General features: G+C 59.2%; 50 protein-coding genes and 1 riboswitch (1 of these 51 running past the window's edge). Of the genes, 43 read left to right on the forward strand and 7 right to left on the reverse strand.

Going from position 1 to position 57,671, the window contains the following annotated elements:
- The 13 genes from A6M21_RS07170 to codY form a co-directional block, all read left to right on the forward strand.
- The coding region (locus tag A6M21_RS07170) for a Ger(x)C family spore germination protein (protein ID WP_066667429.1) at window positions 1-1,047 on the forward strand (1,047 nt) is incomplete at its 5' end.
- A gap of 5 nt (window positions 1,048-1,052) precedes the next feature.
- The gene (locus A6M21_RS18720; RefSeq protein ID WP_161486026.1) at window positions 1,053-1,229 is read left to right on the forward strand and encodes a hypothetical protein; all 177 of its coding nucleotides are present in this window, start codon (window positions 1,053-1,055) and stop codon (window positions 1,227-1,229) included.
- Window positions 1,230-1,257: 28 nt separating this feature from the next.
- Entirely contained in the window at window positions 1,258-2,145 is an 888-nt protein-coding gene (ku, locus tag A6M21_RS07175; RefSeq protein ID WP_066667430.1) for a non-homologous end joining protein Ku, read from the forward strand.
- Between the two features lie 20 nt (window positions 2,146-2,165).
- Window positions 2,166-3,119, forward strand: coding sequence for a non-homologous end-joining DNA ligase (ligD, locus tag A6M21_RS07180; protein ID WP_066667431.1), 954 nt, complete (start codon window positions 2,166-2,168; stop codon window positions 3,117-3,119).
- A gap of 144 nt (window positions 3,120-3,263) precedes the next feature.
- Window positions 3,264-4,280: a chymotrypsin family serine protease gene (locus A6M21_RS07185; RefSeq protein WP_066667432.1), complete on the forward strand. Its 1,017-nt coding sequence runs from the start codon at window positions 3,264-3,266 to the stop codon at window positions 4,278-4,280.
- A gap of 323 nt (window positions 4,281-4,603) precedes the next feature.
- Window positions 4,604-5,617 carry a non-homologous end-joining DNA ligase gene (gene ligD, locus A6M21_RS07190; protein WP_066667433.1) on the forward strand — a complete coding sequence of 338 codons (1,014 nt, stop codon included), beginning with the start codon at window positions 4,604-4,606 and terminating at the stop codon, window positions 5,615-5,617.
- Between the two features lie 24 nt (window positions 5,618-5,641).
- Complete coding sequence (dprA, locus tag A6M21_RS07195; protein WP_066667484.1) at window positions 5,642-6,745, forward strand: DNA-processing protein DprA; 1,104 nt, start codon at window positions 5,642-5,644, stop codon at window positions 6,743-6,745.
- 86 nt (window positions 6,746-6,831) lie between these two features.
- On the forward strand, window positions 6,832-9,171 hold the full coding sequence (gene topA / locus A6M21_RS07200; protein ID WP_078060470.1) for a type I DNA topoisomerase: 2,340 nt from the start codon (window positions 6,832-6,834) through the stop codon (window positions 9,169-9,171).
- A gap of 54 nt (window positions 9,172-9,225) precedes the next feature.
- Complete coding sequence (trmFO, locus tag A6M21_RS07205) at window positions 9,226-10,560, forward strand: methylenetetrahydrofolate--tRNA-(uracil(54)-C(5))-methyltransferase (FADH(2)-oxidizing) TrmFO (protein ID WP_066667434.1); 1,335 nt, start codon at window positions 9,226-9,228, stop codon at window positions 10,558-10,560.
- Between the two features lie 250 nt (window positions 10,561-10,810).
- Entirely contained in the window at window positions 10,811-11,713 is a 903-nt protein-coding gene (gene xerC / locus A6M21_RS07210; protein WP_066667435.1) for a tyrosine recombinase XerC, read from the forward strand.
- 133 nt (window positions 11,714-11,846) lie between these two features.
- On the forward strand, window positions 11,847-12,380 hold the full coding sequence (gene hslV / locus A6M21_RS07215) for an ATP-dependent protease subunit HslV (protein WP_066667436.1): 534 nt from the start codon (window positions 11,847-11,849) through the stop codon (window positions 12,378-12,380).
- Between the two features lie 68 nt (window positions 12,381-12,448).
- Entirely contained in the window at window positions 12,449-13,846 is a 1,398-nt protein-coding gene (hslU, locus tag A6M21_RS07220) for an ATP-dependent protease ATPase subunit HslU (RefSeq protein ID WP_066667437.1), read from the forward strand.
- 15 nt (window positions 13,847-13,861) lie between these two features.
- Window positions 13,862-14,650, forward strand: a complete 789-nt coding sequence (codY, locus tag A6M21_RS07225) for a GTP-sensing pleiotropic transcriptional regulator CodY (protein ID WP_066667438.1) — start codon at window positions 13,862-13,864, stop codon at window positions 14,648-14,650.
- A gap of 55 nt (window positions 14,651-14,705) precedes the next feature.
- Here codY and A6M21_RS07230 read toward each other — a convergent pair whose 3' ends face one another.
- The 3 genes from A6M21_RS07230 to A6M21_RS07240 form a co-directional block, all read right to left on the reverse strand.
- Entirely contained in the window at window positions 14,706-15,383 is a 678-nt protein-coding gene (locus A6M21_RS07230) for a Crp/Fnr family transcriptional regulator (protein WP_066667439.1), read from the reverse strand.
- A gap of 47 nt (window positions 15,384-15,430) precedes the next feature.
- Window positions 15,431-17,398, reverse strand: coding sequence for a glycoside hydrolase family 15 protein (locus A6M21_RS07235; protein WP_066667440.1), 1,968 nt, complete (start codon window positions 17,396-17,398; stop codon window positions 15,431-15,433).
- A gap of 150 nt (window positions 17,399-17,548) precedes the next feature.
- Window positions 17,549-19,444: an NADH-dependent [FeFe] hydrogenase, group A6 gene (locus tag A6M21_RS07240; RefSeq protein ID WP_282434534.1), complete on the reverse strand. Its 1,896-nt coding sequence runs from the start codon at window positions 19,442-19,444 to the stop codon at window positions 17,549-17,551.
- 119 nt (window positions 19,445-19,563) lie between these two features.
- On the opposite strand from A6M21_RS07240, the gene A6M21_RS07245 reads away from it, so the two are divergent.
- Window positions 19,564-19,833 carry a YgaP family membrane protein gene (locus tag A6M21_RS07245; protein WP_066667441.1) on the forward strand — a complete coding sequence of 90 codons (270 nt, stop codon included), beginning with the start codon at window positions 19,564-19,566 and terminating at the stop codon, window positions 19,831-19,833.
- 34 nt (window positions 19,834-19,867) lie between these two features.
- Here the strand turns inward: A6M21_RS07245 and A6M21_RS07250 are convergent, their stop codons facing one another.
- Window positions 19,868-20,212 (reverse strand): hypothetical protein, encoded by a 345-nt coding sequence (locus tag A6M21_RS07250; RefSeq protein WP_066667442.1) that lies wholly within the window; start codon window positions 20,210-20,212, stop codon window positions 19,868-19,870.
- Window positions 20,213-20,479: 267 nt separating this feature from the next.
- Between A6M21_RS07250 and A6M21_RS07260 the strand changes: the two genes are divergently transcribed.
- The 3 genes from A6M21_RS07260 to cobT all read left to right on the forward strand — a co-directional run bounded on the left by A6M21_RS07260 (window position 20,480) and on the right by cobT (window position 23,474).
- Window positions 20,480-21,022, forward strand: a complete 543-nt coding sequence (locus A6M21_RS07260; protein ID WP_066667486.1) for a ferredoxin domain-containing protein — start codon at window positions 20,480-20,482, stop codon at window positions 21,020-21,022.
- Window positions 21,019-22,074 carry a type 2 isopentenyl-diphosphate Delta-isomerase gene (gene fni, locus A6M21_RS07265; RefSeq protein ID WP_066667444.1) on the forward strand — a complete coding sequence of 352 codons (1,056 nt, stop codon included), beginning with the start codon at window positions 21,019-21,021 and terminating at the stop codon, window positions 22,072-22,074. Before A6M21_RS07260 ends, fni begins: the two co-directional genes overlap by 4 nt.
- Window positions 22,075-22,144: 70 nt before the next feature.
- Window positions 22,145-22,334, forward strand: a riboswitch (cobalamin riboswitch).
- 72 nt (window positions 22,335-22,406) lie between these two features.
- Window positions 22,407-23,474 carry a nicotinate-nucleotide--dimethylbenzimidazole phosphoribosyltransferase gene (gene cobT / locus A6M21_RS07270; protein WP_066667445.1) on the forward strand — a complete coding sequence of 356 codons (1,068 nt, stop codon included), beginning with the start codon at window positions 22,407-22,409 and terminating at the stop codon, window positions 23,472-23,474.
- Window positions 23,475-23,577: 103 nt separating this feature from the next.
- On the opposite strand, the gene fbp is transcribed toward cobT, so the two are convergent.
- The 3 genes from fbp to A6M21_RS07285 form a co-directional block, all read right to left on the reverse strand.
- Window positions 23,578-24,672, reverse strand: coding sequence for a fructose-1,6-bisphosphate aldolase/phosphatase (gene fbp, locus A6M21_RS07275; protein WP_066667446.1), 1,095 nt, complete (start codon window positions 24,670-24,672; stop codon window positions 23,578-23,580).
- A 223-nt stretch (window positions 24,673-24,895) separates the two neighbouring features.
- Window positions 24,896-25,441 (reverse strand): pyruvate kinase alpha/beta domain-containing protein, encoded by a 546-nt coding sequence (locus A6M21_RS07280; RefSeq protein ID WP_066667447.1) that lies wholly within the window; start codon window positions 25,439-25,441, stop codon window positions 24,896-24,898.
- A 166-nt stretch (window positions 25,442-25,607) separates the two neighbouring features.
- On the reverse strand, window positions 25,608-27,200 hold the full coding sequence (locus A6M21_RS07285) for a thiamine pyrophosphate-binding protein (RefSeq protein WP_066667448.1): 1,593 nt from the start codon (window positions 27,198-27,200) through the stop codon (window positions 25,608-25,610).
- A gap of 82 nt (window positions 27,201-27,282) precedes the next feature.
- Between A6M21_RS07285 and A6M21_RS07290 the strand changes: the two genes are divergently transcribed.
- The 26 genes from A6M21_RS07290 to A6M21_RS07415 form a co-directional block, all read left to right on the forward strand.
- Complete coding sequence (locus A6M21_RS07290) at window positions 27,283-28,392, forward strand: Gfo/Idh/MocA family protein (RefSeq protein ID WP_427854611.1); 1,110 nt, start codon at window positions 27,283-27,285, stop codon at window positions 28,390-28,392.
- Between the two features lie 127 nt (window positions 28,393-28,519).
- Window positions 28,520-29,944 (forward strand): FMN-binding glutamate synthase family protein, encoded by a 1,425-nt coding sequence (locus A6M21_RS07295; RefSeq protein ID WP_066667450.1) that lies wholly within the window; start codon window positions 28,520-28,522, stop codon window positions 29,942-29,944.
- A 686-nt stretch (window positions 29,945-30,630) separates the two neighbouring features.
- Window positions 30,631-31,542 carry a bifunctional 3-deoxy-7-phosphoheptulonate synthase/chorismate mutase gene (locus A6M21_RS07300; RefSeq protein ID WP_078060473.1) on the forward strand — a complete coding sequence of 304 codons (912 nt, stop codon included), beginning with the start codon at window positions 30,631-30,633 and terminating at the stop codon, window positions 31,540-31,542.
- Window positions 31,543-31,544: 2 nt separating this feature from the next.
- Window positions 31,545-32,768 (forward strand): hypothetical protein, encoded by a 1,224-nt coding sequence (locus tag A6M21_RS07305; RefSeq protein ID WP_066667452.1) that lies wholly within the window; start codon window positions 31,545-31,547, stop codon window positions 32,766-32,768.
- Window positions 32,753-34,075, forward strand: coding sequence for a glycosyltransferase family 4 protein (locus A6M21_RS07310; protein WP_066667453.1), 1,323 nt, complete (start codon window positions 32,753-32,755; stop codon window positions 34,073-34,075). Before A6M21_RS07305 ends, A6M21_RS07310 begins: the two co-directional genes overlap by 16 nt.
- A gap of 2 nt (window positions 34,076-34,077) precedes the next feature.
- On the forward strand, window positions 34,078-35,433 hold the full coding sequence (locus tag A6M21_RS18350; RefSeq protein ID WP_242868795.1) for a B12-binding domain-containing radical SAM protein: 1,356 nt from the start codon (window positions 34,078-34,080) through the stop codon (window positions 35,431-35,433).
- On the forward strand, window positions 35,414-36,793 hold the full coding sequence (locus tag A6M21_RS07320; RefSeq protein ID WP_078060476.1) for a UbiD family decarboxylase: 1,380 nt from the start codon (window positions 35,414-35,416) through the stop codon (window positions 36,791-36,793). Before A6M21_RS18350 ends, A6M21_RS07320 begins: the two co-directional genes overlap by 20 nt.
- A 44-nt stretch (window positions 36,794-36,837) precedes the next feature.
- The gene (locus tag A6M21_RS07325; protein WP_066667455.1) at window positions 36,838-37,524 is read left to right on the forward strand and encodes a class I SAM-dependent methyltransferase; all 687 of its coding nucleotides are present in this window, start codon (window positions 36,838-36,840) and stop codon (window positions 37,522-37,524) included.
- Window positions 37,524-39,251 (forward strand): FAD-binding protein, encoded by a 1,728-nt coding sequence (locus A6M21_RS07330; RefSeq protein ID WP_078060477.1) that lies wholly within the window; start codon window positions 37,524-37,526, stop codon window positions 39,249-39,251. The genes A6M21_RS07325 and A6M21_RS07330 overlap by 1 nt, the downstream gene beginning before the upstream one ends.
- Window positions 39,241-40,209, forward strand: coding sequence for a 2Fe-2S iron-sulfur cluster-binding protein (locus tag A6M21_RS18355; protein ID WP_066667456.1), 969 nt, complete (start codon window positions 39,241-39,243; stop codon window positions 40,207-40,209). The genes A6M21_RS07330 and A6M21_RS18355 overlap by 11 nt, the downstream gene beginning before the upstream one ends.
- A complete protein-coding gene (locus A6M21_RS07340) occupies window positions 40,196-41,347 on the forward strand; it encodes a metal-dependent hydrolase family protein (RefSeq protein ID WP_161486027.1) in 1,152 nt (383 codons plus the stop codon). Before A6M21_RS18355 ends, A6M21_RS07340 begins: the two co-directional genes overlap by 14 nt.
- Window positions 41,344-42,390: a peptidase U32 family protein gene (locus tag A6M21_RS07345; RefSeq protein WP_066667458.1), complete on the forward strand. Its 1,047-nt coding sequence runs from the start codon at window positions 41,344-41,346 to the stop codon at window positions 42,388-42,390. Before A6M21_RS07340 ends, A6M21_RS07345 begins: the two co-directional genes overlap by 4 nt.
- Window positions 42,391-43,296: a hypothetical protein gene (locus A6M21_RS07350; RefSeq protein ID WP_066667459.1), complete on the forward strand. Its 906-nt coding sequence runs from the start codon at window positions 42,391-42,393 to the stop codon at window positions 43,294-43,296.
- 22 nt (window positions 43,297-43,318) lie between these two features.
- The gene (locus tag A6M21_RS18725; RefSeq protein WP_066667460.1) at window positions 43,319-43,519 is read left to right on the forward strand and encodes a hypothetical protein; all 201 of its coding nucleotides are present in this window, start codon (window positions 43,319-43,321) and stop codon (window positions 43,517-43,519) included.
- A gap of 31 nt (window positions 43,520-43,550) precedes the next feature.
- Complete coding sequence (locus A6M21_RS07360) at window positions 43,551-45,614, forward strand: B12-binding domain-containing radical SAM protein (RefSeq protein ID WP_066667461.1); 2,064 nt, start codon at window positions 43,551-43,553, stop codon at window positions 45,612-45,614.
- A gap of 15 nt (window positions 45,615-45,629) precedes the next feature.
- A complete protein-coding gene (locus tag A6M21_RS07365; RefSeq protein ID WP_078060481.1) occupies window positions 45,630-46,400 on the forward strand; it encodes a 3-oxoacyl-ACP reductase family protein in 771 nt (256 codons plus the stop codon).
- A 15-nt stretch (window positions 46,401-46,415) separates the two neighbouring features.
- On the forward strand, window positions 46,416-46,853 hold the full coding sequence (gene fabZ, locus A6M21_RS07370; protein ID WP_066667462.1) for a 3-hydroxyacyl-ACP dehydratase FabZ: 438 nt from the start codon (window positions 46,416-46,418) through the stop codon (window positions 46,851-46,853).
- Between the two features lie 52 nt (window positions 46,854-46,905).
- Window positions 46,906-48,429, forward strand: coding sequence for a phytoene desaturase family protein (locus A6M21_RS07375; RefSeq protein WP_066667463.1), 1,524 nt, complete (start codon window positions 46,906-46,908; stop codon window positions 48,427-48,429).
- A complete protein-coding gene (locus tag A6M21_RS07380) occupies window positions 48,389-48,637 on the forward strand; it encodes an acyl carrier protein (RefSeq protein ID WP_066667464.1) in 249 nt (82 codons plus the stop codon). The genes A6M21_RS07375 and A6M21_RS07380 overlap by 41 nt, the downstream gene beginning before the upstream one ends.
- A gap of 71 nt (window positions 48,638-48,708) precedes the next feature.
- Window positions 48,709-51,795: an efflux RND transporter permease subunit gene (locus A6M21_RS07385; RefSeq protein WP_066667465.1), complete on the forward strand. Its 3,087-nt coding sequence runs from the start codon at window positions 48,709-48,711 to the stop codon at window positions 51,793-51,795.
- A gap of 77 nt (window positions 51,796-51,872) precedes the next feature.
- A complete protein-coding gene (locus A6M21_RS07390) occupies window positions 51,873-52,286 on the forward strand; it encodes an SCP2 sterol-binding domain-containing protein (protein WP_066667466.1) in 414 nt (137 codons plus the stop codon).
- Window positions 52,283-54,265, forward strand: coding sequence for a B12-binding domain-containing radical SAM protein (locus A6M21_RS07395; RefSeq protein ID WP_066667467.1), 1,983 nt, complete (start codon window positions 52,283-52,285; stop codon window positions 54,263-54,265). Before A6M21_RS07390 ends, A6M21_RS07395 begins: the two co-directional genes overlap by 4 nt.
- Entirely contained in the window at window positions 54,266-55,294 is a 1,029-nt protein-coding gene (locus A6M21_RS07400) for a carbon-nitrogen hydrolase family protein (protein ID WP_066667468.1), read from the forward strand.
- Between the two features lie 133 nt (window positions 55,295-55,427).
- Window positions 55,428-55,826, forward strand: coding sequence for a hypothetical protein (locus tag A6M21_RS07405; protein WP_066667469.1), 399 nt, complete (start codon window positions 55,428-55,430; stop codon window positions 55,824-55,826).
- 35 nt (window positions 55,827-55,861) lie between these two features.
- Window positions 55,862-56,641, forward strand: a complete 780-nt coding sequence (locus A6M21_RS07410) for a PIG-L deacetylase family protein (RefSeq protein WP_066667470.1) — start codon at window positions 55,862-55,864, stop codon at window positions 56,639-56,641.
- Between the two features lie 47 nt (window positions 56,642-56,688).
- Window positions 56,689-57,671, forward strand: partial view of a beta-ketoacyl-[acyl-carrier-protein] synthase family protein gene (locus A6M21_RS07415; protein ID WP_066667471.1) — the 5' portion only. It continues 271 nt past the right edge of the window; 983 of the gene's 1,254 nt are visible here — the first part of the coding sequence; its start codon is at window positions 56,689-56,691; the stop codon falls past the right edge of the window.

The following is a 57,671-nucleotide window of genomic DNA, read 5'->3' on the forward strand; positions in this document are numbered from 1 at the left end:
AATCAGAAATCCACCTTGAATATCACTGTGCAATCCCGCACCATTCTCACCGGGCTTGATTTGATGAACGCCAGTGTGGAACGGCGGGTCTCCCTGAAACATTTAAAAGCCCTGATCTTTTCCGAGGCGTTGGCCCGGCAGGGGCTGGGGTACTATCTGGGGCCGCTTTTACGCTACCCCGAGTTCCGCCGGAACACCTTTATGGCTGTCAGCCGGGACAAACCGGAGAAATTGATCGAGCACATCCGGCCGATCATGGAGGCCAATCCGGCCAAGTACATCGAACTGCTGGTTACTTCCCAGAGCTATATCGGTTTTTCCCCTTTTGCCCAGGTGCACCATTTTTACAATGACATGAAATCAGCCTCCATTCAACCGTCGGCCGTGCTACTGGGTATTGCCGGCAGTCAGCCCGTGCACCATAACAGCGGGGCCGGCGGGGTTAACGAGGGGGATTACCTGGCCGGCCAGTTGCCCCGCAAGGGCGGCGGGGACATTGAGATGATCGGCGCGGCGGTATTCCGGGGGGATCGCCTGGCCGGCGAACTGAACGGGGAGGAGACGGTGCTGTTGAATATGCTCAAGGGACAGTTCAAGGAAAGCCTGTTTGCCTTTCCCGATCCGGAGAAGCCCGAACGGTTTATTACCATGCGGGTGCTTGCCCAGTCCAAGCCGCAGGTCCGGGTGGGCTGGAACAAGGGGCAGGCGCCGGAGATTCAGGTGCAGGTGCCCCTGGAGGCGGAAATCACCTCCATCCAGAGCGGGATCAACTACGAGCGGCCGGAGCGCCTGCCCCGCCTGGAAGCAGCCTTCAACCGGATGGTCGAAGAGAAGACGGCCGAACTAATCCGCAAAAGCCAGGAAGACTTTCAGGCGGATATTTTTGGTTTCGGTTTTCAGGCCCGCCACCTGGCGGCCACCTGGCCGCAGTGGCGACAGATGGACTGGCTGGCGGCTTATCCGGATGCCGCGGTCAGTATAACCTTCAACACCCATATCCGGCGCATCGGTTTGCTCCGGGAAACCAGTCCGGTGGTAAAGGAGTGAAATAAATGGTCACCGTGCTTTTATTCCTGGTTCTCCTGGCCGTTGTCCTGCACCTGGCTTCCTACGGCCGCTGGGCCTGGCGGAACAACTTGCGCCCGGGTGCGGCGGGCATTTTCTTCATCGCCCTGGTTACCCTGATCCTGCCGGTGGGTGTATGGTTCTACCACCGGTTCATCCGGTAAACGGAAATAAATAAACGGGGTGATCAACATGCGGCCGGTTTGGAAAGGGGCCGTCAGTTTCGGCCTGGTTTACGTGCCGGTAAAGATGTTTACAGCCACGGAAAAAAAGGATGTCAAGTTCAATTACCTACATGTCAAATGCAATACGCCCATTCAGTACCGGCGTTACTGTTCCGCTTGTGATCAGGACGTGCCAATGGAAGAAATCGTGCGCGGCTATCAGTATGAGAAAGGGCGTTATGTGGTTTTACGGGAGGGGGATTTGGAAGTGCTTCCCCCGGGCGGGCCGCACAATGTGGAGATCCTGGATTTTGTGGATCTGGCCCGAATCGATCCGGTTTACTATGACAAGGCCTATTATCTGGCCCCGGCTGCCGGTGGGGAAAAGGTCTACGCGCTGCTCAAAAGGGCGATGCAGGAAACCGGCAAGGCGGCCGTGGCCCGGGTGGCCATCCGCAGCAAGGTCAGCCTGGCGGTGCTCCGGGCGGCTGGTGAGACGCTGTCCATGAGCACCATGTTTTACCCCGACGAGGTGCGGGACGCCGGCGCGATCGAGGAGGTGCATTACCAGGTTGAACTGTCTGAAAACGAAATCAAGATGGCCGTCAGCCTGATCGAGAGACTGTCCGCGCCATTTGAACCGCAAAAATACACCGACACCCGCCGGCAGGCGTTGATGGATCTGATTCAGGCCCGGGTGGCCGGTGAAGCAATGGTGGCGCCGGCTGCGCCGGAAGCGGCCAAAGTGGTGGATCTGATGGAGGCATTGAAGGCCAGCATCGATCTGGCGCAGTCAAAGCGGGATGCGGCCGGTGCGCAAGCCGGTGAAAAGGGCGGCCGCCCCGCACGGCGTAAAAAAAGCGGAAACGAAGCGACGGTCACGGGCAACCCCGGAAGGCGGCGCAAAAGCTCTTGAAGAAGTAAATGGAGGGCCATATGATCACGGCCGGTTCCCTCCCCCTGTTTAAACCGATGCTGGCGGTTTCCGCCGCACCATTTGATCACCCGGAATATCTTTACGAGGTTAAATGGGACGGCTACCGCGCCCTGGCCTATCTGGACGGGGACACCCGGCTGTATTCCCGCAACCGGCGGGAGTTGACCGCGGCCTTTCCGGAATTGACCGGACTGCACCGCTTTGTGGACGGACAGGCGGCGATCCTGGACGGAGAGATTATTGTTCCCGTGGACGGGCTGCCTTCATTCAATGCCCTGCAGAGCCGCGGCCGGTTGACGGATCCGTTGAAAATCCGGCGACTGGCCCGGGAATCACCGGCCTTGTACGTAGTTTTCGACTTGCTCTACATGCACGGCCGTTCCGTAATGGATGAACCCTTGATCCGGCGCCGGGAGTTGCTGGCGGCAATTCTTATTCCCGGCGCGCCGGCGGTGGTTTCGGACTTTGTCACCGGCGACGGGTGCGCCTTTATGGCCGCCTGTGTGTCCCGCGGTCTGGAGGGGGTGGTGGCCAAGGCGCTTTACGGCCCCTACCGGCCCGGAATGCGTTCGCGGTACTGGTGTAAATTCCGTCACACCAGGGAAGCCGATCTGATCATCTGCGGCTATCAGCCGGGCCGTGGGGGTAGGCAACTGGGAGCGCTGGTGCTGGGCGGATGCCGGGAGGGGCGGCTGGTTTACGCGGGCAAGGTGGGGACCGGTTTTGACCGGGCCGAAGAGGGGCGCTTGCTGGCTGTGTTGAACCCTCTGGCGGTGCCGCGGCCCCTCCTGTCACTGCCGGCACGGGAATCCCGCCGCACCCGCTGGGTGAAACCGGTCCTGGTCTGCGTCGTGGAATATCTCGCTCTGACGGCGGAAGGGTTGCTGCGCCATCCCGTTTATCGCGGCCTGCGCTGTGACAAGGATTGGCCGGAATGCACCCCGCCGGCATAAAACAGATTATAAACCGTGTTTATCCAAAGGCATCCGGACGTTTTGCGCCGGATGCCTTTAAAATTCCGTCCCTGTAACCAATTTGGCACACTCTTAATATTATATGGAAAAACGATCACTAACTGAAAGATTGGTGGGACACCAATGGACGGATTGCGCACCATGGCGCTTAATCACCGCTGGAGCTTGATGCAGTTGCCCAATGTGATTGGCGTCGGGATCGGGTACAAGGAAGTGGGGGGCAAGAAAACAAATCAACTTTCACTGCACGTTTTGGTCAAACACAAGACTACACTCCGTTTTCTGGCTGCTGCGCAACGTGTGCCGGACAAAGTCGGGGAGTATCAAACCGATGTGATTGAAGTCGGCAGCGTGCGCCTGCAAGCCAGCCGGGTGGGCAAGATGCGGCCGGCCGTACCGGGGGTGAGCATCGGCCACTTTAATGTGACAGCCGGCACTTTTGGCGCGCTGGTGTACGATCAAAGAACCGGCCGGCCGATGATCCTGTCCAACAACCACATTCTGGCCAACCAGACCGACGGCATGGACGGACGGTGCAAGATTGGCGACGATATCCTGCAGCCGGGCGCACACGACAAAGGGCGGGCGCCGGGGGACGTGATCGCCCGGTTGGCCCGCTTTGTCCCGGTTTACAGTTCCGGCAGCGCCAACCAGTGTCCGGTGGCCGCGGCCGCCGAAGTGATGTTGAACAATTTTCTGTCCGCTTACCGGCCCAATTATTACGTTAAATTATACAACCGGCGACGGACCACCAACCTGGTGGACTGCGCCCTGGCCGAACCGGTGGACGAAAAACAAGTGGCGCCGGAAATAATGGGCATCGGCCGGGTGACCGGCGTGGCCGAACCGCGTCTGGGCGCCCGGGTGCGCAAAAGCGGGCGCACCTCGGGCATCACCACCGGGACGGTCAAATCGCTGCATACCACCATGCGCGTGGATTTGGACAACGACTCCTGGGCCATGTTCGAAGATCAGATTCTGGCCACGGGCATGAGTGAACCGGGTGACAGCGGTTCCCTGGTAGTGGACGAACAAAACCGGGCGGTGGGATTGCTCTTTGCCGGTTCCGACCAGGCCACCCTGTTCAACAATATCAATAATGTTACCAAAGCGCTGAATGTCAGGTTTGACAGTGAATAAAAATCCGTGGCAAAAGTAACCACCGGCGGCGGCCGGGAATATTTTATTAAAGGCGGGAAACCAGAGAGCAATGGAAGGGGGGTAATAAAATGGAAAAACAAGGATACGGATGGGATGGAGGGTTCTTCTTCTTTTTCATCATCATCATCCTCTTCTTCTTCATGATGCCGTGGGGCTTTAACGCCGCCAAGTAGCGCCATCCGGGAAGAGTGTCACTGCCCGCACAGCGGGCACAAATTACAGCCGGGACCGCAGCAGGTTGCTGCGATCCCGGCTATTTTTTCACCCCGGCGGGTGTATAATAGCAGCAGGAGGTGCCGCGCATGGCGGAGAAACAGGTTTTGCTGGGCGGCCGGCGGGTAACACTGACCAACCTGGACAAGTTGCTCTGGCCGGAAGGAGTGACCAAGGCGCATCTGATCAAATATTATACCGACATTGCCCCCGTACTGCTGCCCTACATACACAACCGACCACTGGTGATGAAGCGCTATCCCGACGGCATCACCGGCGAGGCCTTTTACCAGAAGGAAAGCCCCGCCTACGCCCCGGACTGGATTGAGACCTTCCCGGTCCGGCATACGGAGCGGGTGATCCATTACGTCGTTTGCAACGATCTGGCCACCCTGGTCTGGTTGGCCAACCAGACCTGCATCGAGGTGCATGCCTGGCTGTCCACCCGGGAAAATATCGACTGCCCGGATATTGCCGTCATGGATCTGGATCCGGCCGAGGGGGTCACTTTTGCCGGTGTGATGCGGGTGGCCCTGCTTGTGCGCCGGGCGCTGGCCGAATTCGGCCTGCAAGGCTTTGTCAAGACCTCCGGTTTACGGGGGCTGCATCTGTTTGTTCCGCTGCGGCCGGTTTATCCCTTCCGGCAGGTCACGGCGGCCATGCAGCACGTAGCGGAAATGGTGGCCGGCGCCTGTCCGGACAGCGCGACAGTGGAACGGACGGTGGAAAAGCGCCGCGGCCGGGTTTACCTGGATTATCTGCAAAACGGCCGGGGCAAGACAATGGCCTTTCAATACAGTATCCGCCCCCGGCCGGGAGTACCGGTTTCCACCCCCCTGCTCTGGTCCGAAGTGGAGCGGATGAGCGCCCAATCCGCCAACATCCATACTATTTTTGACCGGTTGAAGGAATACGGGGATCTGTTCAGGGAATTGCTGCTGCAAAGACAAAGCCTGGACCGGCTGTTAAGTGCCTTGCCGGAAAAACCGTCTCCCGTACGTGCGGCTGTAAGCCGGGTAAATTCCCCGGCAAAGAAAACCGGGCGGGAAAGAAAAAAGTTTTTGCAGCCAAAAGCAGGAAATCCACGCCCCCTCCCCGAATGAACTTTCATGGTTGAGGTGGGGGAAATGGACAGGCTCTACTGGTTCGGCTGGCAATGGTTGTTGCCGGGCGCCGCCAAAAGGCTCTGGACACTGGCGGACCGGTTTGGTTCGTTGCGTGCGGCCTGGCTGGCGCCGGCGGAGGAACTGGTCAACCGGGGGGGCTTCAACCCGAAAACCGTGTACGAACTGGTGCAGCGCCGGTCTGCTTTTGACCCGCAGGCCGCCCTGGACGGGCTGGCCGGGCAGGGCATTGATTATATTTTTTTCGATGATCCGGCATACCCCGGCGCGCTGCGCCAGATCTTCGACCCGCCGCCGGGGCTGTTTGTGCGCGGCCGGTTGCCCGCCGCCACGCGTCCGGCGCTGGCCGTGGTCGGTTCGCGGCGGCCCACGCCCTACGGTCTGGCGGTGGCCGAAAGGCTGGCCAAAGAGGCGGCCGCCGCCGGAGTGGTGGTGGTCAGCGGCCTGGCCCGGGGCATTGACAGCGCGGCCCACCGGGGCGCGCTGTCGGCCGGCGGCCATACCGTGGCCGTACTGGGCTGCGGCGTGGATGTGGTTTATCCGCGGGAAAACCGGCGCCTGATGGAAGAAATTGCAGCCGGTGGGGCGGTGGTGAGCGAATTCCCGCCCGGCTCGCCGCCCGAGGCCTGGCATTTTCCCGTGCGCAACCGCATCATCAGCGGCCTGTCCCGGGCCACACTGGTGGTTGAGGCGGCGGAAAAAAGCGGTGCGCTGATCACCGCTGACATGGCGCTGGAGCAGGGCCGGGACGTGCTGGCCGTGCCGGGCGGTATTGCCAGCCCGTTGAGCCGGGGGCCCAACCGTTTGATCAAGCAGGGGGCCAGGCTGGTGGAAGGGGTGGCGGACATCCTGGAGGAACTGGGGGTGACCGCCCTGTTCAAGCTTCCGTCCGGGGTGGAAAGCAGCCCGCCCCGGCTGACCGGGGACGAGAGTGCCGTTTACCGGCGGTTGTCTTACGAACCGGCGACAGTGGACAAACTGGTCGAGGAATCGGCGCTGCCCGCACAGCAGGTGCTGGCCGCCCTGATGTTTCTGGAGGTCAAACGTCTGGTCCGCCAACTGCCAGGCGGGTGCTACGTCTTGCGGGAATCCGGCCCTGGGTTCTAAACCACCGGCCGGTTCATACATTTTAAAAATCGGCTTATAATACTCGTGAAAATTGGTTAAACCCTACAGACAAGGGGTGACCGCTGTTGTCAAACACACTGGTGATCGTGGAATCACCGGCCAAGGCCAAAAGCATCGGCAAGTTCCTGGGTAAAAAATATACTGTCAAGGCCTCCATGGGGCATGTGCGGGATCTGCCGCGCAGCCAGTTCGGGGTGGATGTGGAAAGCAACTTTCAACCCAAATACATTACCATCCGGGGCAAGGGCGAAATCATCAAAGAATTGAAATCGGCCGTCAAGAAAGCGGACCGCGTGCTGCTGGCCTCCGACCCCGACCGGGAAGGGGAGGCCATCGCCTGGCATTTGCAAAATGTGTTGAATATAAGCGAAAATGAGCCCTGCCGGATTGAGTTCAACGAGATTACCAAAAATGCCATCCAGAGCGCCGTTCAGTCGCCCCGGGCTATTGACCGCAACCGGGTGAGTGCCCAGCAGGCCCGGCGCATTTTGGACCGCCTGGTGGGCTACAATTTGAGCCCGCTGCTCTGGCGCAAGGTGAAAAAAGGACTGTCCGCCGGGCGGGTGCAGTCGGTGGCGGTGCGCCTGATCTGCGACCGGGAGGAGGAAATCAATGCCTTTGTCCCGGAAGAATACTGGACGCTGGCCGGCGTTTTCGCCCGTCGGCAGGACGGGCAATGCTTCGAAGCCAAACTGCACAAGATCGGCGGGCAGAAGGCGGAGATCCCCGACCAGGAGCGCATGGAGGAGATCTTGCGGGATTTGCGTGACGTTTCCTACCGGGTGGTCAAAATCACCCGCCGGGAGAAGTCCCGCCAGCCGGCGCCCCCTTTCATCACCAGCAGCCTGCAGCAGGAGGCCTACCGCAAGTTGAATTTCACCGCCCGCAAGACCATGCTGGTGGCCCAGCAGTTGTACGAAGGCCTGGATCTGGGCAAGCAGGGACATACCGGCCTGGTCACCTACATCCGCACCGATTCCACCCGGGTGTCCGCCCAGGCGGTCGAGACAGTGCGCTCTTTTATCGGCGGACGTTTCGGACCCTCCTATGTGCCGGAGAAACCCCGCCAGACAGCGGCCCGGGGCCGGGCGCAGGACGCGCACGAGGCCATCCGCCCGACCGATGTAAACCGTGAGCCGGAGACGGTGAAGCAGTTTCTCTCCGCCGACCAGTACAAGCTCTACCGGTTGATCTGGTCCCGGTTTGTGGCCAGTCAAATGAGTGCGGCCGTTTTCGACACCACCAGTGTGGACATCAGCGGCGGGCGCTATATTTTCCGGGCCACCGGTTCGGTGCTCAAGTTTCCCGGTTATCTGCGGGTTTACGAAGAATCCCGGGATGATGCGGAGCAGGAAGGGGAAAACATTCCGCCCGGCCTGGCCGAAGGGGAAGAGCTGACCGTGCGCTCCCTGACTCCCGGGCAGCATTTCACTCAGCCGCCGCCCCGTTACACCGATGCCACCCTGGTCAAGGCGCTGGAGGAAAAGGGCATCGGCCGGCCGAGCACCTATGCCCCGATTGTCGAAACCATTCTCAAACGGGGTTATGTGGCGCGGGAGAAAAAGCAGCTCGTGCCCACCGAACTGGGCATGGTTGTGGTGGATTTATTGAAGAAGTATTTTCCCGATATCATTGACGTGGAATTTACGGCCGGGATGGAGTCCGGCCTGGACCGGGTGGAGGAGGGTGAACTGGACTGGGTCCAGTTGCTGGAGCTTTTTTACCCGCCTTTTAAAGCGACTCTGGAGCGGGCGGAGGAGGAAATCGGCCAGATGAATGTGGCCGATGAGGTAACCGATGAAGTTTGCGAGTACTGCGGCCGCAACATGGTGATCAAGATGGGCCGTTACGGCAAGTTCCTGGCCTGCCCGGGCTTCCCCGAGTGCCGCAATACCCGCCCGCTGCTCGAACCGACGGGGGTGTCCTGTCCGCGCTGCACCGGTGAACTGGTTTTGCGGCGGAGCAAGAAGGGACGCAAGTTTTACGGGTGCAGCCGCTACCCGGACTGCGACTTTGTGGTTTGGGACGAACCGCTCAAGGAAAAATGCCCTCATTGCGGTGGACTGATGGTACAAAAGGCCGGCCGCGGCCAGAAGGCCGCCCCCCGGTGTATCAATCCCGAATGTGCCGGTAGCGGCAGGGAAATAAGCATTCCGGGCAACGGGGCGGCGCCGGCGGCCGGCGGCAAAAAGCAAGGGGCGGGTGAAGCAAAAAAGAGAAAACCGGTCCGGGGGAAGGCGGTACCCAAAACCGGCGCCGGCAAGAAAACCGCGGCGGCCGGGAACAGCCGCGGCGCCGGGAAGAAAACCGCGGCGGCCGGGAACAGCCGCGGCGCCGGCAAAAAAACCGCGGCGGCTGAAAACAGCCGGGCCGCAGCCCTGGGAACCGGTGCCGGCACCGTGTAGGCGGTGGAAAAGAGCCCGGGTGTGAAAGTTTTGGAGTAAAGAAAGGGACGTCAAGTGGCAGTGACCATTGTCGGAGCCGGCCTGGCCGGGGCGGAAGCCGCCTGGCAGCTGGCCCGCCGCGGCGTGCCGGTCAGGCTGTATGAAATGCGCCCGGTCAAATCGACTCCGGCGCATCATACGGGGGATTTTGCCGAGCTGGTTTGCAGCAACTCCCTGCGTGCCGCCGCGCTGGAAAACGCCGTCGGGTTGTTGAAAGAGGAGATGCGCCGGCTCGGTTCTTTGATCATGGCCTGTGCCGACGCGCACCGGGTGCCGGCCGGCGGGGCGCTGGCGGTGGACCGGGAGGGATTCGCCGCCGCAGTGACCGGTGCTTTGACGGCACATGAGCAGGTAACGGTCATCCGGCAGGAAGTAACCGTTATCCCGGATGATCCGGTGGTTATCCTGGCCACCGGCCCGCTCACCTCTCCGGCGCTGGCCGAAAGCCTGCGCCGTTTGACCGGCCGGGATTGTTTTTATTTTTATGATGCGGTGGCGCCCATTGTCACCCTGGAATCCATCGACACGACCAAAGTCTTCCGCTCTTCCCGCTATGACAAGGGGGAGGGGGAATATATCAACTGCCCGCTGAACCGGGAGGAATACGGGCGCTTTCAAGCCGCTCTGGCGGCGGCGGAGCGTGCCCCGCGCAAGGAGTTAGAGAGGGAGGTCAATTTCGAGGGCTGCATGCCCATCGAAGTGCTGGCCCGGCGGGGCGGGGACACCATGCGCTACGGACCGCTGAAGCCGGTGGGACTGACCGATCCGCGCACCGGCCGCCGGCCGTATGCGGTGGTGCAACTGCGCCAGGATAACGCCGCCGGCACATTGTACAATCTGGTCGGTTTTCAAACCCACCTCAAGTGGGACGAGCAGAAACGGGTTTTCCGGATGATTCCCGGTCTGGAGGCGGCCGAGTTCGTCCGCTTCGGTGTCATGCACCGCAACACCTACGTTAATTCACCGGTGCTTCTGGCGCCCACCATGGCCTGCAAACAAAGGCCGGGGCTGTTCCTGGCCGGGCAGATCACCGGGGTGGAGGGTTATGTGGAATCGGCGGCGGCCGGCCTGATGGCCGGCGTTAATGCGGCCCGCCTGTACCGGGGAAAGGAGCCGCTGGTCTTCCCCCGGGAAACGGCCCACGGTTCCCTGGCCTATTATATCACCAGCGCGGATCCGTCCCGCTTTCAGCCCATGAATGTGACTTTCGGGCTGTTTCCGCCACTGCCGGAAGCGGTGCGGGAGCGGAAACGGCGCAACCGCCTGTTGGCGGAAAGGGCGCTGCAGGCGCTGACGGACTGGATGCGGAAGCAGGAATTGACCGTACCGGCCGGCCCGGTACTGGTATAAAAATGCGGCACCCGTTGGCCGGCCACGGTTGTAGCAAGGACTGCCCGTTCTTGGAACAAGCCGGTTCCGGCGGACGGAAAGCCGGTTTGCCGCCGGATGGTAAAAGTTTGCCGGGGGGAGCTGTTAGTCAGCGGAATACCCGGGGAAGCGGAAACTGTAAATTTTCGTTTTCCGGCAAACTTCGAAAGGGAACAGTCCCCTTCCGGGTGATGTTTCCAGGCGGGGGTTTTCCGGAGGTGTTTGATAAACGATGTATTCTTATATCGACAGTTTTATATATTACCTGCAACTGGAAAAAAACGCTTCACCGCACACTCTGGACAACTATCAGCGGGATCTCTTCCAGGGGCTGGATTTTTTTGCCCGTGTCCGGCACAAGGAAGACAGCCGGCTGGAGCCGGCTGAAATCGACCACCTGCTCATGCGTTCCTACCTGGGCGAGTTACAGTCGCAGGGACTGTCCCGCCGTTCCATTGCCCGTAAACTGGCCGCCTGGCGGTCATTTTTCCGTTATTTGAGCCGGGAGGGGGTGGTTCCGGCCAGTCCCCTGACCCGCTTGTCTTCGCCGCGGCTGGAGAAAAAATTGCCCCGTTTTCTGTTTCCCGATCAATGCCGCGCGCTGGTGGAGGCGCCGGACACGGGTACGCCGCTGGGCAGTCGTGACCGGGCGCTGCTGGAAACCCTTTATGCCGGCGGGATGCGGGTAGGGGAACTGGTTTCCCTGGATCTGGACGACCTGGAGCTGACCCGGGGCCACCTGCGGGTGGCCGGCAAGGGGGCGCGGGAACGCCTGGCTCCGCTGGGTTCATTTGCCATTGCAGCGTTGCGGGATTACCTGCTCGGGGGCCGGCCCGCGCTGGCCGTCCCCGGGAGTGAGCGGGCGGTGTTTCTTAATTACCGGGGCGGCCGGTTGTCGGTCAGGGGCGTGCGCAAAATAATCAACAAGTATGTCAAGCAGTTGAGCCTGGAAGGCCGGGTCAGCCCGCACACCCTGCGTCATTCCTTTGCCACCCACCTGCTCGACAACGGCGCTGATTTGCGGGCGGTGCAGGAGTTGCTGGGTCATGTGCGCCTGTCCACCACCCAGATTTATACCCACGTGACCCGGGAAAGGTTGAAAGAAGTTTACCGGCGCGCGCATCCCCGGGCGTAAAATTTTGCCCGGCAACAGGGAAAGCTATACTATAAGGCGTGCATTTCCCGCCCGGTTTCCACCGTATTTTTGTCCCGGTCCGGATCCTAAAGAGCATATAACAAGTTTTAATTTTTTGGAGGGGAAGATAAACATGTTTTCTGCCACGACCATAGTGGCCGTGCAAAAGGACGGCCGGGTCGCCCTGGCCGGGGACGGCCAGGTTACCTTCGGACAGAATACCATCTTAAAGCATCATGCCCGGAAAATCCGCCGCCTGCACAACGAAAAAGTGCTGGCCGGTTTTGCCGGTTCGGTGGCCGACGCCTTTACGCTGTTTGAAAAGTTTGAAGGGCAGCTGGAAACATACCATGGCAATTTACAGCGGGCGGCTGTGGAACTGGCCAAGGAATGGCGGATGGATAAAATGCTGCGCCGCCTGGAGGCGCTGCTTATTGTGGCCGACCGGCAGCACATGCTCATGCTTTCCGGCAGCGGGGAAGTGATTGAACCGGACGACGGGGTGGCCGCCATCGGCTCCGGCGGTCCTTATGCCCTGGCCGCCGCGCGGGCGCTGGTCAAACACACCGCGCTCACCGCGGCGGAAGTGGTCCGGGAGGCGCTGTCCATTGCCGCCGGCATTTGCGTTTATACCAACGAAAACATCACCGTGGAAGAATTGAGCTAGCAGCATATATTTGTTAGAGTAGAAATGTTTTCATCAACCCCGGCAAATAATATGGGGAGGTAATCAATATGGAAAACCTGACGCCAAAGCAAATTGTGGCGGAACTGGACAAATACATTATCGGCCAGCAGCAGGCCAAGCGGGCGGTGGCTGTGGCCCTGCGCAACCGTTACCGGCGCAGCCTTTTATCCCGGGATCTGCAGGAAGAAGTGGTGCCCAAAAACATCCTCATGATCGGTCCCACCGGCGTGGGCAAGACGGAAATTGCCCGCCGTTTGGCCAGGTTGGTGAAGGCGCCTTTTATCAAGGTGGAGGCGACCAAATTTACCGAAGTGGGTTATGTAGGCCGGGACGTGGAGAGCATGGTGCGCGATCTGGTGGAGACAGCCATCCGCATGGTGCGTCAGGAAAAGATGGAACAGGTGCGGGAACGGGCGCAGAAAATGGCCGGTGAGCGCATTGTGGAGTTGCTGGTGCCACTGCCCAGCCAGGAATCACCGGTGAAAAATCCGCTGGAGATGCTGTTTGGCGGTGCAAAGCAGACCGAACAGGTGGATCAGGTGCACGAGCAGCGCATCAAACGGGTGCAGTTCGAGCGTGAGGCGTTGCGGGAGAAACTGGCCCGGGGGGAACTGGAAAACGAATATCTGGATATTGAAGTGGAAGACAATGCGCCGCCCATGCTGGAGGTGTTTACCGGCTCCGGAGTGGAGGAAATGGGCATCAATATCCAGGATGTGCTGGGCGGCATCTTTCCGAAAAAGAAGCGCAAGCGCAAGGTGACTGTAGCGGAGGCCAGAAAAATCCTCACTCAGCAGGAGGCACAGAAGCTGATCGATATGGACGAGGTCAATGCTGATGCCGTAAGACGGGCGGAGGAGCAGGGGATCATCTTCCTGGACGAAATCGATAAAATCGCCGGGCGGGAGGGCGGTTACGGACCCGATGTTTCCCGGGGCGGCGTACAGCGGGATATCCTGCCCATTGTGGAAGGCTCGACGGTGGTGACCAAATATGGTCCGGTGAAGACGGATCATATCCTGTTCATTGCGGCCGGCGCTTTTCATGTCAGCAAACCGTCGGATTTAATTCCCGAACTGCAGGGCCGCTTCCCGATCCGGGTGGAGTTGAAGAGTCTGGGCGAAGACGAATTTCTGCAAATCCTGACCGAGCCGCAAAACTCCCTGATCAAACAATACACGGCGTTACTTGGGACAGAGGGTATTAACATAAAATTTTCACAAGATTCCCTTGTCGAAATTGCAAAAATCGCTTATACTGTTAATGAGCAGACTGAAAACATAGGTGCCCGGCGTTTGCATACTATTATGGAAAAGTTGCTGGAAGAAATGTCTTTTGACGCCCCGGAGCTGAAAGGACGGAGTTTCTGTATCGATCAGGATTATGTCCGGCAAAAACTAGGTGAAATAGTAAAGAACGAGGATCTGAGTCGCTACATTCTTTAAGGAAGGAGTGTCGGCATGCGGACATTGCTGGAAAAGACACGTTCCATCAACAAGCTTTTACAGAAATCGGCCGGTTATCCGGTGGACTTCAAGGAAATAGCCGCCATCTTGAGCGAAAACATCGAATGCAGCGTCTATATCATCGACCGGCGGGGGAAAGCACTGGGCCATTCCTACTTGAAGGGGTTTACCTGTGAAACCATGCGGGAGTATGTGGAATCTCCCGAGGGCTTTCCCCAGGACTATAATGAAAACCTGCTGCAAATCAACGAGACGCATGCGAATTTTTGCCAGACAGGTAATGCCTGTGTTTTCAGCACGGGTGAAAAGCGCTGCAAGTTTCACAACAAGGTGACCACCGTGGTACCGATTGCCGGCGCCGGTGCCCGCCTGGGCACACTGGTGCTGGCCAAGTTCGACAATTATTTCACCGACGAAGACTTAATCCTGGCTGAATACGGGGCAACAGTGGTGGGTATGGAGATCCTGCGCGCGCGTTCCGACCGGATGGAGGAAGAGGCGCGCAAGCGGGCGGCCGTGCAAATCGCCCTGGGAACGCTGTCCTACTCCGAATTGGACGCGGTGCAGCACATTTTTGAACAGCTGGAAGGCGACGAGGGCCTGCTGGTGGCCAGCAAGATTGCCGACCGGGTGGGCATCACCAGATCGGTGATCGTCAACGCTTTGCGCAAGTTCGAAAGCGCCGGCGTGATCGAATCCAAATCGCTGGGCATGAAGGGAACCTATATCAGAGTGCTCAACGACCGGTTGCTCGAGGAACTGGAGCGAATCCGGCAGCATTAAAAAAAGCCACAGTCTTAACGGGCTGTGGTTTTTCTTTTGGGGGTTACCTCCGTTCTCACAGCCACGTCTTCAAACGTTCCCGGTTGACAATGATGTCCTGCCGGTTGACAGTCACCGCACCGTCCCGGCGGAATTCGCCCAGGATACGGTTGACGGTCTCCCGGGAGGTGCCGATCAAGCTGGCCAGTTCCTGGTTGGTCAGGGGCAGGGCGATGCGCAGGCCCTTTGTCACCGGCGTACCGTGTTCGTGCGCCAGTTCCAGCAGCACGCTGGCCAGGCGCCGCGTGGTGTCCTTGAGCGCCAGATCCATGATTTGGCGCTGTGATACGCGCAGGCGGCGGGCCATTACTTTCAACAGGGCCAGAGCGATGGAGGGGTTTTTCAACAGCAATTCATCCATATCGGCATTGCGGATCAGTCCGATGCGGGCTTCCTCCACCACTTCCGCGCAGGCCGGGTAATTGCCGCCGTCGAAAAGCACCACCTCGGCAAAAACTTCACCGGGGTTGATGTAGTGCAGTATGTGTTCGCGCCCTTCCTCGTCCTGTTTGAAAATTTTAACCCGCCCGGATTTGAGCAGGTACAACGCTTCCCCCGGTTCCCCCTCCATGAAAATGATCCGCCCGCGGGCGTACTTCCGTTCCAGCATCAGTCCGGCTATTTCCGCCAGTTGTTCACCGGACAGGCCGTTAAAGAGGTACAGGTTTTTCAACCGGGCAATTTCTTCACACACGACTTATCACCCTTCCGGCCGTTCCGGCAGCAGCGGCCTGGAATTAATTATAACCCCTTCAAACCATCCTGCAAAGCCAGATGACAAAGAATGAACATGGCGTGCGACCAAGCCAGGGGGAGTACCCAGGCCGGGCCGCCCCTTTTTTTGTCCACCTGTTCGGGCAGCAGTCCGGTGGGGGAGGCGTTGGCCAGCGCCCAGCGGTAAAGCGACCGGGCCTCTTCACGCCGGCCTTGACGGGCGCTGACAATGGCCAGCCAGAGGGTGGTCACAATCCAGGGGTTGCCTCCGGCGTAGGCGTCATCCTCGTAGCGCAAAATCCCCCCGGACGGGCTTTGGCCCAGGGTGCGGCGCATACTTTCCAGGCAGTTTCCGGACCGCGTGCCGGTTGGATCCAGCAGGCCGAAAGGGAACAGCAGGCCCAGCAGGGCGGCGTCGATGCGTGTATCCCGGCCGATCCAAAAGAGGTCGTACAGCCCGGAGGGGTCTTTCCCGGTCCAGACCGTCTCCCCCCGGGTTCGCGCACGCTCGTAGTCGTCGCGGGAGACCTGTTTGGCCACCGCGCGCAGGAAACACCGCCGTTCCCCGTTCCAAAGGCGGTTTTGCACGGCTGTTTTGATCTGTTCCGCCGCCTGTTTCCAGCGGCCGGACAGTGTGTCTTCACCCTTCAGCCGGGCCAGACGGACGGCCGCCGTCAGGCCGGCGTATACAGCCGCGGCGGCGTAAGTGCTCTGGCAGAATTCGTCTTCCCAGATATCCATGGAGGCTTCCGGCAGGCCGTTGGACGGTGAAATGCATCCGGTCAGATAATCCGCCGCCCGGCTGGCGGCGGGCCAGATTTGTTCCATAAAGCGTTCATCCCCGGCAAGCCGGTAATAGTGGCCGTATCCCCAGAGCACCGTGCCCACCTGGTCGATTTGCTGTCCCCAGGTGGGCGCCCAGCGGCCGCTGGTAAAATAACGCTGTTGCCAGCTTCCGTCTTTTTCCTGGATGCGGGCGGTGAAGAGGTAGAAGTTTGCCGCTTCCTTCAGGTAACCGGCCTCCGCCAGGGCCACGGCGGCATAGGTGCCGTCCCGCGGCCAGCAGTAGCCGTAGCCGCCACAGCTGGTGTAATAAGGGTCGAATTCCGGGGCGGCGATAATGCCGCCGGTGTCGCGGTTGGTGAGCAGTTTTAGTGTGATCAGGGAGCGCCGGTAGGCCAGGTTTTCTTCGTCCGGCTGATTGTTTGCCGCGGCGGGGGGCAGCCAACCGTGCCAGTAGGCGGTTGTTTGCCTGAGCCATTCCGCACCGGCGGAGCTTTTTATCCTGTCCAGCAGGGAAAATAGTTCTTCTTCACTGTGCGCGGCGGCCAGGTAAAGGGTTATTTCCATGCTTTTTCCCGGTGCCGGCGGAGCCATTTCCCAGGCCACCGCGCCGGCGCTGTTTCTGATGTTGGACGAGCCGCCCGGAAAGTTTCCCTGGTTGGCGGCGTTGAGCGGGTCGCCGTAAGTGTTCCGCCGGCCGCAGTGATAACCGAGCAGGCGGTGGCCGGGAGCGGCCAGGGCCCAAAATACATTGCGCCGGAACTGCACCAGTGCGGACCGGGAAAAAGCCACATACATGCCGTCGTAAAGCGGTGATTCGTCAATTAAAAAAGAACAGTAGTTAACCAATACCGGCTTTAATTCGACCTCTTTGCCCCCGATGATCCGGTAATGACGCACCAGCACATCATCGTCCGGCAGGACGAAATCGGTTTGTTCCACGGATAAACCGGTTTCCGGACGGGAGAGCCGGGTAACCAGGATGCTGGTGTCCTCCCGGTAAGATTGCTGTTTTTGCCAGTGCCCCAGGTGCAGCCAGATGGTTTCACCCTGCCCGGGACGCAGGCCAGTATAGAAACTGCCCAGGTGTTGCCCGGCGTCGATTTGCGGCCAGAACAAGCGGATCAGCTGGCCGTTTTCCTTAATCCCGGCCAGCATGCGGCCGTTGCCGGTAATTCCGCCGGGCATCTCCGGAGTAATCATCTCGGTCATGGGACAACCTCCTCGGGTCCGGTTATTAACAACATATGTAAGAGCCGGTTTGTTGTTGCAGAGTGATTACTAGTATAGTCTAATCAAAGCACCGCCGCAAGGCAAGAAAAAATGCGCCGCGGGCGGGGTGCGGCGCGTCCGTTTTCATTTTCAGTGCAGCCAGCGGTTGACTGCGCGTTTGCGGGGGGTATAGTGTGTATGCAGGATCTCGCGTGCCTTTTCGCTTAAAGGGTTGCCGAGATATTCGCTGTAGATTTGCTTGACGGCAGGGTTTTCGTGCGCCCGGCGTATATCTTTGTTCAAATCGATTTTATAAAGGGTTTTGGCCCGCTGCATGCGCCGGTCCACCATTTCCTTTTCGCGGCGGCCGAGACGGCCCATGACCGGCTGTCCGCCGCCGCCGATGCAGCCGCCCGGACAGGCCATGATTTCGATAAAGTGAAATTTCTCCCCGGATTTGATGCGCTCCAGCAGCCGGCGGGCGTTGCGCGTGCCGCTGGCCACGGCCAGGCGCAACTCCCGGCCGGCCAGCTTGACCCGGGCCTCCTTGATCCCCTTCAAACCGCGGAATTCTTTGAACTCCAGCTTTACCGGCGCCTTTGTATCGCCGGCCAGGGCGGCGGCCGTGCGTACGGCTGCTTCCATCACTCCGCCGGTGGCGGCGAAGATGGCGGCGGCGCCGGTGGCCGTGCCCAGGGGCTGGTCGAAGTCCTCCTCCGGCAGTTGATCGAAGCGGATTCCGGCCTGGCGGAGCATGCGGGCCAGTTCCCGGGTGGTCAGCACGTAGTCCACGTCCCGCCTGCCCCGGGTGGCCAGTTCCGGCCGGGCGGCCTCGAACTTTTTGGCCGTGCAGGGCATTACTCCGACCACCACCATTTTTCCCGGATCCAGGCCTTCCTTTTCGGCGTAGTAGGTTTTGGCCAGTGCACCGAACATTTCCATCGGCGATTTACAGGTACTCAGGTTGTCCACAAACTCCGGGTAAAAATGTTCACAGTATTTCACCCAGCCCGGACTGCAGGAGGAAATCAGGGGCAGCCTGCCGCGGCCCTGCAGCCGGGCCAGCAGTTCGTTGGCTTCTTCCACCACGGTCAGATCGGCGGCCAGTTCGGTGGTGAACACCCGGTCGAAGCCGAGACGGCGTAAAGCCGCGGCCAGCTTTCCCCGCACCGGGGCGCCCGGGTCCAGGCCGAAGGCTTCGCCCAGGGTTACCTGGATGGCCGGGGCGGTTTGCACAATGACAAATTTGTCCGGATCTTCGATCGCCCGCCAGACTTCATCGATATATTCCCTTTCCCGCAGGGCGCCGGTGGGACAGGCCAGTACGCACTGCCCGCAGCTGATACAGTCCACTTCGGACAGGTCTTTCATGAAAGCAGGTGCGATCACGGTGTCAAATCCCCGGTTGCGGGCGGCATAAACGTCCACCCCCTGTACATTCCGGCATACGGCTTCGCAACGCCGGCATTTGACGCATTTGTTGTAATCCCGTACAATGAAGGGGTTTTTATCATAGACCGGATAGTGCCGTTTCTCGCCGGTTACCCGCAGCTTGCGGATGCCCATTTCATCGGCCAGCGTTTGCAACTCGCAGTTCAGGTTGCGCACGCAGTTGGTGCAGTCCACTTCGTGTTCCGAAAGCAGCAGTTCCACTACTCTTTTGCGGGCACGCCGCGCCCGGGGCGAGTCCGGATAAACCTTTATCCCCGCGCTGACCGGATATACACAGGAGGCCTGCAGGCTGCGCCGGCCGCCGGTCTCCACTTCCACCAGGCAGACCCGGCAGATGCCGGCCTCATGAACTCCGGGCAGATAGCACAGGCTGGGCACATCATAGCCTTGGGCGCGGCAGGCTTCCAGCAGGTTGCTTCCCCGGGGCGCCTCCACTTCCCGGCCGTTGATCCGGAAGCGTACATTTTCCGGTTGCGGTGCTGCTACGGGGGTGTCCGGTCCGGAAAACGTCCCCTGCCCGTGATTTCCCTCCACCGGCGCCGTTGCGGGCGGCACGGCCGCTTCCGTTTGTATGCCGGCCGGATTTGTTTCCACGGCGGATCATCTCCTCTTGTTCAGCTAAAACATATTTTTTACCGCGGCGGCGTTTTCATGCGTCCGTGTATACTGCGGCGGCGGAAGGTGCAAGCTAACGGCGAGGGGAGGTGGACTGCTTGTATCTGAAAAAAAATGTCGGTCCGGCCGACCGGGTGGCGCGTATTATCGGCGGGGCGGCAGCGGCGGCGGTGGCACGGCAGCCCTTGTTCAAGGTGCTGGGAGCCTTTTGGGTGCTGGAGGGGATCACCGGTTACTGTCTGTGGTATGATGTGATGAATATAAACACTTTGCCGGAAGGAAAAAAGCGGGAGGAGGAGAATGAGGAACTGAAGGACTTTCCCATGCCCGAGGATGTGTTGCGCTTCAGGAGCAGGGCCATGCAGTAGCAGGCCGGTAAAAACAAAAGATCCCCGCAGGGATCTACAGGTTAAGGAACTGATTCCGGTCCGCTTCCGTGGGCACGGCCCGGCCGTTCTCGATGTAGCTGGCCTGACCGCAGGCGGGGCAGCGGAAGGAGCCGAAATTCTTAATCACCCGGGTAACCGTGCCGCAGTGCGGACAGCGGAAATCAACCACCTCATAAAGGCCGCCCAGCAGCAGTGCAAAAGCCGCAATGCCGGCCGCCGTTCCGGTAATTACGGGCGGTATGTGGGCCAGCATGCCTACTCCGGAAACAATAAAAACAACAGCCGCAAAAATGATCAGCCGGATCAGAATGAGCATCAATTCCAAGCCGGGAGTTTTAATTTCGCCCGGATGATACATAGCTACCCCCCCTGGTTTTTTCTGATTGATTATAATATTTCTTTTCCGCCGGACAGATTCCTGCCGCCACCGGCCGGCGGGGTAAAAATTTTTTGTCTTTTTTTGCTGCACTTCCGGGCGAAGCAAATGGCAGGGATTTTCCTCCCGGCGCCGAAGATCAATTTTGAAATGCATTTTTCAGTGGCCGGGCCGGCGGCTCTGCCGGCGGGAAGTGACTGCCGGCTTGTATGACCGGTTTTGGTAAACAGCAAACGTGAGGTGATATTGATGACAGAGGTTGTCGAATTGGTGGCCGGACTGATGGCCCTGTCCGCCCGCACCGCGCCCAAGGGGCTGGGACAGGACTTTGTCGGTACAAAGGTGCTGACCGGTGAAGAATTAAACCGTCTGGCCGACGGGATGGAGCGTTACGGCCGGGAAACGAAGAAAATAAACTTTGACCGGGATGCGGAGAATGTGCGCCGTTCCGGTGCGGTGCTGCTGCTCTCCCTGACTGAAAACAAGCCGCTGGGGCTGAATTGCGGCGCCTGCGGGCACAGCCGTTGCGCTGATTTGACCAGCGCCGAAGGACCGGAGTTTCCCGGGCCGCTGTGCGCCTGGCGGCTTCTGGATGTGGGCATCGCGCTGGGTTCGGCGGTCAAAACGGCCAGCCTGTTCAATGTGGACAACAGGATTATGTACCGGGTGGGGGTGGTGGCCAGGCGCATGGGCCTGATGCCCGGTGCCGTCGTGGTGGGCATCCCCCTTTCGGCCAGCGGCAAAAATATTTACTTCGACCGGCCGGAAAAAACGGCCGCTGTCAAATCATGACCAGAAAATCACGCAAACTGGAACATCTGCATTATTCCCTGCAAATCTGCGACCGCGCTGCAACCGCCGGTTGGGAGGACATTGCACTGATTCACCAGGCGCTGCCGGAAATATCGCTGGCCGAAGTTAAAACGGACTGTGCGTTTCTGGGCAAACCTCTGCGGGCGCCCTTGATGCTCAATGCGATGACCGGCGGCCATCCGGACACTGCGGAAATCAACCGCCGGTTGGCCCGGGCCGCGCGGCGCGCCGGCATCGCCATGGCCGTCGGCTCCCAGCGCGCCGCTCTGGACGAGCCGGCGCTGGCCTACACTTATACCGCGGCCCGGGAGGAAAATCCGGACGGAGTTTTGCTGGCCAATCTAAGCGCCGCCTGCACACCGGCGGAAGCGGCGGCGGCGGTGGAAATGATTCATGCGGATGGTCTGCAGCTGTATCTGAATGTGCCCCAGGAACTGGCCATGGGCGGAGGGGAAACCGATTTCCGGGGTGTGCTGGCCAATATCGCCACCCTGGTTCAATGCCTGTCCGTACCGGTGATCGTCAAAGAGGTCGGCTTCGGCCTGTCCCGGGAGGCGGTAACGGCGCTTTACCGGGCGGGTGTGCGTTACATCGACGTGTCCGGTGCCGGGGGGACCAATTTTTTCGCCATCGAGAGCGCCCGGCGGGGGCGGCGGCGGCCGGAAATGGAAGGCTGGGGCATTCCGGCGGCGGTCAGCCTGCTGGAAGCGCTGCAGTTGCAACGGCCGCTGTTTCTGATCGCCTCGGGCGGTCTGCACTCGGCGCTTGACGTGGCCAAAGGCCTGGCCGCCGGGGCCGGTCTGGCCGCTTTGGCGCGTCCCGCCCTGCAGCGGCTGGTGCAGGGTTCGCCCGGGGAACTGGACCGCTGGCTGGAGCAGATGATTGGTGATCTGCGTGCCGTCATGTTGATGGCGGGCGCCGCCGACTTACGCGCCCTGGTCCGCAAACCGCTGGTGATCACCGGCCGCACCGCGGAATGGTTGCGGTGCCGGGGCGTTGATGTGGATGTCTACGCCCGCCGGCCGGGATAAAAGAAAGAAAATTCCGGCGCCGCGGCAGGAAAAAGAAAACCGGCGGAGAATATAAATAATTATAAACTGTAATATGTTTAATCCGGCAGGTGCCCCGCCGGTTTTGACCGGGGGGAGAATAGGGAACCGGGTGTAATTCCCGGGCGGTCCCGCCACTGTAAAGGGAAGCATATCCACATGATGTCACTGGCCGCTGGCCGGGAAGGCGTGGATCTGCGATGAACCCGAGCCAGGAGACCTGCCTGCCGGCAATTTCCCTGGGATGATGGTAAAGTCCATGGCTTTTTGGCTGTGGACTTTTTTATTTTATCAAGTGCAAAGGAGTGTTGATCATGCTACTGGAAAGAACCACTGCTCAAATCGGCGCGCTTTACGCGGAGCCGATGGCCGAAGCCCAACAACGGCTTGATTCTTTGATTAAACCGCCGGGCAGCCTGGGGCAACTGGAGGAAATCGCCGTGCGCCTGGCCGGCATCACCGGCAACCCGCGGCCGCGGTTGGGGGAAAAGGCAATCATCATTTGTGCCGGTGACCACGGGGTGGTGGCTGAAGGAGTCAGTGTAGCACCGCAGGAGATTACCTGCCAGCAGATCCCCGCTTTTTTACAGGGGGTGGCCGGGATTGGTGTTTTGGGCCGGCTGGCCGGCGCCCGTCTGGTGGTGGTGGATGTGGGCGTGGCCGTGCCGGTGGACCATCCGGGCGTGCTGAACCGCAAAGTGCGCGCCGGCACAAGTAATATCGCCGTTGGTCCGGCCATGAGCCGGGAGGAGGCCGTGCGCTCGCTGGAAGTGGGGATTGAAACGGCCCGGGCGGAAATTGAGCGCGGGGTCACCCTGCTCGGGCTGGGGGACATGGGTATCGGCAACACCACACCGAGCAGCGCCATACTGGCTGCTTTGGGCGGGTATACCCCGGAGGAGGCGACCGGCCGCGGCACGCTGGTCAACGACCAGGTGTTGCAGCGCAAGGTGGAAGTGGTTAAGCAGGCGCTGGCCGTCAACCGGCCCGATCCGTCCGATGCGCTGGACGTGCTGGCCAAGGTGGGCGGTCTGGAAATCGGCGCCCTGGCCGGGGTGATTCTGGGCGCGGCGGCCGGCCGGGTACCCGTGCTCATCGACGGCTTTATCACCACTGCGGCGGCCATGCTAGCCGTCTCCTTGCAGCCGCGATGCAGGGAATTCATGCTGGCCTCCCATCTTTCCGGGGAGCGTGGTCACCGGACAATGTTGGAGCACCTGGGCCTGGCACCGATGATCAACCTGGACATGCGCCTGGGCGAGGGCACCGGCGCCGCCCTGGCCATGCACCTGGTGGAGGCGGCCGTCCGGGTGCTCAATGAAATGGCCAGTTTCAGTGAAATGGGCCTGAGCGAATTGGACGAATCAATGATCTTGAAATAGCGTTTGTACGGCGGACATTTTTTCGCCCGGCCCGGCCGCTTTTTAAAACCACCTGTCGCAAAAGTGAAAGGAGCAGGTTTTCAGGCCCGCTCCTTTTATTCAACTAACGAAGCTTTTCAAACCGGTCTTTCAGCTTTTTGCTCACCTGGGGCATGGTGGTGTATTCCATTTCGTCCAGGTGCAGGCGGTGCGGTTCGAAAGGACCGAGGGTGCGCAGATAGTTGGCCAGTTCGTTGGCCTTTTGCCGGGCCGGGTCGAAGGCCGGATCGGCAAAAAAGTCGCGCGGACCGATTAGTTTTCCTTCGGCCAGCTGGAAGCCCAGGGCGACCACCCGGGGCGGACCGTCGAAGCGGGAAGGGGTGGCCTGTTCCATGCTCACCGGCATCAGCGGGCCGCTGTGGGAACCGCGCATCCAGCCGCTGACCAGGTGCGGCTGGGCGAAAGGCTCCAACGCTTCGCCCACCGCCGGCATGCCGCTCTGGCAACGTACAATGCACACCGGGTCGTCCTTGCCCACGTAGCGGCCGGCCATCAGGTTCAGACGCTGGGTGCTGGAAGCGGCGGCGATGTCACCCGATTGCCGGTGGAAAATGCGTTTGATGCAGTAGCGGCCGGGGGCGCCGATGAATACCAGCATGTCGTAGATTTCTTCCGGGCAGGCGAAAGTGATCCGCTTGTTTTCAATCAGGTCGCGTACTTCAAACAGGAAACCGTCGTGCATATTGGGATCGATGACCAGACCGGCGGTGTTGAACGGATCGGCGAACATTTTATAAAGGGGCAGGTTCCAGGCCCCCGGTTCGGTTTTATCGGCCATGAACACGATAATTGGTTCGCTTTTGCGCTCTTCAAACTCCATTTCCGCCACGCCCGGGCCCATGCCCTTGACATTGCCGGAAAAGGCGTCCGCCAGCAAATCCTGTCCGGCTCCGTAAAGCTTGAGTTTCCTGGCAATTTCCGTACAGGCGATAAAAATGTCCCATGCCAGCTGGTGAACTTCCCCGTTGTTGCGGCCCTGCTCATGGGTCATGATCAGATCGATGTCGTCCCCGACATACCCCACGTAAGAATCTATCAACAGGGAGCTACCTGAAAGCATGCCCCGGGCTTTTTCCAGCAAGGCGGGATGGACGCTGGAATGCCCCACAAAGCCGCCCACGTCCGCTTTGATGACCGAAACGGTGATCTTCTTACCCATTAAAATCCTCCCCATGCAAATAAATTATATATTTATATTCGGTCACAATTACTGTTTTTCCTGCTTGAAGGGTAAAAAAACAAACAAACTTTTTGATTGTAGCGACACTATTCAGCCTGACTGGCACAAATGTGTCATACAAATCAAAGCCCTGGTGAATTATATGCCGGCCCGTCACGCCGGCAAATGAAGCACTGCACATGCTTACCGTTCTTTACCGCAGTTAAAATTCCCGGGGCTTGCAGATGATTTCCTTGATTTTGGTGTCGAAAAAGTGGCTGGCATGTGCCGGCGCGAGCACGGCTGCCGTATCGGCGCCCGTACCCGTGCCGCCGATGGCGATGATTTCCCGGCCGGCCGGGAGCATCCCGGCGTCCAGGGCCATGACGGCAATTTCGACGCAGACCTTCAGTCCCTGGCCCAGCATGCGCAGCGTCTGGGCGATGATTTCCGCCGGGTAAACGCCGCCGAATTTGTTCCGCACCCCCCGGTCCACTCCACCCAACAAATGGGTGGAGGTGAGCACCCGTACGCCGGCGGCGGTGAGTTCCGCGCGTGCCGCCGCGGGCATTTCATCCTCCCCGGGACCGGTAAAGCCTGCCTGATGGCTGACGCAGACCACCTGTAAATCCCGTCCGGCCAGCTTTTTGGCCGTAGCACCGCTGCAGGAAGCCACTACCAGATGGTTTATGCCCAGTTCCCGCGCCCTTTGCAGGGCCAGTGCGATGGTCTGATCAGTGTTTACCGGGCCTTTTTGCGGCCAGTACATCGGTTCCAACCTGCTATAACCCCCCTTTGCTTTCATCTTCCTTATTTTAGTCCGTTTGGACCAGTTTGACAAGTCGGATGACGCAGCTTCAAGTGAAAACTGTTGCCTTATATATCCATAGACACCGATAAGGCCCGGTGGCCGGCCGGTGGACGGGTTGCCCGGCTCATACGGCGGGCAGCCTGGCGTCCCGGCAAACCACATCAACCAGGACCGGTCCGGTGGAAGACAGTGCCTGGCGCAGTGTTTCATCCAACTGCCGCGGATCTTCAACCCTGAAGCCGCGGGCGCCGCAAGCCCGGGCATAGCGGCTGAAATCAGGGCCCTGGATGGTAAGGCCGAGCGGTTTTAAGCCCGCCGCCAGGGTTTTGTCCTTTTCCAGACCGTAAAGGGCGTTGTTCACCACCACTACCACAATGCCCAGGTTATATTTCACCGCAGTGGTCAATTCACCCAATGACATCAGCATGCCTCCGTCACCGGTCAGGGCAATCACCTGCCTGGCCGGAAAGCACAAGCGGGCGGCGATTGCTGCGGGCAGGCTGCCGCCCATACTGCGCCAGCGGTGGGAAAGCAATATTGCTTGCCCCGCGGCCCGGAAATCCCGGTCGAACCAGTGCACAAACGCCCCTTCGTCCAAAGTGAGCACTGCATCTTCGGCCACGGCTTCGCTTAAGGAAGCCATCAGGCGGGCCGGGTGAAGCGGGCGTTCATTGTTTTGCCGGTCGGCGCCGCAGAGCCGGAGCAACTGTTTTTTATCTGCGGCAATGCGTTCCGGCCAGGCCGGATCGGTCCGGTGGCCGGCCAGCTTACCGGTCAGGCGGCTGATTATGAACGGCACATCACCGGCCAGCGAATCCCAAAGATAGATATCGTTGACCTGCTCAGGCCGGGATTCAATTTGAATCGTGGCTGTTTTGGGCAAATACTTTTCTTCAAAGGAAGCTTGCCCGATGAGCAAAATGCAGTCGCAATCGGGCAGCAAAGCGGGAAGCCAGGCCTCACCAATGCCGCCCACTACTTCCGGCCAGGCGTCGGGAATCACCCCCTTGGCTTCCTGGGCCACCACCACCGCCGCCCCCCAGGCGTCAACCAGTTGCCGGATTTCCGCCACCGCTTCCTTTCCCCTTGTGCCGACCAGCACCAGGGGTTTTCCAGCCCGTTGCATCAACTCCGCCGCACGTTCCAGATCCCCGAGCAGACAGCCGCGACCGGCGGCGGTGAGCAGCGCCGGCGGCGTGCCGGGTTCGGCCTGCACCGTGCCGGACCAGAGGTCTTCCGGAATACTGAGGTGAGCGACGGTCTGCCCGAGCAGCGCCCGGGACATGGCCCGGATTAACAGGCGCAGGCCGGCCGGGGCATTGGTGACCAGTGCGGTGTAGGCGGCAAAATTTTTGAACAAACTTTGCTGATCAAAGAATTGTTTGGCCGGCGTAGCAATTTCAGGAGTGTTCACCTGTCCGGTCAGTGCCAGTACCGGGGCGCCGTCAAGGCGGGCGTCCGCCAGACCCTGCAGCAGGTTGACCGCTCCCGCGGCGCTGGCCGTGCAAACTCCCAGTCGGCCGGTCATTTTGGCTGTATAGGAGGCCATAAATGCGGCGGCGGCTTCATGGGCGGCAGCGGTATAGCCAATACCTTCTTCACGGGCCAGTGCGTCCAGAAACGGCAGAATATCGTCGCCCGTCACTCCGTATACCGTCCTTACCCCCCAGGACGCCAACTGCCGCACCATCGCCCGGGCCAGGTTGTATTGCCCCATTGGACATACCTCCTTGCGCAGCGATTTGTTTAAAGAATATCCTTGATCGTAATCCTGCATACTAACATAAATCCAATGAGAGGTGATCCGTTTGCGGAAGCTGAAAGTGGGCGTGATTGGCGCCGGAATGGCCTTTGCACGCCTGCATCACCCCGCCTATCAACAACTGGGCGACCGTTACGAAATAGCCGCCGTCTGCGACCGGGATGCGGCAAAAGCGCGGGTCTGGGCCGGCCGGCTCAACCTGGACGAACGGAGTGTTTTCACCGATTGGCGGGAAATGCTGCGTCAAAAAGAGGATCTGGATGTTATTGATATCATGGTACCGATCGCCTTGAATTTCGAAATTACGGAGGGTGTGGCCAAAACTCTTGCCGGGCGGCGTAAGGGAATTATTTGTGAGAAGCCGCTCGCTCCCACCCTTGAACAGGCGGAAGCATCGCGGGAACTGGCCCGGAAATACCGGATTCCGGTGATGATTGCCGAGAATTACCGCTATAACCACGAGATTGACCTGCTCCGGGATCTGGTCCGGACCGGGCGCGCCGGCGATATTTACTACTTCATTCAAAACCGCGTGGTCGATTTCCAGGCCGATATGCTGCAGGACAAGTTTCCGGCCACGGAATGGCGCCAGCACCCGGAGTTTCCCGGGGGTACTGTTACGGACACCGCGTTACACGACCTGGCCGGACTGCGCCATATTTTCGGTCCGGTTGACCGCCTGCAGGCCTTCGGCCGGCCGCAGGCCGCCGGTTATTCCCCTTATGCGGTGATTCAGGTCAACCTGTTGTTCAAGAGCGGCGTCACCGGTCACTTCAGCTTTTTTTGCGCCGGCCGGGAAATGCAGCGCCCCCTGATCGGACTGCGCATTTTCGGCACCAAGGGTATGATTTATCTGGAGGAGCGGGACGCGGGGACAATCAATCTGGCCTTCAACGACGGGCGCAAGGAGCAGGTTCCCTACCAGGTGCAAAGGGGTTATTATAACGAACTGCTCAACTTTTACAACGCCCTGACCGGCAGCGAACCGGTCAGCGTCACCCCCGAGATGGAATACGGCGATCTGAAAACTGTACACGACATACTGAAATCAATTGCGGAAGGGGAAATCGTGCCCGTTGACGGTGAGGATACATACCGGCCGGTTTACGCGCCGGCCCTGGGCGGACAGGCGGGCATTGTCCAGTAAAGACGATTATTTAGTACAGTCCGCCAATGAAAGGACTGGTGGCCGTACCCTGCCGTTTCAGCCATACATTCAAGAGCGGCCTGTTTACATTAACGTATAAAAATAATTTCAGGATGGTGAACAAATTATGGCCTGGCAATGGATGGGCAACCTGCTACGCGGTATAACGGATGAAGCCTCGGATGATCTGATGTTCAAGATGATGAAAGACAAATACACGGATAACATGCTGATGGTGTTGTCGGTGCTCAAGCGGACGTCATTTTTCAACCTGATGGAGTTGTGGATGCGTTCCACCCAGGGGCAGCAACTGGAACGGCCGCTCGGTACCCACATGCACCTTTCCCCCTGGGAGATGCTGCTCTTAAACCCGGTGCATTTATACCGTTTTCCGGTGGAAGATCAGGTGACCATAGACACCGGCGCCGTAATCGGCCCACTGGCCGCCAAACCCCTGCAACTGCGGATCCCGGTTTATATTACAGGTATGTCGTACGGCAGCGCGCTCAGTAAAGAGGCCAAGGTGGCCCTGGCCAAGGCGGCCACTGAGACGGGTACCGCCACCAACACCGGGGAAGCAGGCTTGCTGCCCGAAGAACGCCGGGCGGCGGCAAAATTGATCGGACAGTACAACCGGGGCGGCTATTTGAATACACCGGATAAATACGGGCAGCTGGACGCCATTGAAATTCAGCTGGGCCAGGGGGCCCAGGGAGCCTCCCCGCAGCGTACGCAGGCGCGGTTTATCGAGGCCGAAATGCGGCAGGTGTTCAATTTGAAAGAAGGCCAGGATTCCGTGCTGCATTCCCGCATTCCAGGTGTCAACAGTACGCAGGATTTTATTTCACTGGTCGGGCGGCTGAAGGAAGAAACCGGCGTGCCGGTGGGGGTCAAGATGGCCGCCTCGCATTATTTGGAACATGAACTGGCGATCGCCATACAGGCCGGAGTGGATTTTGTCACGGTGGACGGGGCCGAAGGGGGCACTCACGGGGCCTCGCCCTCATCGGAAGATGATCTTGGCCTGCCCGCCATCTACGCCATTGCCCGTGCGCGCCGTTTTCTGGACGGACAGGGCCAGAAGGGGCGCATCTCCTTGCTGGCAGGCGGAGGGTTGTTCACCCCCGGGCACTTTGTGAAGGCGCTGGCCCTGGGGGCGGATGCCGTCTATATCGGCACTGCCGCCGTACTGGCCCTGGTATCCCAGCAAATAACCAAAGTGGCCCCAACCGAGCCGCCCACCCAGTTGGTGCTGCAAACAGGCCGGATGCGGGATGAATTTGACCCCGCCCTGGGTGCTGCTTCGGTGGTCAACTTTTTAAAGGTGGCCGTGCAGGAAATGACCTCCCTGATGTACGCCCTGGGCAAGACAGCCGTCCGTGAACTGGATGCCACCGACCTGTGCTGCCTGGATCCGTGGCTGGCCAAAGCGCTCGGCGTGGCCTACGCCGGTGTGCCGCCGGCCGCTCAGGCGGATTATTATCAACACATGAATTTTGCCGGCTGGAGCCGGGAAGCCGGTCAATCCGGGATGCAGGAGCAAATACACTGAACAGCTGAAAGCGGCAAGGACGGCGGCATTTTCTTATGCCGCCGTCCTTGCTTTTAACCAAAACCGGCCGGGACACCACCCGGCCATTATTATCGGAGACAGTGAGACGTAACGACAAAAATGCATATTATTCGACAATATTTAAACCTTGTTAAAAGTTAATATGATCATTGCCCGAAACTAGTACCAATGGATTTTTGAAAATGATACTACTGTCGCTTTCCTACAGTATGTTAAGTGTCATATGCCTATTATCCAGGACAATAGTTCCATATCTGATCTTTAATGAAAATTTAAATATTATTTTACAAAAATCTAATACCATTTTAACAGGTTATGTTTATAATCAAATCCGTGCTTGTGCGATGTCGTGTAAAGTGCTTCTTGCAATCTTTTTCAACGCAATGCGCAGTAGTAACAGATACAATGTGCCGCGTATGAAATTTTATGCTTGTAGGTGCATTGGGCGCTATCGCGATGTGACAGGGAGAGGGTGATATCTACAGCGGCAGAGTGAACGATTGTCTGGAATGAAATACGAACCATCATCAAGTAATTTGGCGAATCGAGCCACGTAATACGGGTTACTTATTTTATTACCGCTGTTAAAGTGGTTACTATTTTAACTTTTTCTCTTGAAGCTAGGTTTGTTCTGGCATTGTAAAGAATGATAAGGAGTCGAGATTATGCCAGAGGGAAAATTTACTCACTCCATAGTAAAAAGAAATAACCCCGCTCTTGAAATGATTCTAGGTGCAGAAGGTGAAAAAAGTCTCTGGTGTGGACCCTGTGCGGTCGAATCACGTGAGCAGGTACTGGAAACAGCTGCTTTCTTAAAGAGCATGGGGGTGCGCATTTTACGCGGCGGCGCATTTAAACCCAGGACTTCACCGCGCAGTTTTCAGGGTCTGGGGGAAAAAGCCCTGGTCTGGCTTGCCCAGGCAAGGGAAAAATACGGCCTGCATGTTGTTTCCGAAGTGATGGATCCGGCGGATATTCCCTTGATGGCACACTATGTGGATGTCTTGCAGATCGGCGCCCGCAACATGCAAAACTACTCTTTGCTCAAAAAGCTCGCCCGGCAGGACAAGCCGGTATTGTTGAAAAGAGGGCCGGCCGCCACCGTGGAAGAGTTCATTCTGGCTGCGGAGTATATTTTAAGCGGCGGACGGGCCGGAGTAATCCTGTGCGAACGGGGTATCCGCACTTTTGAACGCTATACCAGGAACACGCTGGATCTTTCCTGTGTGGCCCTGGTCAAGCAGTTTACCTACCTGCCCATCATTGTCGATCTTTCCCATTCGCTGGGCCGCAAGGATATTATGGCTCCCCTGGCGCGGGCGGCGCTGGCCTGCGGCGCGGACGGCCTGATGATGGAAGTGCATCCCGAGCCGGCCAAGGCGCTCTGTGACGGCCAGCAAAGCCTTGATTTTGCCCAGTTTCAGGCGCTGCTGGCTGAAACTGGCTGTTTCGGGTTTCACGGACGGAAAAGGGGCCGGGTGATTCCGCTCTGGAGTTCCCGTGTGAATGCCTGGAATGAAGCCGGTGGATTGCGGAAGACGGAAAACGGTACTGCCGGAACAAAGGGGGGTGAATAGTCTTGTCCAGCAGTTACAGTCTGGCGTTTAACTGGGATGAAGGACTGATTGATGATTGCGCCCGCCTGAACAAGACAGGCCGCGGCATCCAGGTGGGCGAGTTTTTTGGTTCATTGCGTTTTTCGCCGGTGGGCAGCGGCCGCCCCGGCATGTATCTGGCCGGGGTGGATTTTGAACAGGCCGCCCGGCAGGTCGCTCTGATGCACGCACGGGGGATCCGGTTTGCCTACATAGCCAATGCCCCCTGTTTGGGCAACCGCGAGTTCAAGAATGATTACGCCGCCCGGTTGCTGGCCTTTTTTGATCAAATCGTCAACGGTTTGGGCGCGGACACGGTGGTACTAACTGTGCCCTACCTGATTGAAATGGTCAAACGTAATTTCCCCCGGGTCGGGGTGAAGGCTTCAGTAATCGCGCATATCAACAGTATTCCCCTGTTGATGCACTTTCAGGAACTGGGCGTGGATATGATTGTTCTTGATTACATGCAAAACCGCAATTTCCCCTTTCTGCGGGAGGCGGTAAAGGCCGCGCGGGTGCCCCTGGAACTGCACACCAACGACTGCTGTCTTTACGGCTGCCCCTACCGGCAGTATCACTACAACATTAACGGCCATGCCGATCAAGAAGACTACCTTTCCCGGGCAAATTCCATCCAGGTGGATTATTGCCTGCTTAAATGCGGCCTGTACTTCTACCGCCATCCGGAAGAATTGATCAAATCACGCTGGATCAGGCCGGAAGATGTGGAAGTATACGAACGGATCGGAATCAACCACTTTAAGGGCGGGAACCGCCAGTGGGAGCGGGAAAGGTTGCGCCGGTTGGCCGGAGCCTACCTGGCCCGGCGCTGGGACGGGAACCTGCTGGAACTGCTGGCCGTGGCCCGCACGGAGGTGGGTGAAACAAACGCTAAAAAACCGCCGGGGATGTCCGGCCGGGAATGGGAGCAGGCGCTGGACTTCCGCGCCGGCCTGCGGCCGGGCGTGCCCGTGGAACTGGACAACCGGGCACTGGACGGTTTCCTGGAGCATTTTTTCACTCAGGACTGCCAGCTTGCCTGCGGGCGGTGCCGTTATTGCGCTTCCGTCGCCGAACGGGCGGTCCGGATCAACGAGCCGGATGCGCTTGAACAGTGGCTTTCGCTTCAAGAGTCCCGGGCGGCCGAATTGGCCGCGGGTGCTGGACAGGCTCAGGGGGGGACCGGCAAATGCATATTGCGTTGATCGAAGAATGGTTTTCGCTGCATCAAGGGGGCATGGAGCGGGTAAAAAACCTGGCCATCGCCCTGGCCCGGAGCGGGCAGCGGGTGGATGTATTCTGTCTGGCCCTGACTTCCGCCCCGGCGGAACACTCTGATTTCGGCACGGGATTATCCAATTTAAGAGTGCATATGCTGCCCCTGCGGGAATTGATGGGGGAGGGCGGTACACTGCCGGCGGCGGTGGCCGAAGAGTTGGGCGGTCCGACGGCTTTCCCTACGGAATTGATTCAAGAGTGGTTGTGGCCCTTTCCGGCCGGCAACGAAAGCGTGCTGGAGCGGGCCACCGCCAGGCTGTCCGGATTGCTCAAGGATTGCGGGGCGGAAGTGGTCCAGATCAGCGACGCCGTTTGCTGGTTCGGTCCGGGGATCAGGGAAAAAACCGGCCTCCCCTGTTCTGTGCTGTTGCAGTCGTATCCGATTAGTGCGGCGGAATACCTGCACTTCAGTGAATTTTTAAATCTGGCCGGCAAAGAAACCCTGGACGGACCGGCGCTGCATAAAGAGCTGGGCCGTTGTCTCAATTCCTACGATGCCATTTGGGCCGTCAGCCGTTATTTCGCCGGGCGGGGTGTGTCCGAACTGGGTCTTGAACCGGAAAAAATCAAGATTCATTATGCCGGCGTGTGGCTTGACGAGTTTGCCGCAGAAGCGGCACCGGGGTTCCGGGAGGAGTTGATCCGCTCGGCATTTGGCGGGGATAGGCCGGAACACCGGATCGTACTCTTCCTCGGGCGGCTGGAAGCCACCAAAGGGGCGCACCACCTGTTGTCAGCCTTTCCCCTGGTGCTGGAAAGCTTTCCGCAGGCACTGCTGATTATTGCCGGAAAAAGTTTTATGTATCAGCAGTATTCGGACATCCTGGAGTACCTGGCCACCAACATGTTGATTGACGACCGGGTCAGGCTGATTGGCCACGTGCAGGGTGAGTACCGGAAAAATGTTTATGCTTGTGCGGATGTTTTTGTGAACCCGCTGGTGGTGGCGGAAAGCGCCGGCATTGTCATGGTCGAGGCGATGGCTTCCGCTTGTCCGGTGGTTGCCCCCGCACTGGGTTATCATGATGAAATCATCACTTCCCGGCGGGGTTTGCTTTATCCGGCTTACGACACCAGGGCCATGGCAGACGCTATTTGCACACTGCTGGCGGATCAGCAGCGGTGCAGCGAGATGGGGCAAAGCGGCCGTGCCTTCGTGGAAGCGGAGTTGACCTGGGAGCATCAGGCCGGCCGGGCCGTGCAACTGTTTTCGGAAATGAGGTCATTGCTTTGAGAGTGTTGCTGGTTTCGCTGAACCGGGAAAAAATCCCCTATCCCGTACCGCCCCTTGGCCTTGCAAGCGTGGCGGCCTCCCTCCGCCAGGCCGGACATGCCGTTTCGCTGCTCGACCTGTGTTTTTGCCCCGGCCCGGTGGAGGAACTGCAGCGGCGGATTGAAACTTTCGTTCCGGAAGTGATCGGCCTATCCATCCGCAACATTGACAATGTCAAGTATCCTTTGTCCATCAACGAGTTTTACCTGCCCCGCTTCCGGGTGCCGGTGGAAGTCTGCCGTCAGGCCGGCGTACCGGTGATTCCCGGCGGCTCCGGATTTTCCGTGCTACCCGGCCCCATTCTCGAATATTTCAATTTGGATTACGGGGTGGTCGGCGACGGGGAACTGGCCATGGTTCACCTGCTGCAGGCCCTGACGAACGGCGGGGATCCCGGTTCGGTACCGGGTGTGATTTCACGGCGCGGCGGAAAGCAGGAGCAAGTTGGGGCCTGGCTCTGCCGTGAACTTGATACCCTGCCCCTGCCGGCGCGGGATTTGATTGCCCGGGGAAGCTACCGCACGGCCGGCGGGAAGCCGGTGGGCAACATCCAGAGCAAGCGGGGCTGTCCGATGAGTTGCAGCTACTGTGTCTATCCCCGGGTTGAGGGCCGGATGATGCGCCTGCGTTCTCCCGGCCTGGTGGCGGACGAACTGGAATATATGACCGGTCATCTGCATATTCACCACATACATTTTGTTGATTCACTCTTCAATGTCCCGCTGGAGCATGCCGAAGCCATCTGCCGGGAAATTATCCGGCGGGAAATAAAGGTGCAGTGGGTGGCCACATTCTATTCCCATCCGGATTATTGTAGTACGGAATTTCTAACGCTGGCCAAAGAGGCGGGATGCGCCCTGGTGGAACTGGGCATCGACTCCTGCAGCGACCGCGTGCTGGAGGGTCTGGGCAAAAGTTTTTCCGCCTCCGCAGTGCTTGCGGTGCTGGAGAACTGCCGGCGGGCCGGAGTGAACTTTATGCCCTTCCTGCTTCTGGGCGGTCCGGGGGAAAACCGGGCGACCTTGCGGGAGAGCCTTTTGCACATGGAACAGGCGGGAACGACAGTCCTGCTGGCCAATGTGGGCATCCGCCTGTACCCGGGAACGGCGCTTGCCGGCCGGGCGGCGGAAGAAGGAGTGGCCGGCGGCGATTTGTTCAACCCGGCATTTTATGTTTCGCCGGAACTGAACGGCGACTGGGAAAACGTGCTGGCGGAATTCGGGTCCAGAAACAAACACTGGTCTATCCCTTATCTGGCCCGCACGGCCGGGGAATACGCGGAGCACGACGGCCGGTGCCGTGTTTCAGATCTTTTTTAAAGGGGAGAAAGGCGTGCCGTACCGGGATTTGCGTGATTTTATGACTGTTCTGGCGGAATGCGGCCAGTTGAAACGGGTGGTGCGGGAAGTGGATCCCGTTTTTGGGATTGCCGCCGGGATCCGGAAGATGTCCGATACAGGCGGTCCGGCGTTGTATTTCGAGCGGATCAAGGGACACCGGATGCCGGTGGTGGGCGGGCTGTGCCAGGATCGTCAAAAGGCGCTGCTGGCGCTGGAAGCGTCTTCATGGGCGGACGGAATTGAACGGGTGCGCCGGGGAGTGGCCAGTCCCCTGGTACCGGTGGTTGTTGCGGATGCCCCCTGCCGGGAAGTGGTTTACACCGGAGAGCAGATCAACCTTTTTGATCTGCCGGTTCCCGTCCTGCACGCGTCTGATTCCGGACCCTTTATCACCGCCGGGGTGCAGATCAGCCGGGATCCCCAAACCGGGTGCAATAATGCCGCTATTTCCCGTCTGGAATTAAAAGGACCGCGGCATATGTTGATCAAAACCTATCCCTTTCAGCATCTGGCCATGCAGTTAAGCCGGGCGGAAGCCCTGGGCCGCCCCCTGGAGGTGGCCACCGCCATCGGTCTGGATCCGGTAATTCTTTACGCCTCCCAGGTGAAGGTTCCCTATGGGGTGGACGAACTGGCCGTGGCCGGCGGCATCAGGGGAGTACCGGTGGAGGTGGTGCCCGCTCTGACAGTGGATCTGGCGGTGCCGGCGCGGGCCGAGATCGTCATCGAGGGACGCATTCTGCCCGGCGTGCGGGAAATGGAGGGCAGTTTCGGCGAGTTCACGGGTTACTACGGTGCTCGGGAGGAAAGCCCCGTGCTCGAGGTGACCGCGCTCACCTGCCGGCGGGACGCCGTGCTGCAGGTGGTGATGACCGGCCTGCCCTGCACGGAAAATCATGTATTAAAGACTTTCGGCTATGAAGCAGCCCTGTGGGAACGGTTGAAAGCAAGCTATCCGGAAGTGCAGGGAGTCTGCTATCAGACATCGGCCGGCACCCAGTTCAATGTGGTTGTTTCCTTGCGGCAGAGGTACCGGGGGCAGGCGCGATCGCTGCTCCTGGCGGTGCTCGGCGATGCCCTGCACCCGAAAACGGTGATTGTGGTTGATGACGATGTGGACATCTATGACCCGGTACAGGTGAACTGGGCCGTGGCCACCCGGGTACAGCCGGCGCGGGATGTCATTATTCTGGAGCACATCCCCGGGGGCGACCTGGATCCTTCCGCGCCGGCAATGGGTATCACCTCGGTAATGGGTATTGACGCCACCCGCCCGTACGGACAGGCATTCGCTGAAGTCGTCCAGGTGCCGGGTGTCCGCGATTTCCGGATTGAATAAACGGGCAGGTTTTTTATCAAGCCGCCTGAAGGGAGGTTCCGAGCATGCGCGACCGGATTCAGGAGAAGGAAGCCCTGGAAGCCGCACCGGTGGTGGAGGAATATGATTTGATGAGCCGGTCCGGGCATATGCGCAAGCAATACAAATTAATGGCTGGAAAAATTTTATCCCTGCTGCCGGCCGGGGGTGAGGTTCTGGACATCGGTACCGGACCGGGATGTCTGGCCGTTGAAATCGCCCGCCGTCACCCCGCCGTCCGGGTCACCGGACTGGATCTTTCGGAAAACATGCTGCAGGCGGCCGCCCGGCGGGCGGCCGGGAACGGCATCACCGGGCGCACCACCTGGGTACAGGGTGACGCGGCCAATCTCGAAATGTTTGACGGGAACAGTTTTGACGCCGTGGTCAGCATGGGGTCCATGCATCACTGGCACCGCCCGGTAACGGTGTTCAACGAAGCTTACCGTGTGCTAAAACCGGGCGGGTTTATTTTGGTCCGTGATTTACGTTGGGGTTGGCCCTTGAAGCTGATCAAAACCATGTGCGCTTTTTACATGCCTCCTTTTCTGCGCGGGGTGCGGCAGGAGTACCTGGATTCAATCAATTCGGCCTACACCATGCAGGAGATTGACGAATTTTTAAAGTCTTCCATGCTGCCGGAATGGACGCTTAGCGGGGACTGGCTGGCCATGAACATAAAGGCCGTTGCCGTTGATGGAGGGAGCCGGTGATGTCCATGCTGACCTCGTCTACCGACGTGCTTGTAATTGGCAGCGGCGGCGCCGGGTGCCGGGCGGCCATCGCCGCCCGGGGGGAAGGCGCCCGGGTGATGCTGGTCACCAAGGACCGGCTGGAGCACGGCGGCGTAACGCTGATGGCCCCCTTTTCCTGTTGTGCCGCCTTTGGCCACGCCGACCGGCGGGACAACTCCGGGGAACATTTTAAGGACACCGTGCAGGGGGGCGCGTATTTAAGCAACCGCCGCCTGGTGGAAGTGTTTGCAGCTGAAGCGCCGCAACGTATCCGGGAGCTGGAAGCTTACGGGGTGACTTTTGACAAAAATGGAGACTGCTATGAGCAGGTGGCTATTCCCGGTCATTCCTTCCCCCGCGGAGTACATGCCGGGTTTGAAACCGGCCGGCAGTTTCAAAAGGCGTTAAACAAAGAGATTAGAAAAATGGATATAACCGTCCGGGAATACTTTATGGTCCTGGACCTGCTGCTGGAAGGGGACCGGGTGGCGGGTGTGCTGGCCTGGGATATGGCGGCCGGACAATTCGAGGTGGTTTGCTGCCGTTCGGTAGTCCTGGCCACCGGAGGCGTACAGGAGCTTTATCATCCTTATTGCAGCGCTACGGCCGGCACCACCGGGGACGGGCACGCACTGGCCCTGAAAGCCGGCGCCGTGCTGGTGGACATGGAATTTATCCAGTTCTATCCCACCTGTGTGGTCTGGCCACCCGTTCTATGGGGCCTGCATGAGGTTTCCATGCTGGTTTATATGCTTCAGGGACGTTTATACAATAAATTGGGCGAGCGTTTCATGCCCCGGGTTGATCCCCGGCGGGCCGAGCTTACCACCCGTGATCTGCTGAGCCGGGGGATCGCCGGGGAAATCCTGGCCGGCCGGGGCAGCCCCCACGGCGGGGTCTACCTGAGCGTGTCCCACCTGCCGCAGAATGCGGTGCGTGATTTCATGGAGCACTGGTTCCCCGGGAATGTGATGCGGGGGTACGATCTGAACGGAGCGGGTCTGGATGTTTGCCGGGATGCCTTTGAAGTGGCGCCATTTGCCCATTTTACCATGGGTGGGGTAAAAATTGACGCCGACGGCCGCACCAGTCTGAACGGCTTGCTGGCGGCCGGCGAGGTGGCCGGCGGTCTGCACGGGGCCAACCGCCTGCAGGGCAATGCCCTGGCCGAGACGCAGGTTTTCGGCCGCCGGGCCGGTCTGGCCGCCGCCTCGCAGCAGACGGCGGAGCGGGGTGAGCCGATGCCGGCGGCGCACAGGGCGCTGGAGCGCTACCGGGGATGGTTGAGCCGGCGGAGCGGCAAAAGCCATCATCATTTTAGAAGACGCCTGCAAGAGCTGATGTGGGAAAAGGCGGGTGTATTGCGGGAAGGGGACGGTTTGAAGCGCGCCGCGGCCGAACTGTACGCCCTGCGGCAGGAGTTCGAACGGGCAGTGGCCCTGCGGGATGATGGAATGGTCTACAATCACGAGTTTATGGGGGCGCTGGAAACAGCAAACATGCTCGACGTGGCACAGGCGGTGATTCTGGCGGCCGGGGCCAGGGAGGAAACCCGGGGGGCACATGCCCGGCTGGATTTCCCGTCCCGGGACGACGAAAACTGGCTGGTCAACGGACTGGTGCAATATACGGACGGAGCATGGAGCATCCGGCATGAACCGGTGGCAGCGGCGGTTGAAACAGGAGGGATGGCCGGTGGCGACTGAGGAGCGGGGTATGGTCCGGGTTTGGCGGAGTGACGGCGGGCGGTTTGAACAGTATGACGGGGTGGCTTATCAGGGGCGTACGGTGTTGGACGTGCTGGTGGATATACAAAGCCATTATGATCCCACGCTGGCTTTTCCCGTCTCCTGCCGCCGGGGATTGTGCGGCGGTTGCCGGATCAAGGTGAACGGTCTGGAGGTTCCGGCCTGCCGCACCCCGGCCGGGCGGGAGATGACCCTGGAACCGGTCAGCCGGGAGCGTGTATTAAGAGATTTGGTGGTGCGCCCCCGGAAACCGCCGGTCTGCCTGGTTCTTACCGGGCCCCCGGCGTCCGGGAAAAGCACTGTTGCCCGCGGTGTGCTGAAGGCAGTGGATGGCCGGGTGGCCCTGATTAATGGTGATCAGGTCGCCCATTTGATCTACAAGTGTATTTATTCCGGAGCGCAGCTGGATTTGAAATACCGGAATATCAGGTCTCTGGCCGCCAACTTTATAACCCGGGATTATGATCTGATTATTGATGATTTTTTCAAACGGACCGCCGATTGGGAGGGGTTGCTGGCCCATTTGGCGGCCATGCAGGCCCGTACGCTGACGGTGCGCCTTACTGCGCCGGAGGATGTGCTGCTGGACCGTAACCGGTTGCGTGCGGCGGATGAGTTTCTGCCCGCCGGACGGGTGCTCGCCCTGGCGGAATTGGAGCGGCAAAACAAGCTGCGTGCGGATCTGGTTCTGAATACGGCCGGGCGGGACGAGGCGGAAATTATCTCCCTGCTTTCATCCCGGTTTTTGCTCCTTGCCGGCGCCACCCGGGAGGAAAGAAAGAAAGAACAGGCAGTTGTTGCCGGTGATCCCCGCTTGCAATATCATAAACGTTGTTTTGGCCCTTTGATGGGGAACAGTTGCAGCGCCGTTCCAGAGGATGCCGCACGGGGGGGAGAGGCAAATGCTGTTGAATAATGTTTCGATCGTTGACGCCCGTGGCCGCCGGGAGGGTATGATGCTTTGTCTGGAAGAAGGATACATAGTCCTGGCGCGCAAAGGTTACGCCGGTGACGGGGGCCTTGATCTGTCCGGCTTCACCGTCCTGCCCGGCTTGATTGATAGTCATGTGCACCTGCAGCTTGATGGCGGCGCCGATCCCCTGGCCGGTGTGAACTTCAGTCCGCCACTGCGGGAGAGGTGTCTGGAACTGCTCCGGCGGGGCGTGGTCGGCCTGCGGGACGCCGGGGGGGCATTCAACCCCGGTTATGCGCAGGCCGTCCTGGAGCCCCCGGAATGCTTCCCCCGGCTGATATGCTGCGGCCGGCCGCTGACCGTGCCGGGGGGGCACTGCGCAGCCATCGGTGAACCGGTACGGGGCGAAAAGGAAATCCGTTCCGCCGTCCAGCGTCAATTGTCCGGAGAAGGCGGCTGGATCAAGATCATGCTGACCACCGGCGTGGTCACCGGGAACAGGCCGCCCGGTCAGCTGCAATTTTCCTTTGACGAATTGCTTGCCGCCGCAATTGAAGCGCACGGTTGCGGGGCTAAAGTGGCGGCGCATGTACAAAGCCGGGAGGGCGTGGCCATGGCCGTCTCCGCCGGAGTGGACAGCATTGAACACGGCCTGGGCTTGACGGTGGAACTGGCCCGGGAAATGGCCCGGCGGGAGATCACCCTGGTTTCCACCTGCACCGGCTTTGCGGCGATGGCTGGAAAAGGCCGGGGCGAGATGGCGGAAAAGGCCGCCCGGGCGCTACAGGAGCAATTGCGTGCCGTGGCCGTGGCCCGCGGGTGCGGCGTGCGCATAGTGGCCGGTTCCGACGCCGGAACACCATACAACGGTTTTTGCGGCATAACCGCCGAGCTGGGCTGGCTGCGCCGGGCCGGGCTGAGCTGGCCGGAAGCACTGGCCAGTTGCACCATCCAGGCGGCAAAAATGCTTGGTTGGAACGGGCTGGGACTGGTGGCGCCCGGCTATCGTGGCGATCTGCTGATCGTGACCGGCGATCCGCTGCAAGATCCGGCAGCGCTGGACAATGTGGCGCAGGTCCTGCGCGGGTGCATTCCGGCGGCCGGCAAAGCGGATCTGTGGGCGAAGGAGGGAATAGCATGATGCAAATACTTGCTCCGGTAAACGGTTCCGGGCAGGTGCCTTTAATGGTCAAAGCGGGGGCGACGGAGCTCTTTTGCGGCTATACCGACGGCAGCTGGATGTCCGACTACAACCGTCCGGAGGCTGATGAAACCGGCACCCAGCAACTTTCTTTGAACCGCCGGGAGTCGCCTTTTGCCAATATCACCAGCTACGACGAACTGAAAAAAACGGCCGCAAAGGCCGGGGAGCTCGGAGTGCCCCTGTATGCGACGGTCAACGCCCCCTACTACACCGGCCGGAATTACCCGTTCATCCTGGAGTATATACGCGCCCTGCAGGAAGCAGGAGTATCCGGCATAGTGGTGGCCGATCCGGGATTAATCCAGGCCGTCGGTGAACAGGAAATGGGGATCAAGATCATTTTAAGCACCTGCACGCAAGTGGCCAATATTGCCGCCGCCCGTTTCTTTCAATCCCTGGGGGTTTCGCGGATTACTTTTCCCCGTCACATCACCCTGCGTGAAATGGCCCGGATCACCGCTGCTGTGCCGGAAATGGAGTATGAATGCCTGATCCTGGAGGACCGCTGTGTTTTTGACGACGGGAATTGCAATACGCTGCACTGTGCCGGGGAATTTTGCCGGGACGACTGGACGACCTCCTATTACGCCGCCGCCGGGGAAATCGGTTTTCAGGAGGCGCAGCGGCTGCGGCAGAATGAAACCGCCTACCGGCAGTGGGTACAGCCTTACGTTGATGAAACCGCCGATCGGGAGGGTTGGCAAAACAATGGCTGCGGTCTGTGCGCGGTGCCCTACGTCATGCGCCATTGCCGCATGACCGCCTTAAAAGTATCCGGGCGCAACCTGCCCCTGATTCAAAAATTAAAATCCCTGTGGCATTTGGGACGGGCGGTGGAAATGGCCGGCCGGGGGGCGGATCCGGCCGATATCCGCCGGGAAATGCAGCCGCATCAGGTTTTCCCGGAATTATGCCAGCTGGGCTACCGGTGTTATTTCCCCGACGCCTTTGACGGGCGGGAAGCAAAGAAGGTGAGTTGATTGAATGCTGAATGGGCTTTTTATGTCAGTAAAGCCGCGGATCTATCCCTGATTCAGGAGCCCTTCGCCCCGGCCGCCCACCCCGCCCTGCGGCAGTGGGAACGGCAGGTCAAAAATGAGCTGGCGGAGCGGTGCGCCCGTCTGCCCCTGACCCGGCTGTATTTTGGCCAGGAGTTTTGCGCCCGCCTGATGCCGGATGCACAGGAAGTAAAACAGGCCCGGTCTATTGCGCAGGAACGGGGGCTGGGCTTCACCCTGGTCACTCCGTATGTCAATGATGAGCAACTGGGCGCGGTTAAGGAGTTGCTGGACTTGTTGGCGGACGACGAGGTGGTGGTCAATGATTACGGCGTGCTGGCCCTGCTGCAGGATTACCCGCGGTTGAAACCGGTGGCCGGCCGGATGCTGGAGAAGATGATCCGTGATCCACGCTTTGCCGGGGAGGAATACGAAAGTTTTTTCACTCCCGGAGCCAGGGATTTGTTGCGTTCATCGAATATAACCGCCGGCGGGTACCGCCGCCTGTTGTCCCGTTTCCGGGTTGAACGCGTTGAATTTGATCCCGTGCCCCAGGGCTTTGACACGGAAGTCGGCAACAGCGGTTTCGCCCTTTCCCTGTATGTGCCCTTTGGTTACGTCTCCACGGGCCGTGTTTGCGTGATGGCCGCCCTTGGGCGGGACGAGGGGGAAAAGTTTAAAATTCACCTGGCCTGCTCCCGCCAGTGCCGCCGGTACTACCAGTTGATGCGCCGTTTTTACGCCCCCAGCCTGCGGCGGGGGAACGGCGCCAGAATTGAGCTTTTGCGCCGGGGCAAAACGGTTTTTTACTTAAACCACTTGTCCGGCCGGGATAATTACGGGTCTTTCTTTCAACGTCTGGTCTATCAGCCGGTGGTACCGGCGTGAAAATAAAGGAGGAAACGGGCAGATGAAAACGGCTCTGGAACAGCTCCTGGAACGGGCTCTCAGCGATGCGGCCTTCCGCCGCAAACTGCAGGAAGATGCTGCCGGTTTGCTGGCGGAAGAAGGTATTCCAGCCGAAGAGGCCGTCTTGTTTCTTCAACTGGACCTGGAAACGCTGGTTTCCGAGCGTGAACGGCGTTACCAGAGAACCGCCCGGGGCGCCTGACCGGGATGGATTGCATAGCGGAGGGCTAAAAATGCAAATGAAAAAAGTGTTGCTTGTTCAGCCGCCGGAACCTAAAAACATGCCTTTACCGGTCACGTTGCCGCTCGGTTTGTGTTGTGTGGCGGCTTATCTGGAAGATGTGGCCGAAGTGCGGATTATTTCCGCCACCCTGGACAGTGCGGCGGATGTGGTGGAGCGAGTGCGCTCGTTTCAGCCCGACCTGGTCGGCATTACCAACAATTATACCCTGGTTACGGATATGAATATTGCCCTGGCCGGGAGAATCAAGGAATTGGGGGACATACCCGTTGTTTTTGGCGGTCCGGGCGCGCAATTTTTACGCCGGTATATTTTGAATTCCGGCGTGGTGGACATGGTCGTCCGCGGTGAAGGGGAATTGACCATCCGGGAACTGGTGCGCAAGGGAACGCCGGAAGGCGTGGCCGGACTGACCTACCGGCGGGACGGGCAGATTATCGACAATCCACCCCGGGAACTGATTGCCGACCTGGACGGCAAAAGACGGCCGGCGTACCACCTGGTGGACGGCATACCGGCGGTCCATCCGGTGGAATCAAGCCGGGGCTGCCTGTTCGATTGTGATTTTTGTGTGGCCAACCAGTTTTACGGCCGCACTTACCGGGCCATGTCCCCGGCCAGGCTGGCCGAACAGGTCAAGTTCCTTGCTCAAGATTTCGGTGCCTGGTATATCACCTTTTATGACGACAATTTCGGCCTGGATATGAAACGGGTGGCGGAATTTTGCGATCTGGTCATCGCCGAAGGCCTGCAGGTAATGTTCAGCGCCTCCTTCCGGGCGGATGCCCTGGCCCGCAATCCCGGGGTGGTGGAAAAGATGGCCCGGGCCGGTTTCGGTGTGGCCATGCTCGGCATTGAAAGCGCCAGCGATTACACCCTGCAAGTAATGAACAAGCGTATCAACCGTGAACAAATTCAAGAAGCAGTAAAACTTTTGAAGTCCCACGGCATTTTCACTGAAGGCCTGTTTGCCCTGGGCTACCCGCACGAAACGGAGCATATGCTTTTTGAGACTGTGGATTTTGCGCTCGCGCTGGATTTGGACGCGGTTAACTTCAATATTCTTACCCCCTACCCGGGTACCAGGTTGTACGAACGGGCCAGAGACAGTGGTGACTTACTTACCGAACGCTGGATTGACTATGATCAGTTCACCCGCGTACTCAAATCCACCCTGCCCGGCATTGAAGAGGTTTGCCGCCGGATGCACCGCAAATTTTACATCCGTATCCCCTGGATCAAGGACAACTTTTCAGTTGATGAAAAAAACCCGGTCAAAAGCCTCTATGCCCGGGCCTGCTGGTTGTCAACCTGCCATTTGCGCTACGGCGGGCCGTCAACTACCGGTGAGTGGGTAAAAACGCTGACCGCCTTCGGCCAGTTAAGCAGCGACGCACTGCAAAACGGGCAGCCCGGTTACCGGGCGGATGTGCTGTTCAGAATCCGGGGTTGCGGTCAACTGCTGCTGAAAATAAGAAACGGCGTAATTCAGGAAATATCTGAAACGGAAAACAACGGTGAAATAGAAATTGACTTGAACAACGGCACGCTGGTGGAGCTCTTCGGCGCCGGGCGGCTGGACGCGTTGAGCATGTTTATGGCCGGCCTGGCCGGGACAACCGCCGCAACGGAGCAATTGCTTCCTTTTATCAATTGGTGCAACGATTTTCAGGAAGCAGTCATGCTCAACCCGATGGAGGCACCGTCTTATGATCCGAATACCATTGTTCATGTGCTGAACGAACAGCGGGACGGGACGGGGGTGGAGGGAGACGCGCAACGAGCCATCGGTGATGGAAGTAATACGCTGGTGTTTGATCTGCATGACGGAAAATGTTCCGCACTGCAGTTGCGGGCAGGGACGCAGGCAAACAGCCGGATCGTTGATGCCGGGCTTTTCCGCCAGTTGCTCACCGGAGACCCGGATGTATATGGGCGGTTGCTTTCCCGGGAAGATATCCGGGCGGACGGCCTGCTTGGGTCGATAATCGAGGGACTTGCCAGTATTGACCGGGGCGGTTATCTTGACCGGTTGAATGTGCGCATCAGCGCTTAAGCGGAGGTGGTAGCAGTGGCGGATTCCGGCTTGCAGGGCAAGGTGGCCCTGGTTACCGGCGGTAGCCGGGGTATCGGACAGGCCGTTGCCCTGCGGTTGGGGGAAGCGGGGGTGCGGGTGGCGGTTAACTATGCCCGAAGCGCCGGTGAAGCCCGGGCGGTGGTTGAGTCGCTGGAGCGTTCCGGCAGCCGCGGGCTGGCCGTGCAGGCCGACGTGGCCGATCTTGAGCAGGCTTTGGGGTTGGTCCGAACGGTCAGGGAGCATTTTGGCGGGCTGGATATTTTGATCAACAACGCCGGTCTGAACAGGGATAAAAATCTGGTGCTGATGTCTTTCGCCGACTGGCAAACAGTGTTGGACGTCAATTTAACCGGCGCCTTCAATTTGACCCGCGCGGCAATTTATGACTTCATGAAACAAAAAAGTGGCGCAGTTGTAAACATTGCTTCCGTAAGCGGCTTGATCGGCCTGGCCGGTCAGACGAACTACGGCGCAACCAAAATGGGTTTAATCGGCTTTACCCGCTGCCTGGCCATGGAAGTGGCCCGTTTCGGGATCCGGGTCAACGCCGTTGCTCCCGGTTTGATCGATACCGGAATGGTAAGGGAAATGCCGCCGGCTAAAGCCGGGGAGTTGATTTCCCGCATTCCCCTGGGGCGTGTGGGCGCCCCGGCGGAGGTGGCCGAACTGGTGGCTTTTCTGGTTTCCCCGGCAGCCGCCTATATCACCGGTCAGGTGATTGCCATTGACGGCGGTCTTACACTGGGCGGCGCCTTAACACATTGAGGAGGTGTACCGGTGATGGAATACCGGGAGTTGCTCCGCCTGCTTTCGCACAAGCCGCCTTTTGTTATGCTGGACCGGATTGAAGATGTACAGGCCGGGGAGTCCATCCATGCCTATAAAAACGTAAGCGGCAGCGAACCGTATTTTGCCGGCCATTTTCCCGGCTATCCCCTGTTGCCCGGTGTGTTGATCATTGAGGCCATCGCCCAGGCGGCCTGTGCCCTGGCTGTCATATCCCGGAGCCAGCCGGCGGAAAGCCGTTTTTTCCTGGCCGCCGTCAACCGTTTCCGTTTTCTGAAGCCGGTTTTTCCGGGCGACCGGCTGGATATTGAAGTTTCCATGATCAAAGCGGCCGGCGAGGGTATGGTGGTGGAGGGGGAGGCCCGGGTGAACAACGGGGTGGTGGCGCGGGGTCAACTGATGTTCGGGATACAAAGCGCCCAGGCACGGTAAAAGGCGGGTGAACGGGTGTGCCGGCCGGGCGTTGAAGGGGGCAGGTAACACGATGGCGGGCGATTTTGATGTGGTGGTGGTTGGAGCCGGTTTGAGCGGCCTTACTTGTGCCGCCCTGCTGGCCGTCCGGGGATGCAAAACGCTGCTGGTGGAAAAACACTCCCGGGTTGGCGGTTACTGCACAACTTTCACCAGAAAAGGATTTTCTTTTGAAGGCGGCATTGATTCAATCAATGGCGCCGGTCCGGAAGGGCCGTTGGCCCATACTTTCAGGCAACTGGGTATTGACAGCCGGCTGGGTTTCAAACGCCTGGACCCGGTTTTCACGATCAGCTTGGGCCGGGATAGTTTTACCATGCCGGCCGGTTTGAATGAATTGATCCGCAAGCTGTGTTTCTTTTTCCCCGGGGAAAAAGCGGGAATCGGGCGGTTTTTCACCTGGGCGCGGGATACGCACCGGTCCGTATTGCAGGCCCCTTACGCAGCCGCGGCGGCCAGGGATTTCTTGCGCGTGTTTTATCAGTCCCGGCATCTCTCTTTTCAAGATTTGCTGGATCAATTCTTTACCAGTGAGCAGCTGAAACATACCCTGGGGGCCGTCTGGCCGGTGGTGGGACTGCCCCCCCGGCTGGCGTCGGCCATTTACAGCACGCACATTCTCATGGCCAACTTCCAGGATGGTGCTTATGTTGTGGAAGGGGGGAATCAAAATCTTCCCGATGAACTGGCCCGCGTTTTCCGGGAAAAAGGAGGTGAGCTGTTGACCGCCCGCCGGGTGACCGGTTTGAAGGTTGCCGGCCGGGCGGTGCAGGGGGTCCGGCTGGATGATGGTCAAAACATTTATGCCCGCGCCGTGGTTTGGTCCGGCAACCTCCTGGAGGCCTGGCGCATTTTAAACCGTCATGATCTGATCAGTCCGGTGCAGATCTCAAAAATGGAACAGTATACAGTGAGTCTTTCCGCGGTACGGGTATTTTGTGGTACCGGTATGGATCTGCTCCGTCTCGGTGTACCGGCCGGGGCCTGGATCCTGCACCGTAACGCGGCATACACGGAAAGCTATGCAAACAGTAAAAGCGGCAGCAATTTGGCGGAAACCGCCTTGTACGTTACGGTCCGATCAATGCATGATCCGGCGATGGCCCCGCCGGGGCATCACTGCCTGAGCGCCACTGTGCTGGCCGGTTATTTGACGGAAAGGTACTGGCGGGAGAACCGCACCGCCGTCCGCAGGCAAATTTTGCAGCGGGTGGAGGAAGTGATTCCCGGCCTGGCGCGCCATTTAAGCGTGGACAACTCGGCAGTGCCGTCCACTTTTTACCGTTATACAGCCAACGAATCAGGTTGTCTGTACGGCCTGGACCCCACTCCGGGGCAAACCATGATGGGACGGCCTAGAAGCAGGGGGCCGGTGAAAGGGCTTTATTTTACCGGGCACTATACTTTGCCCGGCGGTGGCGGAATGGCTGTGGTGCAGAGTGGAATCAATGCCAGCCGGATGGTGCTGGAAGATCTTTACGGAGGGGATTTTGGCGATGTTGGAGATAACCGAGGAAATCAAGTCCATGGTGGCTGAAATTACTGAATTGGAACCGGAGCTGCTCCGGCCGGATGCTTCCCTGACCAGGGAGTATCAGGTGGATTCACTGGCGGCTCTGGAGATTGCCGTGGCGCTGGAAAAACGCTACGGTGTGTCCATTGCCGAAGAGCACCTGCCTCGCCTGGACAGTATTGCCGGAAGCGTGGAACTGGTGCAGGAACTGCTCGCCCGGAAGGCTTCTTAAAACCGCCCGCCTGAATGACAACCGGGCGGCCGGAATGAACGGCCCAATCAATCCTGTTTCGGGAGGTAGGAATGCATTTAACAAACTTTGCCGTCCGAAAACCGGTGACAATTGGCGCCCTGGCACTTTTTCTAATCGTGACTGGTTTTCTCCTGCAGGGAAAGTTGAGCGTGGAGCTTTTCCCGGCGGTGGACATACCCAACGTGGCGGTGTTGATAGAATATCCCGGCGGCAGCGTACAGGCGTCTGAACGGAATGTGCTCAAGCCGCTGGAGGATGCCCTGAAAACTGTAAACGGTGTAAAAGATATATATTCGAGCGCCTTTTCCGGATCAGCCGTTTGTGCTCTGGAACTCAGACCGGGCACTGATTTGAATCAAGCCGTGGTTGATGTGGAAAGAAAGATTGCGGAAAAGAAGAACGATTTACCGCCGGAAATAAAAAGCAGTGTGCTCAAGTTTGATCTTAATGACCGGCCGGTGGTCACCCTGGCACTGACCAGCCGGTCCCGTTCCCCGGAGGAGTTGTACCGCCTGGCCGATGACCAGATTAAAGACCGTCTGGCCAGCCTGCCCGGGGTGGGTGAGGTTGACGTGTCCGGGGGGCGGCAGCGGGAAATCGATGTGGCGGTGGATCCGGTTAAACTGGCCGGGTATGGCCTTTCCCTGGCTCAAATCAGCGCTGCGATTAAAGCGGTTAATTTTTCGTTGCCCGGGGGGGATGTAAAGCAGGGCGGCCGGGAATTCGAGACCCAGATCCATCCGTTGCTTGGAAGCATCCGGGATCTGGCCGCGGTGCCGGTGCCGGCCGGCGATAACAATGTCTTGCTGGGGGATGTGGCCGGTGTAAAGGAGAATCCGGCTCCGGAGAGCGAGCGGGTCAGCTTGAACGGCCAGCCGGCTGTAACGGTGGCGGTGAAAAAGATCAGCTCCGCCGGTCTGGTGGCCACTTCGGATGCAATCCGGCATGAAACCGCCGTGTTGCAGTCCGCACTGCCGCCCGGTGTACACCTGGTGGCACTGGGGGATTCATCCGTATTTATCCGGGAGGTGCTTTCCGAAACCGTACACAACCTAGCCGAAGGCATCATCATAACCGGGCTGGTTTTGCTGGTCGCCCTGCGCCAGTGGCGTTCGGCGATGATTGCCATGCTGGCCATACCCACCTCCCTTTGTGCCGTGGTGCTGATCATGTATTTTGCCGGGATCAGCCTGAACATGCTCACCTTGATGGCCATGATTATCGCCATTGGGATTCTGGTGGATGATTCAATTGTCATCCTGGAAAACATCGGCCGTCACATGGCTGCGGGTAAAGACCCCCGGCGGGCCGCCGTTGAGGGCAGGGAGGAAATCGGCAAAGTGGCCGTGGCCATTACCATGGCCGATGTGGCTGTTTTTGCCCCCCTGGCGCTGGTTGGCGGGTTTATCGGCCAGTTCTTCCGGGACTTCGGGCTGGTGGTGGTTTGTGCCACCCTCATCTCGCTGCTGGTCTCGTTTACACTCACTCCCATGCTGGCCGCCCGCTATCTGCATCCGTCACCGGCCGCTGATGAGCGCGGGACGCGGCGGGCGCACCGCTTTTACCGGAGTGTGGTACGCTGGTCGATGCGCCACCGGGCGGCGGTAATCCTCCTGACCGGCGCCACACTGGCGGCGGTGGCCGCTCTGACCGCCGGCGGGCGGATCGGTACGGAATTCATGTCCCGGATTGACACCGGCCGGTTTTTTGTCTACCTGGAACTGCCGCCGGGCAGTTCCCTGGATGATACCGCCGGGGCGGCCGGCAGGACGGCAAAGAAGCTGCAGGGAATGGCCGGGGTGGCGGATGTGCTGGCAACGGCGGGGGCTATTCCGAACGAGCTAAGACAAGGTTACAACCTGGCCCAGCTGGAAGTTGACTTGAAGCCCCGCCGGGAAAGGAAGCTTTCCGTATGGGCGATTGAAGATGAGGTGCGGGGACTCCAGATGCCGCCCGGGGTTACGTTGCGGGTGGCGGAAGATGTGCTTTTTGGACGGGCGACTCCGCCGGTGAGCCTGATGGTTACCGGGCCGGACTTGCATGAACTGGCCGGGCTGGCGGAAAAAGTGGAAAATACAGTCCGTTCCGTGCCCGGAACGGCGGATGTCAGCATGAACTGGCATCAGGGCCAGCCCACTATTGATATTGCCGTTGATGAACAGCGGTCCGCGCGGATGAATCTCAGTCCGGATTTGATTGCCGCCAATGTGCGCCTGGCCCTGCAAGGGGAAACCGATCAGATGTACCTGGAAAACGGCCGGGAGGAAGACCTGCGTCTGCACCTGGCCGGTTCCGGGCGGTATGATCCGGGGCATCTGGCGGCCCTGCCGGTGGGAAGCTCCAGTCAGGGAACGGTTCGTTTGGATCAGGTGGCGGATATTTCCTACACGGCCGGTCCGGTGGAAGTGAATCACTATAACGGGGAACGGATGATCATGGTTTCAGCCAATACCCGGGGGCGACCGCTGGGGGATGTACTGAATGATATCCGGCGGAAATTGCAGCTGCAGCCCCTGCCGGCCGGTTACCGGGTGGTCTTTCAGGGTGAGGCCTCGGATATGCAGGATTCTTTCCAGACCATGCTGGTGGTGCTTGTACTTTCAGTGATGATGGTATATCTGATCCTGATTATTCTTTATGAATCTTTTACCACGCCGGTGCTGCGCATGGTTTCCCTGCCCCTGGCCCTGGCCGGTGGCATATTGGGCCTGTATTTAACGGGCAAAACCTTAAACCTCACGTCCATGCTTGGTTTGATCATGGTGGACGGACTGGTGGCCAAGAACGGTACCCTGTTGATTGATTATACGCATACCCTGCGCCAGCGCGGGATGAGCCTGCGCCGGGCGCTCGAGGAGGCCGGCGCGGTGCGGATGAGACCTGTTTTGATGACCACTGCGACTCTGGTATCGGCGATGCTGCCTGCCGCGCTGGCCCTGACGCCGGGCAGTGAGGCCCGCTCCGGTATGGCGGTGGTACTGATCAGCGGCTTGCTATTCTCCACTTTGCTGACCCTGATTGTAGTTCCAGTTTCCTATACGCTTATAGAAGACGGCAGTGACTGGCTGCGGCGGAAAGTACTGCCCGGCCGGAGGGCGGCAGTGCCCCTGGTTTCTCCCCGGGACGGTCCGGACTGACCGTTGGAGCCGCCCGGTTTTGTGTGATGAGCAGTTGCTAACCCGGAGACGGGTAATATCGAAAGGAGCCAGAAAAAATGATCAAGGCCGATCGCCGGCTGGTTTTGTCACGGATGGAGAAGACCTGCGCCAAGATGGGTGCGGACAGGAACGCCAGTGTTTTTTTCCAGAAAGGTGAAGGGGTGGAAGTGGGCTATGTTTTGAAAGATCTGGAACTGACTTTTTACCTGCGCCTGGTTGACGGCCGGATGGAAGTGGTTGAGGGGGCGGCCCCCAATCCGGCGGTTGTTATGGAGATGGATTTTTCCACTCATCACAGCATCCTGATGCGTACGATGCATCCCATGGAAGCAGTGGCCAGGAGAAAAATCCGGATCAAGGTTGAAAACCAGAAAAAGATGTCTCTAATTTTACCCATGACCGGTGTAATGTGCCGTGCTTACAGAGAGTCCGTGCAGGAGGAAACAGGCTGTGAGGAGGTGAGGGCATGAGTGTTCTTTTGATCCAGCCGCCGGAGCCGCAGCCGGCGGTGCCGATGGGCGGGTACGGCCTTTCCTGTGTAGCCGCCTATCTGGAGGATATTACCCCGGTGCGTATTCTGGACGCCTGCGACGGTACCATTGAGGGCGTGCTGGCTGAGGTGGAGGAGTTTGCGCCGGATATGGCGGGAATTACCCTGCTCTCCGCGCCTTCGGTCTACCGGATTTTGGAGTTGGCCCGCCGGATTAAGGATTGCCGGCCGGGGATAGAAGTTGTCCTGGGCGGCAACACGGCTACTTTTATACCGGAATACCTGTTGCAGAGCGGGGCCATCGATTATGTAGTCCGGGGGGAAGGGGAACTCACCGCCCGGGAATTGATTCAGCGTGCCTCGCCGGTTGGAGTCAAAGGAGTTTCGTATCTGGAAAAAGGGCGCGTGGTCCATAACCCGCCCCGGGAATTAATTGCCGACCTGAATGAAAAGCGTCCGCCCGCCCGGCATTTAATGGACAATTCGCGCAAACTGGTGCATATTGTGGAATCCAGCCGGGGTTGCGTCTATCAATGTGTATATTGCACGGCGTCCTCATTTTACGGGCACACCTGGCGCAAACGCTCGCCGGAAAATGTGGTGCGGGAAATTAAGCAGCTCATGGATTTCTATGCGCCCCTGTTTGTGTTCTTCGCCGATGACAGCATCGCCATAGATGTTCCCCGCTTAAGGCGCATCTGTGAGCTGATTATTGAAGAAGGGTTGCAAAACACCAACTATATGGTGCAGGCACGCACAGACGCCTTTGAACGGGATCCGGAACTGGCGGCGGTCATGGCGCGGGCCGGTGTGCGTTGCGTACTGCTGGGCATTGAAAGCGGCAATCAGGATTCATTGAATTCGATGAAAAAAGGCAATCTGGTGGAAAAAAACAACCGGGCGGTAGAGATGTTACGCCGGCAAAATATCTTTATCTGGGGTTATTTCATTATCGGTACGGAAAATGAAAGCCCGCAGGCGGCCTGGCAGACCTTTGAGTACGCTAAAAGTTTGAAAATTGACAGCCCGGTTTTTTCCTTGTTCACCCCGCTGCCGGGAACCAGGCTTTACAGCCGGGCGAAGGAGGAAAATTCCTTAATCACCGATGACTACCGTGCCTATGACTGTCACCATGTGGTAACGAAGAACATGCCATTGGAAATGGAAGAAATCTGTAGACGGATGAACAAAGAATATTTCTTTCGCCGGGAGTATCTGGAAGAACATATGCGTCCCCAGCCGGGTGCGGAAATGAACGCCCTGCTGGCCAAAATATTTTGGACGGCCGCCCTGAACACCGGGAATATCCGGCCGTCGTCCTTTCAGGATTGGCAGGCCATGCTCGGCGGTTACGCCTCTTTGGCCCGGGAGTTTTTGACCAGCCGGTTTGCCGGCTATAATGCTACTGTCGCCATTGAGCTGCCGGCTGGAATCCCGTGCCGGCTGCGCATTGTGAACGGTGAACTGCGGGAAGTGGAGCCGGGGGAAGAAGCGGAGGTGATAGTGCGGGGTAATGAAAGCGCGATGATGCAAATGCTCGCCGCCATGACCCTGGAACCTCTGAGCGCCTGTCTGGCAGGTGAAGTTAATGTGTCCGGGCCGCTGGAACAGGTCCTGGACTGGCTGGAATGGTGCAGTGCGCTACAGGCGGAAGTGGCCCTGGATCCAGTGGCGGCCGTGGAGACTGAAGGCTCCCCGGCGGTGCAGCAGTTCAACCGGCTCGTACAGGAGGGAGAAGCGCTGCCCGCGGAACTGACATCAGTGGTGATCCGGTTCGGCAGGCACCAGTTGCTTGTTGATTTGCGCCAGGGTCTGGTTACCGGGATTGGCCCGGTCCGGGAAAACACACCGGGTGACCGGGAACTGGCAGTGGATGCGGCGGAGTTTTCCTCCTGGTTGAACGGGGGGATGGAAAGACTGGTGGCGTATGTGGCCTCTTCTTTGGGGGGGCGGGTTTAGATGCCGCGTGTAGCCGTGGTACAGGTGAATTATTACCCGGCTCTGGAAGAGTCCTTGCAACAGGGGCGCCGGCTTCTGGCAGAACATCTCGACCGGGAAGGTCCAGTGGATCTGGCTGTGTTTCCCGATCACTGGATTCATCCCGACGGCTGGTCGGCCGGGGAAATCAACCGTTGCGTGCAGCCCGTGCCCGGGGAATTGACCGTTGAAATCGGCCGCATGGCCCGTGATTTCAATCTTCACATCGCTTTTTCCATGTTTGAGCGCGGTGAGGAGGGATGTTTTACCTGGCTGGGGCGTTCCCTTTCCTACCGGGTGTATAAAAGCTGCCTGTTGATCGGTCCGGGCGGGGAGATTGCCGGGGTGCACCGGAAAACTCATTATTCCATTTGCGAATGTCCGGGCAGCCATTACGAAGTATTTGCCACTTCTTTCGGCCGGGTGGCCCTGCTGTCCTGCGGTGAAGCCTCCGTCCCGGAAGTGGTCCGGATATATGGGTTATTGAATGCGGATTTTCTGGTCTGGTTATCCACTTCCTTTGAGACCGAACTGAATCCCCGGGTGGTGGATACGGCAACGGCCCTGCGCAATCCGGACTTTTGCCTGGAAGAAGACGATTGGCGCCGCCTGTTTTTGTCCGGTCAGCGGATCCTGCAAAACTTCAATGAGCGCCGCTGGGCGGAATGCATGACCTTAATCGCCTGCGCCAATGTGATCTATGCCAATAATGCCGGTGTGGAGCCCTTTATGATGTCCGGGCATGTGCTGCGCTATACCGGAAACAGCGCTGTTGTTCCCCTCGGTTTGCCGGCGGTGGAAGCCGGCGGTCAGGAAACGGTTGTTTCCTGCCGGCTGGACAACCTGGAGGAGAGCAGGGAAATTCGTGAGCTCATATTACGCGACCGCCGCCCGGACACCTACCAGTTCCTCGGTCGCCATCCCGGCTGGCTTGCTGCCGGCCCGGGACTGGAGGACATGCTGGCTTCCAACTGGCAGCGCCGGGGCGGCAAAAGACAGTTGTCCCGCTGAGCATGACGGCTGTCCGCGCCGGCCGCAACGGTTTGTCTTCAATTGCCGGCGCAACAGGCCGGTGCCGTCCAGGCATGAGCGTCTGTTTGCGGTCCGGCCGGTAATTGTAACCACCAACTAAGGAGGGATTGACATGTTGATTGTGCTCTGGAGGGGGTTGCTGTCCGGGATACCGGTGGGCTTGTTGTCCGCCCTGGTAGTGTTTCTCGGACGGGATAATGTTATTGCCGGCGGCAGAATGGTGGAAGGCATGGCGAAAATGTCCGGCAGCGGCATCGTCACGTCAATGATGGCTGCTTTTGGCGGGGGGGCGCTGGTCTTTGGCATTTTAAGCGCCGCCGTATATAAAAAATTCTTCCTTTCCCGGTTCGGTGCCCAGGCCGGCGGTTACTTCCTGGCTTTTGCCCTCGCCCTGGCCGTGGTGGCATCAGTGCTGGCCGTGGTAAGCAAAACCCCTTTCGCCCGGGAAAAGGTGATTATCAACTTAATCTACGCACTGGGTTTCGGGTTGCTGCTGCCCCGTTTTCTGTAGACGGTTGAATCTGCCCCAATGGGGGGTGCCGGAAGATGAGGATATTAATATTCAGCCCTCACCCCGATGATGCGGAATACAGTCTGGGGGGAGTGATTGCCCGAGCCGCGTCTCTTAACTGGGAAGTGGAAGTGGTTTACCTCACTGGCGGGGAAATGGGGGGAACTCTGAAAACAGCGGACGTGACCGGGAAAATAAGAAGAACGGAAGCCGCGGCGGCCGCAGCCATTTTAAGTTACCGGCACCTGTTTCTGCCTTTCAGGGATCTGGAGCTTGACGACCGGCCGGAAACTGTGCTGGCGGCGGCCCGCCGGATCAGGGAATTCCGGCCCCGGGTGGTCCTGGTCAATCATCCCGATGATGAGCATCCGGATCACCGGGCGGCGGCAGCTGTTGTCGAACAGGCTTGCTTTTACGCCGTTTTGCCGGCGGTGGACCGGGGCGGTCCGGAGCCCTACCAGGTTCCCCAGTTGTTTTATTACGAGGCCTTTTCCAGCCGGAACTTTCAACCCTGGTTTTTACTGGATGTCTCGCCTTACTTTGAAACGGCTGTGAAGGCAGTGACAGCCCATGCCTGCGGAACCGGCGGCGTCCCCTTTTTACTGGAAAAGATGACTGCATGTCATCTTTTCCGGGGTGTTCAAGGTGGGGTGCGTTACGCGGAAGGCATCATTCCCGGCCGGGGCAGGTGGTTTGATGCAGTGGCGAACCGGGCGCAGGGGCTGGAATTTGTCTGCCGGTTGAATGGTTTTGACAGCGGCCGGCTGTACGGTAAAGACGGGGCCCGGTGTGTTGATTCCGGTCGTGCTGGATGAAGCGGTGCGGAAAGACAAGTGAAAGTTGCAAAATGGGGGAATAAGCCATGGAACGAGTTGTGGTAACCGGATTGGGGTTGGTCGCCCCCAACGGAACGGGGCGGGAAGAGTTCTGGCAGGCGCTTTTGGAAGGGCGTCCGGGAATCGGAGCGGTTGGTTTTAGCACAGCCGGCGGGCGCAGTTTTTACGGCGGTGAAGTTAAAGATTTTAATCCATTAAATTACATGCCCGCGCACCGGGCCGCCAAAATGGGCCGTTCTTCCCAACTGGCCCTGGCTGCGGCACGGCTGGCCCTGGAAGACGCCGGGCTGAGTCCTTCCCGGATCAAACGCTGCAACACCGGTCTGGTACTGGGAACCACTATGGGGGAATCACAGGTGGGAAGCCATCTGGTAGACAGTTACTGTCTGCACGGGGACGGCTTTTCCCGCCCCGGCATGATGGGGAGGTTCATCCGGCGTTCGACGGCCTTTTCCATCGCCAGTCATCTGGCCACCGACCTTGACCTGCCCGGGCCGGTATTGACGGTACCCACCGCCTGTGCGGCGGGCAACTATGCCGTCGCCCACGCCTACGATTTGATCCGTGACGGGGAATGCCGGGTAATGTTGGCCGGCGGAGTGGACTCCTTTTCCCAGGTGGCTTTTTATGGTTTTAAACGCATATTTGCCCTGGCTCCCGAACGGTGCCAGCCCTTCGATCTGCACCGCAAAGGCTTGATTGTCAGTGAAGGGGCGGCGGTGCTGGTGCTGGAATCCATGGAGTCCGCACTTATGCGCGGTGCTCCGGTGGTGGCGGAAGTACTGGGTTACGGAATGGGTTGCGACGCCCACCACATGACCGTACCCCATCCCACCGGCCTCGGAGCGGTGCTGGCGATGAAAACGGCTATGAAAATGGCCGGTTTGGCCACCGGCGACGTGGACTATATCAGCGCTCACGGAACCGGCACCAGGGCCAATGATGAAGTGGAAACCAGAGCCATCAAATCTGTTTTCGGCCCGCTGGCCTACCAGGTTCCGGTCAGTTC

This window comes from Desulfotomaculum copahuensis (assembly GCF_001655685.1).
Lineage (GTDB): Bacteria > Bacillota > Desulfotomaculia > Desulfotomaculales > Desulfovirgulaceae > Desulfotomaculum_G > Desulfotomaculum_G copahuensis.

Bases quoted from the DNA above. Each gene is read 5' to 3' on its own strand.
- A6M21_RS07340 (WP_161486027.1), top strand. From the start codon at position 40,196: ATGCTGTTGAATAATGTTTCGATCGTTGACGCCCGTGGCCGCCGGGAG.
- A6M21_RS07310 (WP_066667453.1), top strand. From the start codon at position 32,753: ATGCATATTGCGTTGATCGAAGAATGGTTTTCGCTGCATCAAGGGGGC.
- hslU (WP_066667437.1), top strand. From the start codon at position 12,449: ATGGAAAACCTGACGCCAAAGCAAATTGTGGCGGAACTGGACAAATAC.
- A6M21_RS07295 (WP_066667450.1), top strand. From the start codon at position 28,520: ATGGCCTGGCAATGGATGGGCAACCTGCTACGCGGTATAACGGATGAA.
- dprA (WP_066667484.1), top strand. From the start codon at position 5,642: ATGGACAGGCTCTACTGGTTCGGCTGGCAATGGTTGTTGCCGGGCGCC.
- A6M21_RS07285 (WP_066667448.1), bottom strand. From the start codon at position 27,200: ATGGGGCAATACAACCTGGCCCGGGCGATGGTGCGGCAGTTGGCGTCC.
- A6M21_RS07260 (WP_066667486.1), top strand. From the start codon at position 20,480: ATGACAGAGGTTGTCGAATTGGTGGCCGGACTGATGGCCCTGTCCGCC.
- xerC (WP_066667435.1), top strand. From the start codon at position 10,811: ATGTATTCTTATATCGACAGTTTTATATATTACCTGCAACTGGAAAAA.
- A6M21_RS07330 (WP_078060477.1), top strand. From the start codon at position 37,524: ATGTCCATGCTGACCTCGTCTACCGACGTGCTTGTAATTGGCAGCGGC.
- ligD (WP_066667431.1), top strand. From the start codon at position 2,166: ATGATCACGGCCGGTTCCCTCCCCCTGTTTAAACCGATGCTGGCGGTT.
- codY (WP_066667438.1), top strand. From the start codon at position 13,862: ATGCGGACATTGCTGGAAAAGACACGTTCCATCAACAAGCTTTTACAG.
- A6M21_RS07375 (WP_066667463.1), top strand. From the start codon at position 46,906: ATGGCGGGCGATTTTGATGTGGTGGTGGTTGGAGCCGGTTTGAGCGGC.
- A6M21_RS07325 (WP_066667455.1), top strand. From the start codon at position 36,838: ATGCGCGACCGGATTCAGGAGAAGGAAGCCCTGGAAGCCGCACCGGTG.
- A6M21_RS07410 (WP_066667470.1), top strand. From the start codon at position 55,862: ATGAGGATATTAATATTCAGCCCTCACCCCGATGATGCGGAATACAGT.
- A6M21_RS07405 (WP_066667469.1), top strand. From the start codon at position 55,428: ATGTTGATTGTGCTCTGGAGGGGGTTGCTGTCCGGGATACCGGTGGGC.
- A6M21_RS07345 (WP_066667458.1), top strand. From the start codon at position 41,344: ATGATGCAAATACTTGCTCCGGTAAACGGTTCCGGGCAGGTGCCTTTA.
- A6M21_RS07280 (WP_066667447.1), bottom strand. From the start codon at position 25,441: ATGTACTGGCCGCAAAAAGGCCCGGTAAACACTGATCAGACCATCGCA.
- A6M21_RS07300 (WP_078060473.1), top strand. From the start codon at position 30,631: ATGCCAGAGGGAAAATTTACTCACTCCATAGTAAAAAGAAATAACCCC.
- cobT (WP_066667445.1), top strand. From the start codon at position 22,407: ATGCTACTGGAAAGAACCACTGCTCAAATCGGCGCGCTTTACGCGGAG.
- A6M21_RS18720 (WP_161486026.1), top strand. From the start codon at position 1,053: ATGGTCACCGTGCTTTTATTCCTGGTTCTCCTGGCCGTTGTCCTGCAC.
- A6M21_RS07395 (WP_066667467.1), top strand. From the start codon at position 52,283: ATGAGTGTTCTTTTGATCCAGCCGCCGGAGCCGCAGCCGGCGGTGCCG.
- A6M21_RS07185 (WP_066667432.1), top strand. From the start codon at position 3,264: ATGGACGGATTGCGCACCATGGCGCTTAATCACCGCTGGAGCTTGATG.
- fbp (WP_066667446.1), bottom strand. From the start codon at position 24,672: ATGGGTAAGAAGATCACCGTTTCGGTCATCAAAGCGGACGTGGGCGGC.
- A6M21_RS07235 (WP_066667440.1), bottom strand. From the start codon at position 17,398: ATGACCGAGATGATTACTCCGGAGATGCCCGGCGGAATTACCGGCAAC.
- A6M21_RS07385 (WP_066667465.1), top strand. From the start codon at position 48,709: ATGCATTTAACAAACTTTGCCGTCCGAAAACCGGTGACAATTGGCGCC.
- ligD (WP_066667433.1), top strand. From the start codon at position 4,604: ATGGCGGAGAAACAGGTTTTGCTGGGCGGCCGGCGGGTAACACTGACC.
- fni (WP_066667444.1), top strand. From the start codon at position 21,019: ATGACCAGAAAATCACGCAAACTGGAACATCTGCATTATTCCCTGCAA.
- fabZ (WP_066667462.1), top strand. From the start codon at position 46,416: ATGGAATACCGGGAGTTGCTCCGCCTGCTTTCGCACAAGCCGCCTTTT.
- hslV (WP_066667436.1), top strand. From the start codon at position 11,847: ATGTTTTCTGCCACGACCATAGTGGCCGTGCAAAAGGACGGCCGGGTC.
- A6M21_RS07400 (WP_066667468.1), top strand. From the start codon at position 54,266: ATGCCGCGTGTAGCCGTGGTACAGGTGAATTATTACCCGGCTCTGGAA.
- ku (WP_066667430.1), top strand. From the start codon at position 1,258: ATGCGGCCGGTTTGGAAAGGGGCCGTCAGTTTCGGCCTGGTTTACGTG.
- A6M21_RS18725 (WP_066667460.1), top strand. From the start codon at position 43,319: ATGAAAACGGCTCTGGAACAGCTCCTGGAACGGGCTCTCAGCGATGCG.
- A6M21_RS07390 (WP_066667466.1), top strand. From the start codon at position 51,873: ATGATCAAGGCCGATCGCCGGCTGGTTTTGTCACGGATGGAGAAGACC.
- A6M21_RS07250 (WP_066667442.1), bottom strand. From the start codon at position 20,212: ATGTATCATCCGGGCGAAATTAAAACTCCCGGCTTGGAATTGATGCTC.
- A6M21_RS07380 (WP_066667464.1), top strand. From the start codon at position 48,389: ATGTTGGAGATAACCGAGGAAATCAAGTCCATGGTGGCTGAAATTACT.
- A6M21_RS07360 (WP_066667461.1), top strand. From the start codon at position 43,551: ATGCAAATGAAAAAAGTGTTGCTTGTTCAGCCGCCGGAACCTAAAAAC.